At 40.6% G+C, this 57,671-nt stretch carries 47 protein-coding genes and 1 tRNA gene (2 of these 48 only partly in view); 39 read left to right on the plus strand and 9 right to left on the minus strand.

Annotation, left to right across the window (positions count from 1 at the left end):
* The 6 genes from BLS20_RS02430 to BLS20_RS02455 all read left to right on the plus strand — a co-directional run.
* A protein-coding gene (locus BLS20_RS02430) for a glycosyltransferase family 2 protein (RefSeq protein WP_090171816.1) crosses the window boundary here: on the plus strand, positions 1-501 show its 3' portion. 423 nt of this gene lie to the left of the window's left edge; only the last 501 of its 924 coding nucleotides appear in the window; the start codon falls outside the window, past its left edge; the stop codon is at positions 499-501.
* 14 nt (positions 502-515) lie between these two features.
* Positions 516-1,505, plus strand: a complete 990-nt coding sequence (locus BLS20_RS02435; RefSeq protein ID WP_090171819.1) for a glycosyltransferase family 2 protein — start codon at positions 516-518, stop codon at positions 1,503-1,505.
* Entirely contained in the window at positions 1,502-2,629 is a 1,128-nt protein-coding gene (locus BLS20_RS02440; protein ID WP_090171822.1) for a glycosyltransferase, read from the plus strand. Before BLS20_RS02435 ends, BLS20_RS02440 begins: the two co-directional genes overlap by 4 nt.
* Positions 2,630-2,647: 18 nt before the next feature.
* A complete protein-coding gene (locus BLS20_RS02445; RefSeq protein ID WP_090171824.1) occupies positions 2,648-3,673 on the plus strand; it encodes a glycosyltransferase family 2 protein in 1,026 nt (341 codons plus the stop codon).
* Between the two features lie 238 nt (positions 3,674-3,911).
* Positions 3,912-5,678 carry an ammonium transporter gene (locus BLS20_RS02450; RefSeq protein ID WP_090171826.1) on the plus strand — a complete coding sequence of 589 codons (1,767 nt, stop codon included), beginning with the start codon at positions 3,912-3,914 and terminating at the stop codon, positions 5,676-5,678.
* Positions 5,679-5,830: 152 nt separating this feature from the next.
* Positions 5,831-6,673, plus strand: coding sequence for a glycoside hydrolase family 25 protein (locus BLS20_RS02455; RefSeq protein WP_090171828.1), 843 nt, complete (start codon positions 5,831-5,833; stop codon positions 6,671-6,673).
* 95 nt (positions 6,674-6,768) lie between these two features.
* On the opposite strand, the gene BLS20_RS02460 is transcribed toward BLS20_RS02455, so the two are convergent.
* Positions 6,769-7,332 carry a flavin reductase family protein gene (locus BLS20_RS02460; protein WP_090171829.1) on the minus strand — a complete coding sequence of 188 codons (564 nt, stop codon included), beginning with the start codon at positions 7,330-7,332 and terminating at the stop codon, positions 6,769-6,771.
* Positions 7,333-7,474: 142 nt separating this feature from the next.
* On the opposite strand from BLS20_RS02460, the gene BLS20_RS02465 reads away from it, so the two are divergent.
* The 5 genes from BLS20_RS02465 (at position 7,475) to BLS20_RS02485 (ending at position 10,174) form a co-directional block, all read left to right on the plus strand.
* Entirely contained in the window at positions 7,475-7,795 is a 321-nt protein-coding gene (locus BLS20_RS02465; protein WP_090172043.1) for a winged helix-turn-helix transcriptional regulator, read from the plus strand.
* A 16-nt stretch (positions 7,796-7,811) separates the two neighbouring features.
* Entirely contained in the window at positions 7,812-8,135 is a 324-nt protein-coding gene (locus tag BLS20_RS02470) for a rhodanese-like domain-containing protein (RefSeq protein WP_090171831.1), read from the plus strand.
* A 4-nt stretch (positions 8,136-8,139) separates the two neighbouring features.
* Positions 8,140-8,520: a cupin domain-containing protein gene (locus BLS20_RS02475; RefSeq protein WP_090171833.1), complete on the plus strand. Its 381-nt coding sequence runs from the start codon at positions 8,140-8,142 to the stop codon at positions 8,518-8,520.
* Between the two features lie 88 nt (positions 8,521-8,608).
* Complete coding sequence (locus BLS20_RS02480) at positions 8,609-9,433, plus strand: MBL fold metallo-hydrolase (RefSeq protein ID WP_090171835.1); 825 nt, start codon at positions 8,609-8,611, stop codon at positions 9,431-9,433.
* Between the two features lie 120 nt (positions 9,434-9,553).
* Positions 9,554-10,174, plus strand: coding sequence for a methylated-DNA--[protein]-cysteine S-methyltransferase (locus tag BLS20_RS02485; protein WP_090171837.1), 621 nt, complete (start codon positions 9,554-9,556; stop codon positions 10,172-10,174).
* 49 nt (positions 10,175-10,223) lie between these two features.
* Here the strand turns inward: BLS20_RS02485 and BLS20_RS02490 are convergent, their stop codons facing one another.
* The gene (locus tag BLS20_RS02490; RefSeq protein WP_090171839.1) at positions 10,224-12,260 is read right to left on the minus strand and encodes a methyl-accepting chemotaxis protein; all 2,037 of its coding nucleotides are present in this window, start codon (positions 12,258-12,260) and stop codon (positions 10,224-10,226) included.
* Positions 12,261-12,515: 255 nt separating this feature from the next.
* On the opposite strand from BLS20_RS02490, the gene BLS20_RS02495 reads away from it, so the two are divergent.
* The 3 genes from BLS20_RS02495 to BLS20_RS02505 are packed head-to-tail and all read left to right on the plus strand — an operon-like array spanning position 12,516 to position 17,940.
* On the plus strand, positions 12,516-15,476 hold the full coding sequence (locus BLS20_RS02495) for a hybrid sensor histidine kinase/response regulator (protein WP_090171841.1): 2,961 nt from the start codon (positions 12,516-12,518) through the stop codon (positions 15,474-15,476).
* Between the two features lie 4 nt (positions 15,477-15,480).
* Positions 15,481-16,245 carry a response regulator gene (locus BLS20_RS02500; RefSeq protein ID WP_090171843.1) on the plus strand — a complete coding sequence of 255 codons (765 nt, stop codon included), beginning with the start codon at positions 15,481-15,483 and terminating at the stop codon, positions 16,243-16,245.
* A gap of 6 nt (positions 16,246-16,251) precedes the next feature.
* Positions 16,252-17,940 (plus strand): HD domain-containing phosphohydrolase, encoded by a 1,689-nt coding sequence (locus tag BLS20_RS02505; protein ID WP_090171846.1) that lies wholly within the window; start codon positions 16,252-16,254, stop codon positions 17,938-17,940.
* 197 nt (positions 17,941-18,137) lie between these two features.
* Here BLS20_RS02505 and BLS20_RS02510 read toward each other — a convergent pair whose 3' ends face one another.
* Both BLS20_RS02510 and BLS20_RS02515 read right to left on the minus strand, forming a co-directional pair.
* Positions 18,138-19,388: an N-acetylmuramoyl-L-alanine amidase family protein gene (locus BLS20_RS02510; RefSeq protein WP_176762257.1), complete on the minus strand. Its 1,251-nt coding sequence runs from the start codon at positions 19,386-19,388 to the stop codon at positions 18,138-18,140.
* A 1-nt stretch (position 19,389) separates the two neighbouring features.
* On the minus strand, positions 19,390-20,724 hold the full coding sequence (locus tag BLS20_RS02515; RefSeq protein WP_090171852.1) for a right-handed parallel beta-helix repeat-containing protein: 1,335 nt from the start codon (positions 20,722-20,724) through the stop codon (positions 19,390-19,392).
* Between the two features lie 198 nt (positions 20,725-20,922).
* On the opposite strand from BLS20_RS02515, the gene BLS20_RS02520 reads away from it, so the two are divergent.
* Together BLS20_RS02520 and BLS20_RS02525 are read left to right on the plus strand one after the other, a co-directional pair.
* Positions 20,923-21,318, plus strand: coding sequence for a hypothetical protein (locus BLS20_RS02520; RefSeq protein WP_090171854.1), 396 nt, complete (start codon positions 20,923-20,925; stop codon positions 21,316-21,318).
* 158 nt (positions 21,319-21,476) lie between these two features.
* Positions 21,477-22,622 carry a cation diffusion facilitator family transporter gene (locus BLS20_RS02525; RefSeq protein WP_242870515.1) on the plus strand — a complete coding sequence of 382 codons (1,146 nt, stop codon included), beginning with the start codon at positions 21,477-21,479 and terminating at the stop codon, positions 22,620-22,622.
* Positions 22,623-22,718: 96 nt separating this feature from the next.
* Here the strand turns inward: BLS20_RS02525 and BLS20_RS02530 are convergent.
* Positions 22,719-22,791 (minus strand) — tRNA-Gly (locus BLS20_RS02530).
* A 118-nt stretch (positions 22,792-22,909) separates the two neighbouring features.
* The gene (locus BLS20_RS02535) at positions 22,910-23,428 is read right to left on the minus strand and encodes a peptidylprolyl isomerase (RefSeq protein WP_090171856.1); all 519 of its coding nucleotides are present in this window, start codon (positions 23,426-23,428) and stop codon (positions 22,910-22,912) included.
* A gap of 115 nt (positions 23,429-23,543) precedes the next feature.
* On the opposite strand from BLS20_RS02535, the gene BLS20_RS02540 reads away from it, so the two are divergent.
* The 7 genes from BLS20_RS02540 (at position 23,544) to BLS20_RS02570 (ending at position 34,937) form a co-directional block, all read left to right on the plus strand.
* Positions 23,544-24,377: a GNAT family N-acetyltransferase gene (locus BLS20_RS02540; protein WP_176762258.1), complete on the plus strand. Its 834-nt coding sequence runs from the start codon at positions 23,544-23,546 to the stop codon at positions 24,375-24,377.
* Positions 24,378-24,584: 207 nt separating this feature from the next.
* Complete coding sequence (locus BLS20_RS02545; protein WP_423230168.1) at positions 24,585-26,828, plus strand: RelA/SpoT family protein; 2,244 nt, start codon at positions 24,585-24,587, stop codon at positions 26,826-26,828.
* A gap of 10 nt (positions 26,829-26,838) precedes the next feature.
* Positions 26,839-27,468, plus strand: a complete 630-nt coding sequence (locus BLS20_RS02550; protein WP_090171862.1) for an MBL fold metallo-hydrolase — start codon at positions 26,839-26,841, stop codon at positions 27,466-27,468.
* Between the two features lie 8 nt (positions 27,469-27,476).
* A complete protein-coding gene (gene hemZ / locus BLS20_RS02555; RefSeq protein WP_090171864.1) occupies positions 27,477-28,925 on the plus strand; it encodes a coproporphyrinogen dehydrogenase HemZ in 1,449 nt (482 codons plus the stop codon).
* A gap of 4 nt (positions 28,926-28,929) precedes the next feature.
* Positions 28,930-30,180 (plus strand): histidine--tRNA ligase, encoded by a 1,251-nt coding sequence (gene hisS / locus BLS20_RS02560; protein ID WP_090171866.1) that lies wholly within the window; start codon positions 28,930-28,932, stop codon positions 30,178-30,180.
* Between the two features lie 15 nt (positions 30,181-30,195).
* Positions 30,196-32,001, plus strand: coding sequence for an aspartate--tRNA ligase (gene aspS / locus BLS20_RS02565; protein ID WP_090171868.1), 1,806 nt, complete (start codon positions 30,196-30,198; stop codon positions 31,999-32,001).
* 152 nt (positions 32,002-32,153) lie between these two features.
* Positions 32,154-34,937: a hybrid sensor histidine kinase/response regulator gene (locus tag BLS20_RS02570; RefSeq protein WP_176762259.1), complete on the plus strand. Its 2,784-nt coding sequence runs from the start codon at positions 32,154-32,156 to the stop codon at positions 34,935-34,937.
* Between the two features lie 30 nt (positions 34,938-34,967).
* Here BLS20_RS02570 and BLS20_RS02575 read toward each other — a convergent pair whose 3' ends face one another.
* On the minus strand, positions 34,968-35,171 hold the full coding sequence (locus BLS20_RS02575) for a hypothetical protein (RefSeq protein WP_090171872.1): 204 nt from the start codon (positions 35,169-35,171) through the stop codon (positions 34,968-34,970).
* 172 nt (positions 35,172-35,343) lie between these two features.
* On the opposite strand from BLS20_RS02575, the gene BLS20_RS02580 reads away from it, so the two are divergent.
* The 3 genes from BLS20_RS02580 (at position 35,344) to BLS20_RS02590 (ending at position 37,704) form a co-directional block, all read left to right on the plus strand.
* On the plus strand, positions 35,344-35,763 hold the full coding sequence (locus BLS20_RS02580) for a hypothetical protein (protein ID WP_090171874.1): 420 nt from the start codon (positions 35,344-35,346) through the stop codon (positions 35,761-35,763).
* Between the two features lie 282 nt (positions 35,764-36,045).
* Positions 36,046-36,399, plus strand: a complete 354-nt coding sequence (locus BLS20_RS02585) for a putative signal transducing protein (RefSeq protein ID WP_090171875.1) — start codon at positions 36,046-36,048, stop codon at positions 36,397-36,399.
* 117 nt (positions 36,400-36,516) lie between these two features.
* Entirely contained in the window at positions 36,517-37,704 is a 1,188-nt protein-coding gene (locus BLS20_RS02590; RefSeq protein WP_090171877.1) for a GGDEF domain-containing protein, read from the plus strand.
* Between the two features lie 116 nt (positions 37,705-37,820).
* Here the strand turns inward: BLS20_RS02590 and BLS20_RS13650 are convergent, their stop codons facing one another.
* Positions 37,821-40,118 carry a hypothetical protein gene (locus BLS20_RS13650; RefSeq protein WP_176762260.1) on the minus strand — a complete coding sequence of 766 codons (2,298 nt, stop codon included), beginning with the start codon at positions 40,116-40,118 and terminating at the stop codon, positions 37,821-37,823.
* Between the two features lie 187 nt (positions 40,119-40,305).
* Between BLS20_RS13650 and BLS20_RS02600 the strand changes: the two genes are divergently transcribed.
* The 7 genes from BLS20_RS02600 (at position 40,306) to BLS20_RS02630 (ending at position 50,941) form a co-directional block, all read left to right on the plus strand.
* Positions 40,306-40,995, plus strand: coding sequence for a response regulator transcription factor (locus tag BLS20_RS02600; protein WP_090171880.1), 690 nt, complete (start codon positions 40,306-40,308; stop codon positions 40,993-40,995).
* Positions 40,985-42,241, plus strand: a complete 1,257-nt coding sequence (locus tag BLS20_RS02605) for a sensor histidine kinase (RefSeq protein ID WP_090171882.1) — start codon at positions 40,985-40,987, stop codon at positions 42,239-42,241. Before BLS20_RS02600 ends, BLS20_RS02605 begins: the two co-directional genes overlap by 11 nt.
* A 23-nt stretch (positions 42,242-42,264) precedes the next feature.
* On the plus strand, positions 42,265-43,344 hold the full coding sequence (locus BLS20_RS02610; protein ID WP_090171884.1) for an SEL1-like repeat protein: 1,080 nt from the start codon (positions 42,265-42,267) through the stop codon (positions 43,342-43,344).
* 104 nt (positions 43,345-43,448) lie between these two features.
* Positions 43,449-43,958 carry an SEC-C metal-binding domain-containing protein gene (locus tag BLS20_RS02615; protein WP_090171887.1) on the plus strand — a complete coding sequence of 170 codons (510 nt, stop codon included), beginning with the start codon at positions 43,449-43,451 and terminating at the stop codon, positions 43,956-43,958.
* Positions 43,959-44,026: 68 nt separating this feature from the next.
* On the plus strand, positions 44,027-44,887 hold the full coding sequence (gene lgt, locus BLS20_RS02620) for a prolipoprotein diacylglyceryl transferase (RefSeq protein ID WP_090171889.1): 861 nt from the start codon (positions 44,027-44,029) through the stop codon (positions 44,885-44,887).
* On the plus strand, positions 44,866-45,969 hold the full coding sequence (locus tag BLS20_RS02625) for an HD-GYP domain-containing protein (protein WP_090171891.1): 1,104 nt from the start codon (positions 44,866-44,868) through the stop codon (positions 45,967-45,969). Before lgt ends, BLS20_RS02625 begins: the two co-directional genes overlap by 22 nt.
* Before the next feature lie 166 nt (positions 45,970-46,135).
* Positions 46,136-50,941: an FMN-binding protein gene (locus BLS20_RS02630; protein ID WP_090171893.1), complete on the plus strand. Its 4,806-nt coding sequence runs from the start codon at positions 46,136-46,138 to the stop codon at positions 50,939-50,941.
* A gap of 78 nt (positions 50,942-51,019) precedes the next feature.
* Here BLS20_RS02630 and BLS20_RS02635 read toward each other — a convergent pair whose 3' ends face one another.
* Positions 51,020-52,123, minus strand: coding sequence for a sugar ABC transporter substrate-binding protein (locus tag BLS20_RS02635; protein WP_090171896.1), 1,104 nt, complete (start codon positions 52,121-52,123; stop codon positions 51,020-51,022).
* Between the two features lie 485 nt (positions 52,124-52,608).
* On the opposite strand from BLS20_RS02635, the gene mraZ reads away from it, so the two are divergent.
* From mraZ to murD, 6 genes are all read left to right on the plus strand, one after another.
* Positions 52,609-53,040, plus strand: coding sequence for a division/cell wall cluster transcriptional repressor MraZ (gene mraZ / locus BLS20_RS02640; protein WP_090171898.1), 432 nt, complete (start codon positions 52,609-52,611; stop codon positions 53,038-53,040).
* 12 nt (positions 53,041-53,052) lie between these two features.
* On the plus strand, positions 53,053-53,994 hold the full coding sequence (gene rsmH, locus BLS20_RS02645) for a 16S rRNA (cytosine(1402)-N(4))-methyltransferase RsmH (protein ID WP_090171900.1): 942 nt from the start codon (positions 53,053-53,055) through the stop codon (positions 53,992-53,994).
* Positions 53,995-54,020: 26 nt separating this feature from the next.
* Complete coding sequence (locus tag BLS20_RS02650) at positions 54,021-54,473, plus strand: hypothetical protein (RefSeq protein ID WP_090171902.1); 453 nt, start codon at positions 54,021-54,023, stop codon at positions 54,471-54,473.
* Positions 54,474-54,583: 110 nt separating this feature from the next.
* Complete coding sequence (locus BLS20_RS02655; RefSeq protein WP_090171904.1) at positions 54,584-56,416, plus strand: peptidoglycan D,D-transpeptidase FtsI family protein; 1,833 nt, start codon at positions 54,584-54,586, stop codon at positions 56,414-56,416.
* On the plus strand, positions 56,400-57,380 hold the full coding sequence (gene mraY, locus BLS20_RS02660; protein ID WP_479723606.1) for a phospho-N-acetylmuramoyl-pentapeptide-transferase: 981 nt from the start codon (positions 56,400-56,402) through the stop codon (positions 57,378-57,380). Before BLS20_RS02655 ends, mraY begins: the two co-directional genes overlap by 17 nt.
* A gap of 22 nt (positions 57,381-57,402) precedes the next feature.
* Positions 57,403-57,671, plus strand: partial view of a UDP-N-acetylmuramoyl-L-alanine--D-glutamate ligase gene (gene murD / locus BLS20_RS02665; protein WP_090171908.1) — the beginning only. 1,087 nt of this gene lie beyond the right edge of the window; only the first 269 of its 1,356 coding nucleotides appear in the window; the start codon lies at positions 57,403-57,405; the stop codon falls past the right edge of the window.

A 57,671-nucleotide genomic window follows, 5' to 3' on the forward strand; every position in this document is an offset into this window, starting at 1 on the left:
GGGGAGATTGGGTTTGAGACACCTTATATAACGGCGACGAATCTAGAAAGAAAGCAGTATAATCTAACGGCAGATATGGCAGAAATCTATCGCGTTGATTTGTTAAAAAAATACCCGTTCATAGTGGAAGAAGGGGAAAACTTTGTACCGGAAGCTGTGGTATGGGATGCAATTGCACGAGACGGATATAAGCTTCGTTGGTACCGGGAGATTATATATGTCTGTGAATACTTAGAAGATGGCCTGACGAAGGGAAGCTGGGCACTGATGAAAAAAAATCCGGTAGGTTATGCCAGATTGTTTTTTAACAATGCGAAAAACGCAACCGGGCCGGAGGAGAGAGCGGCTAGTGTGTTGCAGATGGCAGCACATTTATATATTGCCAAAAGAGAAGATTTGCTTGATAAGATGTGCCTGGAATTAGGGGTAAAGGTGCCTAAGATAAAAGCAAAAATTCTAGCCAAAAGAAGGCTCAAACAGTATAAAGATATCGGAGTATAGAGAAGGGGAGTAGTATGAATATTAGTTGTAAAATATCCGTTATTGTGCCGGTATATAATGCTAAAAAGCAACTAGAACGGTGCGTGGAAAGTATTAGAAAGCAGACTTATTCCAATTTGGAAATTATATTTGTGGATGACGGGTCAACCGATTGCAGTTATGAAATGCTGGCAAAGTGGGAGAAAATAGATTCTAGAATCAAAGTATTATATCATCCTCAGCATGCGAATAAAGGGGTATCCGCAAGCAGGAATCTGGGACTAGAAGCTTCAACGGGAGAATGGATTCGTTTTGTTGACAGTGATGATTATCTTCCGGCTGATAGTATAGAACGATTGGCAGAACATATAAATGAGGATGCGAATCGATGGATGATTATTGGAAATCAGTGCGGTGAGTATATGGGAAAGCCGATGAGATTGTACCGATCGAAAGTCTCATTTCAAGGGGAGCTTACGGCAAAGCAGCTGCTATTAAAATTAAATGAAAACGATCACTGGAATGGCCTTATTGTAGCACCATGGAATAAATTGTATAAAAAAGACATCTTTTCTAATTGCAGGTTTTTAGAAGGAATTATATACGAAGATGATGAAGTGCTTCATCACATCTTTCAGCATGATTTTAAGGCATATATAGATACGGATATTGTAGGATATGTCTATTGTAAAAATGAAGAATCTATTACAAATCTTTCGTTTTCCAAGAGAAATCTGGATGCATTAACTGTATTTTACGAAAGGGTGCAGGCTTTTGCCGATATGCCGGAATCTTTTCAAATGGAAAATAGAAAACTATTCTTAGAGATGTTTATAGAAAATTATGGGAAGGCGATTTGTCATCAGGTTAGCTATGATGATTGGGATGGATGGTTTCGACGGTTTCATGCTGTAAAAAAGGAGTCGAAAAGCCTTGCCATGAAAGACAAAATACGCTTTTTCTATTTTGAGAAGATGCCAAAAAGTTATGTAAAGCATATTAGTTTGAGAGGGAAAAACAAATGAAGAAGATTGCTTTTTACGTAGAATCTATGGTAGTAGGTGGTGCTGAAAAGATATTGATTGATCTGGCGAATTCATTGGATCCCAAAGAATATGAGATTACGGTTATCGCTATTTTTAAAAATAGCGTTTATGATGGTTATACGTTCCGGTTTGAATCTTTTTTTAAACCACATGTAAAGTATCAGTATCTGGTTGATAATACCAACAAGCTGAAATATCGCATGTTTAATCATAGCTATGCAAGCAAGGATAAACAAAAGATATACCGTAAACTGGTAAAAGAAAAATATGACATTGAGGTGGCTTTTTATGAAGGCATGCCGACGGAATTTGTAGCGCATTCTACAAATCCGGATGCAAAGAAATATGCATGGTTACATACGGACAATCATCGTTTGTATAGCAATCGGCCGAAGGAGTACATAGAAGCTCAAAGAAAGTTGTATGAAAAGTATGATTGCGTTGTAGGAGTATCTGAGCAGGTGACGCAATCCTTTGAAAATTATTTTCCGGGGATTAAGACAACTACGATTTATAATATTGTGGATGATGAGATGATTCGGGAAAAATCGCAGCAAGAGATTGATCTGCCGCCAAAAGATGAAATGACATTATTAACGGTTGGAAGGCTGGTTGAGGTTAAGGGCTATGATCGATTGATTACGAGTCTTGGACTGATAAAAAAGAAAGGTTATCGATTTCATCTATATATGATTGGGGAAGGCGAGGAACGTGAAAAACTTAGTCAGTTAATTGAGGAAAATGACTTGACTGAGGAAGTGACGATGCTCGGACTTTTGCAAAATCCATATGCGTATATGAAGAAAGCAGATTATCTGGTGATTACCTCATATGCGGAAGGATTTAGTACCGTCGCAGTGGAAGCGCTTTTATGTGAACTGCCGATTCTGACGACGGATTGTGCAGGCATGAAGGAAATATTTGGAGAGTCCGAATGCGGAATAATATGTGAAAATTCAAAGCAGGGAATTTTAGATATGCTTCTTGCGTGCTTAAAGCATCCTGAGAAAGTTGAGGATTATAAAAAAGAGTGTCAAAACAGACGCAGCTTTTTTGAACATGGAATACGTGTGCGAGCGTATGAAGATTTATGGAGTATATAGAAGGGATAATAAGGGAATATGGTTTCGGTTATCATTCCGGTTTATAACGTTGAACCGTATTTGGAGGAATGCGTAAAATCCGTATTGGACAATAAGGAAATACCAATGGAAGTGTTGCTTTTGAATAATGGTTCAACAGATAAAAGCATGGAGATTTGTGAGAGATTTGGAAAAGAATATGAATCTGTTGTAGTTTATGATTTGCCTGCGGAGTATGGACTGTCAGAGGCGAGAAATTATGGGATGGATCATGCGAAGGGTGAGTATCTGTTGTTTGTAGATAGCGATGATTATATCGCAAAAGATATGATTCGAACGCTGGTGGAAGCTTCGCAAAATGGTACGGTAGATTTGGTGGAGTGTTGTTATGCAACGGTGGAAGAAACAAAGGACGGGGAGCGCAAGATCAGATATCCTCAAATTGCAACGCAAAAGGAAAGAGAATATTTAACGAAAGAAGAAGCAATTCGATACTATCTGTCAAAGAATATGATGACAGACAACAAAATGGATGTTGTTGTCTGGAATAAGTTATATTCACGTAGATTGATTGAAAAATATGGAATTCGATTTCGAAATAATATCAATAGTGAAGATGTTTATTTTACGGCAGATGTCAGAAATGTTATGAAGTCATATTGCTTTGTGCCGGAGGTGAAATACTTTTATCGGCTTCGGCAGGGAAGTATCATGCGCTCTAAGATTACAAGAAAAAGAGCTGTTACATATGGTTGTTATGAATACTGCTATGACATGTTTATTGATATGTTTCCGGAATATCGTTCTAATTGCGCGGTTTCGGTAGTATGGCACATGTTTGAAATTCTGAAATTAATCCGGAATAATCCGGATGAGTCTTTGGCTGATATTCCGGAATTGATTCGCTCGAATTTGATAAAAAGAAAAGAAGAATGGTTGCGTATTCTTCCGGACAAGGTTACAAAAAAGATGGTAAGAAAAATCTGTAAAAGCGTGGATGCATGTTATAAATATCTGGCATGGCTAGAATGGAAAGGGAAGGTATTAAAACATATTAAAGGTTAGTAAAATCTTACAAACATTTCGAAAAAGATTTTAAATTTTCTATCAAATTAACAAAATTCACAAAAAATTAAGATTTTGTGTTGACATCCTTTTGGGGGAGGCATAACATGAAATCAGCAAAATTACAAAAACGACACAAAGCACAACGGCGTGTTACCTATCGGCTAGCAGATAGGTAACGCGCCTTTTCTTTTTTCTTTTTTTCGTTTTTGGAAAGATAGCTAAGGAGGATTATGTTATGACTCAAGAAATAATGGATTTTGTAAGTGGCAGCGTTAGTGAGACCACTTTTGGAGTTTGGTTTTTAATAGGAGCAGCATTAGTATTTTGGATGCAGGCAGGATTTGCCATGGTAGAATCTGGTTTTACCCGAGCAAAGAACGCCGGTAACATCATTATGAAGAACCTGATGGACTTTTGTATTGGTACAGTAATGTTTATCGTCATCGGTTCGGCTTTCTTACTTGGAGAAGATTATTTTGGATTTATTGGTAAACCGGGATTTGATATGTTCTCAAATTATGGAAGTTTTGATTATTCCGCATTTGTATTTAACCTAGTATTTTGTGCTACAACTGCAACGATTGTATCAGGAGCAGTTGCAGAACGAACAAAATTTTCTTCCTACTGTATTTATTCCGCATGCCTGTCCGGTATCTTATATCCAATCGAAGCACATTGGACATGGGGCGGCGGCTGGTTAGCCAATATGGGATTCCATGATTTTGCAGGTTCTAACTGTATTCATATGGTTGGTGGTCTGTGCGCACTCATTGGTGCAGCAATGCTTGGACCTCGTATTGGAAAGTTTAAAAAAGATTCTGATGGAAAGGTCATTAAGGTTAATGCGATTCCGGGACACAACCTGCCAATTGGTGCGCTTGGTGTGTTCATCTTATGGCTTGGCTGGTACGGATTTAATGGAGCAGCAGCAACATCGCTTGAGCAGCTGGGTTCTATCTTCTTAACCACAACGATTGCACCTGCAGTAGCAACGGTTACTTGTATGATATTCACCTGGGCAAAATACGGAAAGCCGGATGTGTCAATGTGTTTGAACGCATCGCTGGCCGGACTGGTTGCCATTACAGCACCTTGTGATGTTACGGATGTTACCGGATCATTGATTATCGGTATTGTAGCAGGACTATTGGTAGTATATGGGGTATGGCTATTGGATTACAAACTTCATATCGACGATCCGGTAGGTGCCGTAGCAGTTCACTTTATCAATGGTATCTGGGGAACAATTGCAGTTGGTTTATTTGCAACACCGGCAGCACCTGGATATTCCATTGTTGACAGCTCTGGAAACACTATGATTGGTTTATTCTATGGAGGCGGATTTAAGCTTCTTGGAATTCAGTTTGTTGGATTATTTGCCACAATGGCATGGGCTCTTGTCGTCATCCTAATTGTATTTGGAATTATTAAAAAGACAGCTGGCCTTCGCGTATCTGCAGAAGAGGAAATTATGGGACTTGATGCAACCGAGCATGATCTTGCAAGTGCTTATGCAGACTTTGCGCTGACATCTTCTATTAATAATTTCTCATCACATGAGGAATTACCAATCGCAGAAGATGCTGTTTCGATGGACGAGGCTGTTCCGGTACAGCTTAGAACAAGCAATGCCGTTTCGACAGGAAGTGATGTGCCACTTACGAAGATTACGATATTTGCAAAGCAAAGTAAATACGATGCACTTGCACAGGCAATGAATAAGATTGGAATCAATGGTATGACCGTAACGAATGTATTAGGATGTGGTACGCAGCGAGGAAGAACAAGTTCTTATCGTGGTGTTCCGCTGGAGATGAATCTCCTTCCTAAGATTCAGGTTGATATTGTGGTAAGTAAGATTTCGCCACAGACCGTAATTGATACTGCTAAGAAAGTGCTTTATACAGGACGTCCGGGAGATGGTAAAATCTTTGTTTATAACGTAGATAATGCAATCCGAATCAGTTCCGGCGCAGAAGGATATGCGGCACTTCAAGATTAAGACAATTGCATAATAGTAGGGAACTACTTGCGTATGAGCGGCTGTGTCGTATGACATGGCTGCTTTTTTGTAATCATATTTGATATTTCCCCATGAAAATTGGTAAGATAGAGAGGAAATGATAAGTTAGGAGCGGTTAGAAAGTTAATCAGATGAAAAGAAAACTATTAGCAATCGGGACAATCGTGGCCGTGATGTTTGGCATGGCGGGGTGCGGTAGTACAAAGGAGGAAGTAGTGCAGACACAAGAAGAAAAAGTGATTTCTTTTGTGGATGCACAAGGAGAGTACCACGAGCTGACGGTGGACTCGGATGTTGAAGAAAATAGCTATACGGCAGAGAATTTTGTTTTAGATGGAGAATTTATGACCTACGAAGATGATTATTACACATCGAGTGTCGGCGTAGATGTCTCGAAATTTCAGGGGGATATTAACTGGAAGAAGGTTGCGGCTGCCGGAATTGAGTATGCATTTATTCGCGTGGGCTATCGCGGATATAGCGAAGGAAAACTGAATCTGGATGAGCAGTTTAAGAAGAACATAAAGGGGGCAATTAAGGCCGGACTTGATGTGGGCGTATATTTCTTTTCGCAGGCAATCAGTGAAGAAGAAGCCAGAGAAGAAGCTGAGTTTGTGATGGATGCCGTAGAAGGCTATGATCTTCAGCTTCCGATTGTCTATGATCCGGAAAGTATCTTGAATGAGGAAGCTAGAACCGACGATGTGAGCGCGGAGCAGTTCACAAAGAATACGGTGGCCTTTTGCAAGGCGATTGAAGAGGGCGGTTATGACGCGATGGTATATGCCAATTTAATGTGGCAGGCGTATAAGCTGGAGCTTGGAGAGCTGACGGATATTCCGATGTGGTATGCGGACTATGAATCTAAGCCGCAGACGCCGTATCACTTTGAGTACTGGCAATATACCAGTACCGGAAGTGTTGACGGAATCTCGGGAGATGTGGATTTGGACATCCGATTAATAAAAAAATAAAGCTATATAAGCTCAGAGCATATTTTCTGAATTCGTTCAGAGAATATGCTTTCTTTTTGCCTTGTAATGCAGCGCGTGATGGGAATTATGTAGTTTTAGTTTGGCTGATAATCCTTGCCGAGAATCCACGCTTTACCGATGACAGTTCCAACGTTTAGATACTGGGCACTTTGAAATTCAAAGAGGACGGGATCAGCTTTCTCATAATCAATCTTTCCACGTTCATTAAGGCACTCCTCCTGTACGTAGGTATGAACCGGTTTTAATATGTAATTTGTAAATGCACCGACATCTATGGAATCGATGACTTCGCAGGCCATGGATACCGGTGCATTTTCGATGATAGGAGCAGCTTTCAGTTCTTCAAAGTAGTAAGGAAATACGGTGGATTTGTCGGTGGTGGCACCCTTGGCAATGCCACAATAGTCAGCGGCTGTTAACATCTTTTGGTTTACCAGACTTACAGACAGTTGTTTGGTTTTTTGTATGATGGAATTAGAGTATTCGTGAGAACGATCAATGCTCACGAGTAAATGACCATGTTCCACCACACCTACATGTGCAATGGTAAGAAAATTGACTTTGTTTTCTCCTTTCACACCAACAATGGTAACAGGTGTCGGGTATAAGCCCATTACAGATCCGATATTTTTTTGCATAGTTAAAATCTCCTTTCGAACTATTGAAATGTTTTCTTGAACATGATAAAACTAACATAAATAAATGATTTTAGTAAGAATGCACTTTTAGGGTATATAGTACCTTTTTGGAAAGTATAAGGAGGTGGATGTTTTGCAAAAGATGAAGTTTCATTGTCCGGTTGAAGCAACATTTAGCCAGATTGGTGGAAAGTACAAGATGATTATTTTATATCATTTATTACAAGATGAGGTTTTGCGCTATAATGAACTTCAAAAGTATATTCCGCAGGCGACGGCGAAGATGTTGACACAACAACTTCGAGAATTGGAGGCGGATGGATTGGTACATAGAAAGGTTTATCCCGTAGTACCGCCGAAGACGGAGTATTCACTGACCAAACGTGGGAAAACACTTAAGGTCGTGATTGAAGCAGTATGCGACTGGGGCAAAACTTATATGAAAGGAACTTATGAAGAATAGGTCAGGAGGTGTTAATATGGGACTATTTAACAGAATGAAACAAGGTGATATCAACCGGCAATTAGAGAATTATAAAAAAACACCGGGAGCGATTCTTTTGGATGTCAGGGAAACGCATGAATTCAGCCAGGGACATATTCCGGGTGCGGTGAATCTTCCGGGGACAATGATTCAAAACGCACCTTCAGTGGTGAAGAAAAAGGAGACACCAATCTTCGCGTACTGTCTGAGCGGGGCGAGAAGTTCGCGCGCTATACAGGCATTAAAGTCCATGGGCTATACCAATGTGACGAATATGGGTGGTGTTAACAGATACAAAGGTGATTTAGAAAGGGGTTAAGAATATGTACAGAAGACAAGAAGACATCCGCGTTCGAAACGTGGAGCATCTTAAAGATGGAGACGGGACATTGACATTTTATGACTGGCTATTGCCGGAGGAGGCGCCGGGACATGGGAAGGTGTTTTCCAAACTTGTAATTCCTAAGGGATGTTCCATCGGCTATCATGAGCATGACGGAGAATTTGAGACGTATTATGTATTAAGCGGGGAAGCCCTGGTAAATGATAATGGTAAGGAGCTTATACTTCATCCGGGAGATATGCATATGTGCCAAAGCGGAGCAGGACATGGCGTAAGAAACGAGAAGGAAGAAGATCTTGTTATGATGATCATGATTTTGCATGAGCTTTCAGAGCAAGATAAAGGCTCAAATCAGGAATAAAGTTAGAACTAGTTAAGAGTTGTTTTGATTGTCTTTTACAAAAAGCGTGTATATAATAAAATAGTACTTATGACTGAGGTGAAGAGACATGAAGATCGTGAATTTGGTAGAAAACACAACCGGTGAATCCGGATGTGCCGGGGAACATGGATTGTGTTTTTATGTGGAAACGAAACAACATAAAATCTTAATGGATACCGGACAAACGGATCTTTTTTTGGAAAATGCACGAAGACTCGAAATTGATCTTACGCAGGTTGACAGCGTATTTTTAAGTCACGGTCACTATGATCACAGTGGAGGCATTCTTCCATTTGCCGCTGTCAATGATTCGGCGAAGATTTATGTGACAAAAGAGTCCTTTGGGGATTACTACTCTACAAGCTCAGGCGGTGCGCCGCGCGCAATTGGCATTGCGCCTGCGATACGAAAGCTTAAGAATCTGAAACTTGTAGAAGGAACACAAATCATTGACGATGAACTAGAACTGTTTTCCGGAGTCGGACATGAGATTGGCTCACCACTTACTAATAATTGTTTGTGGAAGATGGTGGATGGCAATCTGATACCGGATGATTTTTCACATGAGCAGTGCCTTGTGATTCGACAAGACGGCCGAATCTATCTGTTTTCCGGATGCGCACATCATGGTATCTTAAATATTATGGCGAGATACAAGGCGTTATATGGTGGGGAACCGGACTATGTATTTAGCGGGTTTCACATGATGCGTAAGGAGGGCTATTCGGACGAAGATATTGCATTTATAAAAGATACGGCGAAGGAACTAGCGAGTAGCAAGACAAGATTTTTCACCGGTCATTGTACGGGAACAGAGCCGTACGAAATCATGAAAGACATCTTAAAAGGGCAGATTGAATACGTCCACTGTGGCGATTCAATGGAGATTTGAAAGGAGTAGGTTGTTATGAAGTGGCACAGATTTTTTGCATGGGCATCTGTATTTTGTTTTTTTATGGCAATGATAACAGGATATAAGAGAAAATAAGCATATTTGCATTGGAGAAGGATGATGAAGACCAGAAAAGAAGTATTAGAATATGGGCTTTCATTTCCAAATACGTATCAGGATGCGCCATTTAAGGATTTAAATTGGCAGCTTGTCAGAGTTAAGGGAAGTAAAAAGGCGTTTTTATGGACCTATGAGCGAGACGGGTATATCAATTTGAATGTGAAGGTAGACCCTGAGTGGCGGGATTTTTGGAGAGAGACCTATGCATCGGTAATTCCGGGCTGGCACCAGAATAAAGAGCATTGGAATACGATTATTTTGGATGGTTCGATTCCAAGGGGCGAGATTGAGCGGATGATTGCGGAAAGTTATGATCTCGTTACAGATAGTCCGGCCAAGAGGATTTATGAAGCGGTAAAGCGCATTCCTAAGGGTAAAGTGGCAACTTATGGTCAGATTGCAGAAATGGCCGGCGATAAGAAGATGGCAAGAGCAGTTGGAAATGCTCTGCATAAGAATCCCAATCCGGATGAGATTCCTTGCTATCGGGTAGTAAATGCAAAAGGAGAGCTTGCAGGGGAATTTGCGTTCGGAGGGGAAGGCGCACAAGCGCTGCTTTTGGAAAAGGATGGAATTGAAGTTAAGGATGGGAAAGTTGATTTAGAAAAATATGGACTGTAAGGATTAAAAAATCTCACACCATCAAAGGAGTGGTGTGAGATTTTTGTTGTTATAGTTTGAATACAGAAAGTTCCTGTTCCATATCTTCTGCGATATGAGCCACGTTTTCTGCAGATTCCGAGATGTTTTGCATCAACTCGTTTACCAGTGAGGCAGAAGCAGAGGTCTCTTCTGTACTTGCTGCATTTTCTTCCGCAATAGCGGATAAGTTTTCGACAATGTCTACAACATTTCTTCGTGAATCGTTCATTGAATTAGTACGTCTTGAGATTTCTTCAAGACCGCTTAAGGTCTTATCAATTCCTTCACGAACTTCGGCGAAGATCACGCCGGTCTTTTGAACATATTCAGCTTGCTGAGCCATGATTTCTTTTACATTTTCCATGGTTGCAACCGATTTGTTAGAATCCGCAAGTAAGGTTGCAATGACATTTTCAATTTGCTGTGCACTAGCAGAAGATTGCTCTGCAAGTTTTTGAATCTGTGTCGCAACAACGGCAAATCCTTTTCCTTGTTCGCCGGCTCTGGCCGCCTCGATAGAGGCATTTAAGGAAAGAAGATTGGTTTCTTCCGCAATGGAGGTAATGATTTCTGTTGCATTTTGAATCTGTGTTGCAGAATGGTTTGTTGTATTGGTCTGCTCGTAAATTTCATTGATTGCTTCCGTGGTCTTTTCGCCAATGGAGATTAATTGCTCGATGACTTCTGTAACATGTAAAGAAGATTCTTTCATAGATTCGGAAGTCGTCATGATGTTGTTGGTAACGTCTGCAGCATCATTAATCTGAGAACCGATTTCATTTACGTTATCATTCGCTCTTTCTGTTTCGCCGGCCTGAGAAGTTGCGCCTTCTGCAATTTCTCGTACTGCTTCTTCGACTTGTTCAACCGACATTAAGGACTGGTTGGAAATATTCGATAACTGCTCAGCTGTATTAAACAATTGTTTTCCTCTGGCTTGAAGAGCACTGGCAGCTTGATTAACAGCGCCGGTAAGAGCAATCGTTGCTTTCGATACATATCCCACTTCATCACCGCGCTCAGCATAATGACTAAGTTCCTCGGAAGGAGTCATATCCATGGTATCTGCAACATGCTTGATGATGGTACTGACCTTGGAAAGATCTTTTACTAATTTAGATACAACCAAAATCGTAATAATGGCAATTGCAACTGCGACAATTACGCACATGAGAATGACCATGTGAGAAAGGTGAGTCGTAGAGGAATATATTTCCTCTGTGCTATCTAGAACACATATTAACAGGTTATACTCCGGTATAGAGTTGTAGAACAACTGGTTAGAATCACCGTCGTCAGAACCATTAATTGCTTCAGAGGAAGCTGCGGCTTTTTCGGAGAGCTTTAAAAGACCGTCATTATCTACTTCTGAACCGATTTTATCCTCATCAGGACAGTAGACAAAAGAATTAGAACTGGTATCAATAATCATGAGCTGTGCGTTATCAAGTCCATGGAAAGTTAACGCACTTACGGTTTCGAGAAATCCGGTGGTAGTGATTCCGCATCCGACATAACCAAGTTCCTTTCCGTTGTCATCAAGGACGGAGCAATAAGATACAAGTACTTGTTGGCCGGTTGCCGGTGAAGTACGGATACCGTAGAAATTCGGGATGCCGGTTTCAGGTGAGGTTCCTAAAATTTCAGCAAGATATTCATCAACGCCATCTTCAACTTCGTAGCCATTGATGGCATCCGGATTGTTATGAACAATCTGGCAGGTATCCATTCGATTAACAAACAATCCCTCCATATAATCATAGTCTGCTGCGATACGATCTAAGTAATCTTGCGCTTCCTGATAAGTGTCTTCATTATAATTGGTCAGTACATTTCGCACTTCATCCGAACGTGAGAAAGCGACAAGTTTAGCATTGATATATTCAATATAATCATCGATAACTTGAGCGCGTGCTTCTGTTGCCTCCCTCATCCTCATTTGTGTTGCTTGAGTCATGGCATTGGTGGCAAGGTTATTAGTGATTACTGCTAAAACAGCCAAGCAGATAGCCAAAACGATTACAACAATTAAGGATATTTTTGTTGCAAGTTTTGCATTTTTCATGTTTACATCCTCCTTAGGTAATTAGTATCAAATTATTTATATTTTAGTACTAAAAAAATTGAAATACAAGTACTTTTGACTTAATTGTGAAAAAAAAATAAAAAATTGAAAAAATATATAAAGATATTCATTGGGAGAGGAAAAGGATAAAATGAGATAGTACAATTGATTGAAAAAATAGGAAAAATAACCTATAATAATTCATAAATGATAAAGGTTTAGGAAAACTTTTAGCTTAGACAGGGGATTTTGATAATGAAAGCAAATCGAGCTAAAAATAAAATTATTTTCATTGTGATTATGGGATTGGTATGTGCTTTGTTGCTTGTAGCGCAATTGGTATCAGGATGGTACTTCAATAATCAAAAGCATCAAAGTGTGGGCCTGGCGCAAGAGGAAGATATCTATGCAGATATGCATTATAGAGGTGACAGTACTTCATCTTGGGAAAAGATTGATTTGGGAATCTGGGGAAATATATATGATATCGAAGTATTTAATAATTCATCTGTGCTTTTGAAGGATTGGAGCATAACGGTTAATATTCAGAATGATTGTTATATCAATCAGTTTTGGAATGGACAAGTTGAGATTCATCAATATGTAGGAACGGATAAAGAAACGGTACAAAAACTTAGTCTTGCGGATTATGAGCTTGAAGATCTTGAACTGGATTACATCATGGATGGAGCGGATTTGCTTATTCCTTTGAAAAAGGGAGATAGCGTTATTTATTATCCTACAGATAACTTTCAGGAAAAACCAATTCCTCCGGGAAATAGTGTTACGGTTGGAGGAATTTTTTATTATAAAGATGAAATAGATTTGACCAATTATACGATGGATTATTATTGTTACCGGGATATTACAAAAGGCGTTCTTTTCTTTATCTTCGTTGTGTTGGCGGTTGCCTGGCTGTTTGTTGTCGGAATATATCTGGTGGCCCGCTATGTTTATCGAAAGACCAAGAAAGAAAATGAACTGCGAATGTCCGGAATTTCCTGCCTGTCAGAGCTTTATGAAGTTGTGTATATTGTGGATCTGCAGACGGATACAGTTATGCTGGTTGGAAATGATTTAACAAAAGATAAAGATCGACCGAAAGATATGCCGGCGCATGAACAGTTTGAACATCTGTTTAGAGTGGATCCGAAAGAGGAATATCTCGAATTGACGCAGGAATTTGCGGATTTAAGTACCATTGCCGGAAGATTGGCAACGAAAAATAGCATTGTATTTGAATACGAGAGTAAAAAGTATGGTTGGAATCGTATCCAGTTTATTGCAATGGAACGAAATAATCACGATATGGTTACAAAAGTATTATTTACGGTGCAGCAGATTAATGAAGAGAAAGAACAAATTAATCGAGTGCTTAGTCAGGTAGAAAAAGCGAATTCAGAAAGTAATGCCAAGAGTGCGTTTTTGGCAAATATGTCTCATGAGATTCGTACACCGATTAACACGATTTTAGGACTCGATACCATGATTTTGCGAGAATGCAGCGAAAATTCTGTACGAGCGTATGCAAGGGACATAAAAGTGGCAGGTAATATGCTGTTGGCACTGATTAATGGAATTCTTGATTATTCCAAGCTTGAGGCCGGTAAGATGGAATTGGTAGAAGGGGAGTACTCTCTGAAAAAGATGATTTATGAGGCTGAATGTGTTGTGAAAACAAGAATTCGAAGCAAGAATTTAGAGTTTCGAATTGATGTCAGTGAAAACCTTCCGGATCATCTGTATGGAGATGATGTAAGATTAAAACAAGTCATTATTAATTTGCTTACAAATGCACTTAAATATACGGAATCAGGTGGAATCCGTATGGCAGTGTACGGCAAGATGACACAAGAAGATAAAGTACATCTTCTCTTTTCTGTAAAAGATTCCGGCTCCGGAATTACGCCGGAAAATCAAAAGAAACTGTTTGAGCGGTTTTCGCGATTTGATTCGAAAAAAAATCGTAATGTAGAAGGTACCGGAATCGGAATGAATCTGGTACAAGGACTTTTGGACCTTATGGGTTCGCAGCTTAAAGTGGCAAGTGTGTATGGGAAAGGCAGCGACTTTTATTTTGAGGTTGAACAAAAGGTTATAGATTCGACACCTGTGGGTAAAGTGAATTGGGATACGGTTAATACAGAACTGATTGGCGAGGATGAGAAATCATCTTTTAAAGCACCAAAGGCGCGTATATTGGTAGTCGATGATAATGATATGAATCTCATTGTGTTTGCCAATCTGTTAAAAGAAACACAGATGCAGATTGATAAAGAAACGAGTGGAGCAGCGGCATTAGAATTAACGAAAAAGAAAGAATATGATTTGATTTTTATGGATCATATGATGCCGGAAATGGATGGCATTGAAGCATTTCATGCAATTCGTGAGCAGGTGGACGGAAAGAATAAAAACACGCCGGTGATTATTCTTACAGCAAATGCAATGCAAGGAGCGAAGGAGCAATATCTGCAGGAAGGATTTAACGATTTCCTTGCCAAGCCGATTGAGGAAAGCAAGCTAGAAGAAAAGATTGTGCAGATTCTTTCGCCGGAATTGATTGAGGAAGCATCAACGGCAAATACTGAAAAAAATGAAATCACTATGCCGGAGATTGAAGGTGTGGATGTTGGATATGCTTTAGAGCACAGTGGTGGTATAGATGGTGCACTTCGTATCATGGAACGCTTTGAACAATTGGCGATGTCTGATGCAGAAGAGTTAAAACAGTATTATGATGAACTGCGCGAAGACCCGGATAATTACGATGCATTAACACATTATCGTATTAAAGTACATGCGATGAAAACTTCGGCAGCACTATGCGGTGCGATTCAGTTACATGGCGCTGCTGCGCAGCTTGAATATGCGGCAAGAGATAAAAAGGTGCAGCAGATTTTGGAGACTACAAATTATTTCCTGGAATTTTGGGAGAAGGTCTATCTGAGTTTTAAGGAATACTTTGAAAAGACTAGAAATGTGGATGTAAAAGAAGGCTCGATTCATGAAGAAGCATTAGTCAGTCTGTTAAAGCAATTGATTACCAGTATGAATGCGTATGATATTAAAGGGGCTGATTCCATTGTAAAAGAGCTTGATAGTTATCAAGATGATGAAGCTTTGCAGGAGGTAATGGAGGAAATTAAGGTTTCGGTTGCAAATCTTGATGCTGAAGGATGCGAAACGATTTGCAGGAAAATGATAGGAGATTAATCGCATGGAACAAAACGAAATTCAGGTATTGTTTGTCATTCACCATAATATTTCCTTTGTAAATGGAGCTTTGAAAGTTTTCTTGGAGGAATATAATATCAAAACGGATGTATTAGAAATCAGTAAATGTATTTCGAACCATCCAAAGGTCATGCCGCCGCTTGTGATTGCTGAAGCGGAAATGCTGCTCGAATTCGTACAGGAGAGAGGATTTTTGTATGATTATTGCATCGAGCAGGGAAGTCACATCATATTGGTGGATGAGGCAGAGAATATTGAATCGCTGATGGAAGTAACATCACCGGCGCTGGTGGCAGAAAAGTTTCAGCGTCCGGTTAATGCAAAAGATGTAGCGGAGAAAGTTGAGGAGTTGCTGGAACGGATTAAAAATCACGGACTTCGCAGGCAGGTTCTGGTTGTGGATGATTCGCCGGCATTCCTTCGTACAATCACAGAGTGGCTCGAAGACGACTATAATGTTAGTGTGTGTCCGTCGGCATTTGCGGCAATAAAGCTGATTAGCATTAAGAGGCCGGATTTGATATTACTGGATTATGAAATGCCGGTCTGCAGTGGAGCGCAGTTTTTGGAGATGCTTAATAGTGAAGAGCAAAAAGAAAGACCGCCTGTAATCTTTTTGACATCGAAAAATGATCAGCAGACAGTTCAAGAACTTCTACAGTTAAAACCACAAGGGTATATTTTAAAGACGCAACCAAGAGATTCTATCCTTGTAAGTATACGTAACTTTTTTGAGAAGGAGAGTTAGGTACGGATGATTAGTATATATTTTGAAATCCTATTGCTGATTTCAATCGGTGTCATTGTTTACATGGCTATGAAAAATTATGTGGTCGTGGATATCTACTATTGGTCGATTGTAATTTTGGTGCCGGTTATTTTACTGGGATATTGGCTTAAGACAACGGTAACATCGGTGGAAGGTGCGCGGATTGCATTTGCGTTTATTTACTTAGATAGCACTGTCTTATTGGTGATTATATTATTCTCGATTCTGCGAATGTTGCAGATTCGTATGCCGGTATGGGGAAAGGCTTTAGTTTACATAGCAACATTTGTGCATATCTTCGTTATATGGAATTGCATTCATAATAAGCTTTATTATAAGTCAATGAAGTTGATTGATACCGGAGTAGGAATTGCGACAAAGATGGAAAGTGGTCCGCTTAAGTCGGTGCATTGGGCATTTTTGCTTATCGTCATGATTGCGATTGTCTGGCTTCTTATTGTAGCATGGGTGAAAAAGGGAACGTATTCGCGTAAGACCTTGATTTTGTATACTGCGGTTTTGGCAGCAGGAATCTTGATTTATATTATTGAAGCACTTATTGATATTGACTTTTCCACATTGCCGACATTGTATGTTGTCTCGGACGTATTGATTGCGTTTAATTATGATCGTGATCATAATCATGATATTTCGTTTCTTGTATCAAAAGAACAAGCAGAAAACAGCAAACGTGCTTATGTGGCACTTAGTTTATCAGGAGAATTTCTAAGCTGTAACAAAAAGACTTATGACTTTATGCCGGAACTGGAAATGCAGATTGTAGATGAACAGCTGCAAAAGGGAACGTTTGCCAATGAAATATTATATGATCTTTTAGATGCATACAAAAACGGGGGGACATTAACGAGCGAGTTTCAAGTTGGAGAAATGGCTTGTTTATGTGAAATCTCGGAATTTAGTCTTGCCAGATCCGGTAAGGCACAAGGATATTTGTTTGATATTCGCGATATAACAGAAGAAAGACGAGTCTTCCAGGTAATGCGTAATTATAATAAGACGCTAAATGAAGAAGTATCTGAGAAGATGGAAAATATCAAACGTATTCAGGAAAAGGTTGTCATTGGGCTTGCCAATATGATTGATAACCGTGATAGCAATACTGGAGGTCACGTAAAGCGTACAAGTGAAGTGGTTCGTATCCTTGTGGAAGAAGTTCAAAAGCAGGGAATTTATGATATGGATGAGCAGATGGCTGAGGATATTATTAGAGCCGCACCTATGCATGATTTAGGAAAAATCACAATCGATAATCATATTCTTCTAAAACCGGGAAGACTTACGGATGATGAATACGAAATTATGAAGACACATTCCGTTAAGAGTGGGGAATTTGTTCATTTGATTTTGGATTCCGTAGAAGAGAAGCGTTTTGTGAAGGTGGCATTTAATGTAGCGCGTTATCATCATGAACGCTGGGATGGCGGCGGTTATCCGGAAGGTCTTGTCGGAGAGATGATTCCGTTAGAAGCTCGAATTATGGCTGTTGCAGATGTTTATGATGCACTTATTACTGACCGTTGCTACCGTAAGGCGATGAGTGTTCCGGAAGTTACCCGGATTATTACAGAAAATATGGGAACTCAATTTGATCCGAATATGTATTCTGTATTTCTAGGATGTAAAGAAAAGATGGAAGAGTACTATGCAAATTAACTCAGTCGGAGTACAAGCTCCGACTGAGTTAAACGCTCCGCGAGGATGCACACGGATTCGGACAGGAATTTGTCTGCTGAAGCAGACCCGAATCCGGCGCGCAAGACTCGCGAGCGAGTCTTGACGTTATGGAATTAATCGAACAAAAGGAACGATGAATATTTCTTCATCGTTCCTTATTTTTTAGCTCTATGCAATTAATTTCCGAAATATTGGTCAATGCCGTCTGCAATGCCCTTTGCCATTTTTTTCTGGAAAGAAGAATTGGCCATTTTCTTATCTTCGGATGGATTGGACATATAACCAAGTTCAATTAGCGTAACCGGTATTTTACTCCAATTGGTTCCGGTTAAATCGTCGCGTGTTTGAACGCCCTCGCTGCGAATACCGGTTTTGGATGTATAGGCACTTAAGATCGATTTCGAAAGCTTGTAACTAGCCGAGTAAAGATTGGCATTATATGGATTGTGAGACGTCATACAGATGGTCTGTGCTCCGGTGGTAGAAGAATTGCTGCTTCCGTTAGCATGAATCCGCAGGAAGATATCTGCTCCGGATTTATTTGCCTTTTTGGCTCTTTTTGCATTGGAGATATTGACGTTGTTGGAAGTGCGAATTAGATACACTTCATATCCTCGATTGGTCAATATGGTTTTTAGTTTTTTGGAAATCTGCAGGTTCAGATTATATTCCGTAAGACCGGTTGCAACACCGGTAGTTCCACCGGTGACTTTTGCCTTCTTGGTAGAAGAACCAGGACCGACCGGTTCAAGAGCTAAGTTGGCGTAGCGCTGATGTCCGGCATCGATTGCAATAAGATATTTGCAAGTCTTTACGGATTGTACAGCTGACCAAGAAGAATAATAGTTTGTTCCATCTACGGTTTTATAGGTGCGAATGCGAACGTAGTATTTCTTTGCGCCTTTTAAGCCGGTAATGGTTTTTGATTTTTTGGATGAAGATATATTTTTTTTCTTGGCAGATGAAAAATCCTTACTGGTAGAATACTGGAGCTGATATCCGGTAATCATTTTGGTGCTGACTTTTTTGAACTTTACGGTGAATCCTTTTTTCTTTGCTTTAATCGAGGTGATTTTGGATTTCTTAGGGACAATTTTAAATGTCGTTTTTAAGGTTGTTGAAGCGTCATCAGTCAAAGTGACGGTAACCGTTGCCGTTCCAATTTCCTTGTTGGAGGAATAAAAGACCGTATAAGAATCGTCGCTGATGGTGCTGTTATCGGATGCTGTTACGGTTACGGCTGGTTTGATGGCAGAACCTGTGTAGGTGTACGAGGATTTTGGAAGCGTAACTTTTGTTGCTGTCGGTATAGCATTGCTGCTCCCGGAATCCGAATTTTCTGTTGTTGTGTTTGCAAAAAGTGAGAGACAGCACCCAAATAGGCAAACGCTGATTAGAATAATAATGAGTGTTTTTAATTTGTTCAATTTACTTAACCACCTTACTGTTTTTATCTTTTGTTGCTTTTTTCCATTTTGCGAAGGAAGTGTATTCTTTATTATGAAGAACAAAATAGCATTGCTTATTGCCATATTTGTTCTGGCTAAAGGTAAGATTCTTTGTGTAGGCACGGCTCATTTCATTATAGAAGATGGCAGCACTACCGGTTTTATTATAAAACGTATTTTGGGTAAAGGTTATATTTTTGCATTTCGACAATGCAACGATCGTATCGTTTGTGCCGTTGTTTTTGCAGATGTTTTTGGTGATGCTTACCTGTGTTACCCATCCAAGTTTTTTTTCGTAACCACCAATCGCCATAGCTGCTTCTAGGTTGCCGGATAATTTATTGCCGGTTACGGTTATGTGCGATGTGGAATATTTTTCTTTTGTGGGTTTTTGCTCTGCACCGATTTCAATGCCGCCCTGGCAACCTTTTACGACATTGTTCTTGATTAGAATCTTTTGTCCGCCATCAATATAGATGCCGTAGGAGGTAGCATTTGGAGAAATGCATCGGTAGACTTTGTTGGCTGTAATCTTGCAATTACGAGGAAAATCTAAAGATGCTTTTTTACAATAGCCGTAGTTGCCGGATAGATCGATTCCAATATTTCCGATATTTCGTAATGTATTTTTATGAATCGTAATCTTTTTGACATTACCCGTAACGGACAGGCACTCTGCCCATCCTGTGGTGCATCGGTAAAGCGTGTTTGCGGATATAGTCCCGTCATGAATGGAATATTTTGCGCTGTCTCCAAAAAGAAGGATTCCATTCGCGCAGCGATCTTTTGTAGTCGGATCTTGAACGATAATATCGTGAATTCGATTCTTTGCGATTTTAAAGTGATGAGTACCGGCGGCAATGTAGATACCACAGGCATTTTGACCACTCGCATCGGTAAATTCAAGTCCGCGTATGGTGATATAAGATGTCCCATTCAAAGAAAGAAGGGTTGGTCCGCTCTCGTAAGAAGAAGCGTTCTTTCCGCTTATAATGGCACGTTCTCCGGGTGCATTGGCAATGGTGATACGGGCATTTTTCTTGCCGTGAATCTTTTTGGGAACTTTAAGGGTTTCGTAGTAAGTACCGCCTTTTATCAGCAATGTATCACCGGCAGATAATTGTGAAATGCCATATTGAATGGTTTGAAAAGGATGCGCCTTCGAACCGCTTTGCCGGTTGTCGCCCGAAGTGCTGACATAGTATGTTGTAGCAGCCTGGGCAGTCACTTGTGGCTTATTTAATAGGAAAATACATAGCATTGCAAGCGCGCACACAAGGCCATAAAAAATCCATTTTTTATTTGTTACGATCATGAAACTCTCCCCTTTTTGTTTTGATTTTACTATAACAAGGGCTAAAAAAAAAGACAAGTAAGTAGTAAAGGTGGCGCAAGGATAAGTAAAAAGATATATGGGTATAATCAAAAGGTTATGTAGCAAAAGTACTAGTCTGTGGTATACTTTCAGTAGTAAATGCTAAAACTTTGTTTCATATTTTATGGAGGGAAACGCATGAAAGTTAGAAGATTGGAGACTGTTTATCGTTCAAAAGAGATGAAAGAAGCTGTTGAAAGATACTGGGAAAACATCGTTGAATATGTGAAGAAGGTTTCCGTTGAAGATGTTGATGCAATCGTTGTTGAAGTTGAAGATGATTATGGCAGCAGATTCACCATTCAGATTTTTCAAGGTGTTATTGAAGTGGTTCGAAGAAATGGTATCTTTACAAGAAATTATTCCGATAATGAAAGAGAGTTTAGAACGAATGGAGTTCAGCTTGTTGGTGGGATTCCGGAGGATGATAAGAATCTGATTGTTCGAGGATGGCGTGAGATTCATAAAGAGATTCACAAAGAACTTGAACTTCGTGAACATATTAAGAGTGGCAAGGTAGAGTGGGAAGAGTAAAGCAGATAACCGTAATCAAAGCCCCGGCTAAGACATTAATTCTTAGCCGGGGCTTTTTTGTGGAAGGGAGACGATTGCGGTAGGAGTTGAAGTGGACAATATGGGAATGCTATACTGATTAGGAATACAAAAAAGCATCAAAAAGGGGGAGCATAAAAGTGTCTGTATCAGAAGTGCTTGATAGCAAAAAGAAGAGAAATCAGACGATTGTAAAGACAAGTATCCTTGGAATTATGGCGAATGTTTTGCTGGCGGCATTTAAGGCAACGATAGGTATTATGACACATTCTATTGCCATAACGATGGATGCGGTGAATAATATTTCGGATGCCGCAAGTTCTCTTATCACGATTGTTGGAACAAAACTTGCGTCGAAAAGGCCGGATCGGACGCATCCGTTCGGACATGGAAGGGCAGAATACTTAAGCGCACTTGTGATTTCGGTTATTGTTCTTTATGCCGGTGTTGCATCCCTAAAAGAATCTATTGAAAAAATAATTCATCCGGATATGCCGGATTATACTTCGATATCATTGATTATTGTAGCAGTGGCGGTAGTGGTTAAGCTCTTGCTTGGGCAATATGTAAAGAAGGTCGGAATAAAGGTCAATTCAGATTCTTTAATTAATTCCGGTGAAGACGCCAGACTTGATGCTGTTATTTCTGCGGCAACGCTTGCGGCTGCGGTGATTTATTTGATATTTAACATATCGCTGGAAGCTTATCTTGCAGCAATTATTTCCATTGTTATTGTAAAAACCGGAATTGATATGATTCGCGAAGCGCTCTCAAGAATCCTAGGAGAACGGGCAGATGTTGAGCTTGCAAGTAATATAAAGGCATTAGTGAACAGCTATCCGGATGTGAGCGGTTCATATGATCTGGTGCTCAATAATTACGGACCGAATGCCTATAATGGTTCCATTCATATAGAAGTTCCGGATACCTATTCGGCAAATGAATTAGATAAGCTGATTCGGCGTATTACGATGGATGTATATGCCAAGTATGATGTGATTCTTACGGCAATCGGGGTGTATTCGGTAAATACCAAAGATCAAGAAGCTATTGCAATAAGGGAACACATTAGGGAAATAGTCATGGAGCACGAGCATGTGTTGCAGATGCATGGTTTTTATCTTGATAAGGAAGAGATGAGTATACGATTTGATGTGGTGATTAGTTTTGATGCGCTAGATCGGGAGCAGGTTTATGAGGAGCTTGTTGGAAAAATCAAACCCGAATATCCCGATTACAGTATTCAGATGCAATTAGATACGGACTTTAGTGAAAGTGATAAATAATGATGTATAGGAATTCGGGTCTGCTTAAGCGGGCCCGAACGAGTCTTGACATGGCAAAAAAAATAAGATAATCACAAGGATTATCTTAAATAAAAGAGCGACAGACGGGGCTCGAACCCGCGGTCTCGACCTTGGCAAGGTCGCGCGTTACCAACTACGCCACTGTCGCATTTGTCTTGCGCTCCTCATCGGAACGAATATAATCATACTATTAATTGTGGTAGTTGTCAACACAATTTTGAATATTTTTTTCAAAAATTATCGAGCCCCGTTTGTCATGGTAAATATTAGCATTTTTCAGGTTCTGGATACGTCTCACCAAAAGTATCAACCGTAACTTTTTTCATAACCTGATCTTCCTTTGGTCTATCCATATAATCACGATCGCAAGAAGCAATCTTATCTACCACATCCTGTCCTTCGATAATCTTGCCGAATGCAGCATAGTTATCATCAAGATGAGGGCTTGTCTCATGCATGATAAAGAACTGAGATCCTGCAGAGTCCGGATGCATGGCACGTGCCATGGAAAGAACGCCTTTGTCATGCTTTAAGTTGTTTTCAAATCCATTAGATGAAAATTCACCTTTGATGGAATAACCAGGACCGCCCATTCCATTTCCGTCAGGGCATCCTCCCTGAATCATAAATCCTTCAATGACACGATGGAAGATTAATCCATCATAGAAATTTTTGTTAATGAGGCTGATGAAGTTGTTGACTGTATTAGGAGCGATTTCCGGATACAGTTCTGCCTTCATGATATCGCCGTTTTCCATCTCGATTGTAACGATTGGGTTACTCATAATTATAATCCGCCTTTCTGTATTATCAAACTCTTTATATTTTAAGGGATAAGTAAAAAATAGTAAAGGCTTTTGCAAAAACATGTTAGTATAGGAAATGAAGGAGAAAGGTGATATGACAAGGCTGACACACGTGTTTTATGAGGAAGCGTATTTTACAAAAGATAAAGTATGTGAACTGGAAAATGAATTGGAAAAAAGGAAGATTAAGCTGTATCCGGCAACGAAATATGCAGATGTAAAGCCGGAAAATATGCTACTTATGACCGGAACGCAGAACATGGTAGATTTTGCATATGATAATAAGATTGCGGTACTGGGGCTTGAAAAGGAAAGCGCCCAAACGAAGCTTAGTAAAGTGAGATATGTCTATATGGATGCGCAGATGATTACGGCAGATGACATCTTGCTGGTCTATAACCGGTTTCATGGATATCCTATGACAATCGGCTACACGATGCGAACCAAGATTCGCGAGCTGGCACTAGAAGATCTGGATGATTTGTTTCGTTTGTATGCAAAAAAAGGGATATGCGATTACATCGAGCCGTTATATGAACGGGAAGAAGAGGAGCAATATCAAAAGGCATATATACAAAATATGTATGGGCTGTATGGATATGGAATGTGGCTTGTTTTTGATAAGACAAAGAATCAACTGATTGGCCGCGCAGGGATTGAACAAAGAACGGTGCAAGGTCGTCAGGTGATAGAGTTCGGATACGTAATGGACGTTTCCTATCAAAGACAAGGGTATGCTACAGAAGTGTGTGAATTTTTGCTGTCCTATGCAAAAGAAGAGCTGGGCGAGAACTTGATAAGCGCATTTGTACATCCGGAAAATGAACCATCGATTCGCTTGCTTGATAAGATCGGATTTGTACAAAAAAAAGAATTGCTGCTGGATGGGAAGAAGATGCTGTGGTTTGAAAGAGAAATGGGACTTTGATTTCGCGCCGTTTCTCACTGGGCGAGACTTGAATTTATAGTGGATTTTCATTATAATATTTTGAATAGAATTTTTGATTTTGGTCGAGACGAAAGCTCCGATTGAGGTTGAAGAAAAGTGTGGTGTGTGCGAATGAGTGACAATAAGGCAGAACGATTAGAAAAAATAGAAAATCAGCTTGTATCGGAACGAACGAAGATAAAGACAATGGAAGATTTTTCGTCGCCGGAATCTTTGTATGAGGAATTGATTGCAAGTATTAGAAAATATCATCCGTCTGCGGACATTAGTCTGGTCGAGGAGGCTTATAAGATTGCCTATGATGCACACCAGGGACAGATGAGAAAATCAGGAGAGGCTTATATCATTCATCCTCTTTGCGTCGCAATTATTCTTGCTGAGCTGGAGATGGATAAGGAGACGATTGTGGCGGGACTTCTTCATGATGTGGTAGAAGATACGGTCATGACAGGAGCAGAAATCGCCGAGAAGTTCTCACCGGAAGTGGAATTGCTTGTGGATGGCGTTACGAAACTGGGACAGCTCGCCTATGAGGCGGACAAGATAGAGGTGCAGGCTGAAAATCTTCGAAAGATGTTTTTGGCCATGGCGAAGGATATTCGCGTAATTATTATCAAGCTTGCAGACCGTCTCCATAATATGCGAACAATGAAATACATGAAGCCGGAAAAGCAAAAGGAAAAGTCAAAAGAGACGATGGATATCTACGCACCAATTGCACAAAGGCTTGGTATTTCCAAAATCAAGATTGAACTAGAGGATTTGGCGCTTAAATATCTTGAGCCGGAGGCCTATTATGATCTTGTGGAGAAGATTGCCGTGCGCAAGAATGTGCGCGAGGAATATATCCAAAGTCTTGTAGATGAAGTAAAAAAACACATAGACGAAGCGAATATTCATGCAACGATTGAGGGAAGAGCAAAGCATTTCTTTAGTATCTATAAGAAGATGGTCAATCAGAATAAGACCATTGATCAGATCTATGACTTGTTTGCAATTCGAATTATCGTAGATGATGTCAAGGATTGCTATGCGGCTTTGGGTACAATTCATGAACAATACACACCGATTCCGGGCCGGTTTAAGGATTATATTGCCATGCCAAAACCGAATATGTATCAGTCGTTACACACAACACTGATAGGACCAAACGGTGTGCCGTTTGAGATACAGATTAGAACCTGGGAGATGCACCGGGTATCCGAGTATGGTATTGCAGCACATTGGAAATATAAAGAAGCTTCGAACGGAATCAAGACAAGTGGCGAGCAGGAAGAAGAAAAGCTAACCTGGCTTCGACAGATATTAGAATGGCAGCGCGACATGTCGGACAACAAGGAATTTATGAGCTTACTGAAAAGTGACTTGAATCTGTTCGGGGATGTGGTATTTTGCTTTACACCGGCAGGAGATGTTAAGAATCTGCCAAAAGGTTCTACGACAATTGATTTTGCCTACAGCATTCATTCGGCAGTCGGGAATAAGATGATCGGCGCTAAAGTAAACGGAAAGCTTGTCAATATTGATTATACGATTCGTAACGGAGATCGTATTGAGATTATAACTTCGCAGAATTCAAGAGGACCAAGCCGTGATTGGCTCGGCATTGTAAAAAGTACGCAAGCAAAGAACAAGATTAATCAGTGGTTTCGCAGTGAATATAAAGAAGAAAATATGTTAAAGGGTAAAGAACTCATTGTGAACTATTGCAAGAATAAGTCTATTGAGTATGCGAAACTTATCGTACCTGAGTATCAGGACAAAGTCATAAAAAAGTATGGATTTCGGGATTGGGATGCTTTGCTGGCGGCTGTCGGACACGGCGGTCTTAAAGAAGGGCAGATTGTAAATAAGCTGCTGGAACTTTACCGCATGGATCACATCAAGGAAATTACGGATGCGGAAGTAGTCGGACAGGTAGAAGAAGTTACCAGTAAGGTAAGTATGCTTCCAAAGTCTAGAAGAAAGAGCGGCATTACAGTAAAAGGAATTCATGATGTGGCAGTGAAGTTTTCCAAATGCTGTGGTCCGATTCCGGGGGATGAAATTGTAGGTTTTGTTACAAGAGGCCGCGGGGTTTCCATTCACAGAACAGATTGTATCAATATTATGAATCTTCCGGAGACGGATAGAGCAAGACTGATTGATGCATCTTGGGAAGTGGGCTCAAAGGAAGAAAAAGAAAATGAGCTGTACATGGCGGAAATCAAGCTCTTTGGTAATAATAGAACCGGATTATTGGTAGACATTTCCAAAGCGTTTACAGAACGGGGCATTGACATTACAGGAATGAATTCCAAGGTAAACAAGCAGGGGATTGCAACCATTAGTCTCTCTTTTAATATTCGTGGTAAGGATGAACTTAACATGATTATGGAGAAACTAAGACAGATTCAAAGCGTAATAGACATACAAAGAACAACAGGTTAGGAGAGACAATATGTTATTTTCCGTAAAAAATTATGAAGTAGGGCCGGTAATGACCAACTGCTATTTTCTGATAAATGAAGATACAAAGGAATTGGTGGTTATAGATCCTGGAGATGAAGCGCAAAGGCTGATTGGCGAGATTGATAAGTTAGGATGCAAGCCTCAGGCAATATTGCTGACACATGGACACTTTGATCATGCAGGAGCGGCCGCGCAAGTCGGGGAACATTATGCGATTCCTATCATTGCGCATGAAGAGGAAAAGGAGACTTTGGAAAATCCAAGGTTCAATCTTGGTGGTATGATGGGAGGTGCTCCGGCAGTTTATCATGCGGATCTATTTGTAAAAGATGAACAGATACTAGAGTATGCCGGATTCGTCATCAAGGTGCTATTTACACCGGGACATACACCGGGAGGCTGTTCTTTTTATGTAGAAGAACAAAAGCTGTTGTTTTCCGGAGATGCACTGTTCCATCAATCAATCGGAAGAACAGATTTCCCAAATGGTAGCACATCGACACTTGTAAGAGCAGTAAAAGAAAAACTTTTGACATTGCCTGCAGACACGAATGTGTTTCCGGGGCATGAGCAGCTTACCACAATTGGATTCGAAAAACAGTATAATCCATTCTTTTAGAAACAGTTATGATATATATACAAGTAAATACGGACGAATATGAATACGATATCCACTCTCTGGTAAAAGCATTTTATCCGAAAGAAAGAGTGATCTTTCAGAAGAAACAGGCACGACCGGGAGAGGTGATATCGTTTTCGCTTGCTATCAGGATTCTTTCGGATTCTCTAATTGTGGAGAAAGAGAAGTATCCTATTGACACAGCGAATCGTTCCGTAGCAAGAAATACAATAAAAAAAGCGTTGTATCGGTATCTTTCGGAAAGAACCGGTCAGACATTGCCTTGGGGGACGCTTACCGGCGTTCGACCAACTAAAAGACCGATGGAAGTGCTTTTAGATGGAGGCACGGGGGTTTTGGCGATTGAAGATATGGTAAATATGTATTACACTTCTAAGGAGAAGGCCTCTTTGGCAACAAGAGTGGCAGCGCGCGAGATTTGTGTGCTGAATCAGCTGCCTTTAGAGAGAAGTTACAGTTTATATATTGGGATTCCGTTTTGTCCGACCAGATGCTTGTATTGCTCCTTTACGTCATATCCGGTAGCGGCATGGCAAGATGAGATCGAACGGTATCTAGATTGCCTTGAGAAGGAGCTGCGCTATATTGCACATCGGATGAAGGAGTTTCGCTTGCTGACTATTTATATGGGAGGTGGAACCCCTACAACATTAAGTGCACGGCAATTAGACCGGGTGCTGCGAGTGGTAGAGGATGCATTTGACTTAGGAAGCGTTGTCGAAATCTGCGTAGAGGCCGGAAGAGCGGACTCAATTACCAAAGAAAAATTGCAAACACTAAAGGCTCACGGCGTGAATCGAATTTCCATTAATCCGCAGACCATGCAGCAAAAGACACTCGATCTTATCGGAAGGAAGCATACGGTTGAACAGGTTGTGGAAAGTTTTCAACTTGCAAGGCAGATGGGGTTTGATGATATTAATATGGATTTGATCGTCGGCCTTATGGACGAGACGATGGAGGATGTGGCGGATACGCTACGCCGGATTCGAGAGCTTAAGCCGGAAGGACTTACGGTGCACTCGCTTGCTATTAAGCGGGCATCCGAATTAAATATACAAAAAGAAGAGTACGAAAACCTTACCAGTTATAATTCGGAAAAAATTATGCAAATGACGATGGAAAGTGCCGGACAGATGGGGCTTTGGCCTTATTATATGTACCGGCAAAAGAATATGACCGGCAATATGGAAAATGTTGGTTATTGCAGTGAAGGACATGAGGGCATCTATAACATTTTGATGATGGAAGATGTGCATAGCATTCTTGCAGCTGGAGCCGGGGCAATTTCCAAGATGATTTTAGGAGAGGGCAAGATTAAGCGAGCAGCCAATGTAAAGGATGTAAGGACATACCTCGACAGAATTGATGATATGATAGAAAAAAAGGCAAACGTAATCAATCAGTTGATGGAAGTTTGTAATATGGAGGAATAAGAAGATGGCACTTAGTAAAAAGCCTGTAAATGGTATGAAAGATATCATGCCGGAAGAAATGAAAATACGTGATTATGTGCAAAATGTGATTAAGGAAACTTATCGCAGCTACGGATTTACCCCAATTGAGACACCATGTATGGAAAACATTGCAAACCTGTCTAATAAGCAGGGTGGTGAAAACGAAAAATTGATTTTTAAAGTATTAAAACGAGGCGAGAAACTTAATGTTGCAGAGTCCACAACGGAAGAAGAAGTGGTAGATTATGGAATGCGTTATGACCTGACCGTTCCGCTTACACGTTATTATTCAAATCATGCAAATGACTTGCCATCGCCGTTCAAAGCGCTTCAAATGGGAAACGTATGGAGAGCGGACAGACCGCAAAGAGGACGCTATCGTCAGTTTATGCAGTGCGATATAGATATTCTTGGGGAGCCGGGAAATCTTGCAGAAATTGAATTAATTCTTGCAACGACAACCACACTTGGCAGATTGGGATTCAAAAAATTTGAGATTCGTATTAATGAAAGAAGAATCTTAAAAGCAATGGCTGCATATAGTGGATTTGAAGAAGATGACTATGACAAGGTGTTCATCATTTTGGATAAGATGGACAAAATCGGTCTTGAAGGCGTAGCAAATGAATTGGTAGAAGCAGGCTATGCGAAGGAAACAGTAGAAAAATATCTTGGCCTGTTTGAAGGCATTGAAAAGGCAGAAAACGGAATCGTATATCTGGCAGATACGCTTGGGGATTATATGGAAGAGGAGACTAAGAACAATCTTCTTGAAATTATCAGTGCGGTGGATACAGCAAAAACAGCTGATTTTGAGATGGTATTTGATCCGACTTTAGTAAGAGGCATGAGTTATTATACGGGAACAATTTTTGAAATTGCGATGCCGGAATTTGGCGGAAGCTGTGGAGGCGGAGGCCGTTATGATAAGATGGTTGGTAATTTTACCGGTAAGGATGTACCGGCATGTGGATTCTCGATTGGATTTGAAAGAATTATTCTGCTTCTTATGGAAAGTGGATTTAAAGTTCCTAAGCAACCTAAGAAGACGGCTTATCTGATTGAAAAAGGATATTCGCCAGAGAAACTGACACAAGTCATTGCCAAGGCGCAAAAAGCACGTGAGGCCGGAGAACAGATTTTGGTTGTCAGAATGAATAAGAATAAGAAATTTCAAAAGGAAAAGCTTGCGCAGGAAGGCTATGACAATATTGAGGAATTTTTCAACAGATAAGGAAGGAACAAAACGATGGCAGAATCAATGAAAGGCTTGAAAAGAAGCCATAGATGTACAGAAGTATCAAATGCAAATATCGGCGAAGAAGTAACCGTAATGGGTTGGGTGCAAAAAAGAAGAAATCTGGGAAGTCTGATTTTTGTAGATCTTCGTGATCGCTCAGGACTGTTACAGGTTGTCTTTGATGAAGATAATGTGGGTAGTGAAGGCTTTGAAAAGGCAGGCTCTTTAAGAAGCGAATACGTTGTGGCAATTACCGGTAAAGTAGAGAAAAGAAGTGCCGCTGTCAATGAAAATATGAAGACGGGAGATATTGAAATCATTGCATCTTCGCTTCGTATTTTGTCAGAAGCTCAAACACCGCCATTTCCAATTGAAGAAAATTCACAGACAAAGGATGAGATTCGGCTTAAATATCGTTATCTGGATCTTCGACGTCCGGATATCCAAAGAAATCTCATGCTAAGAAGTAAAGTCGCATATCTAATGCGTGATTTCATGGCAAAAGAAGGATTTATAGAGATTGAGACTCCGGTTCTTACCAAGTCAACACCGGAAGGAGCTAGAGATTATCTTGTACCAAGCCGTGTGCATCCGGGAAGCTTTTATGCACTTCCGCAGTCGCCGCAGTTGTTTAAACAATTATTGATGTGCTCTGGATATGATCGTTATTTCCAGATTACAAAGTGCTTTAGAGATGAAGATCTTCGAGCAGATCGCCAGCCGGAATTTACGCAGGCGGATATGGAATTGTCATTTGTCGATGAAGAAGATGTCATGGATGTTAATGAAAGATTGCTTCAATATGTCTTCAAAGAAGCAATCGGAGTGGATATAGCCCTGCCGCTTCCAAGAATGCCTTGGCAAGAAGCAATGGATCGTTTTGGCTCGGATAAGCCGGATACCAGATTTGGCATGGAATTAATAGATGTTTCCCAAACGGTTGCAGGATGCGGTTTTGGAGTCTTTACAGGAGCGCTTGAAAATGGCGGATCCGTACGGGCAATTGTGGTTCCGGGGCAGGCCGGCATGCCGAGAAAGAAGATTGATAAACTTGTGGAGTATGCAAGGGGATGCGGAGCAAAAGGCCTTGCATATCTTGGAATAAATGAGGATGGAACGTATAAGTCTTCTTTTGCGAAATTCATGACAGAGGATGAATTAAAGGCACTTATTGAAAAAACACAGGCAAATGTTGGAGATTTGATTTTATTTGCAGCAGATAAAAACAAGATTGTTTGGAATGTGTTAGGTGCACTGCGTTTAGAACTTGGTAAGCAATTGGAGATGATAGATGAGAATCAATTCAATTTCTTATGGGTTACACAATTCCCGCTTTTAGAATGGTCGGATGAGGAAGAGCGCTTCGTTGCAATGCATCATCCATTTACCATGCCGGTAGAAGAAGATTGGGAAAAGGTAGATGACAATCCGGGAGCTGTACGAGCAAAAGCATATGATATCGTATTAAATGGTACCGAACTTGGAGGCGGTTCTGTTCGTATTCACCAGGATGATATTCAAGAGAAGATGTTTGAAGTTCTTGGATTTACAAAAGAGCAGGCTTGGGAGCAATTTGGCTTTTTGTTAAACGCTTTTCAGTATGGAGTCCCGCCACATGCAGGGCTTGCTTATGGACTTGACAGAATGGTGATGCACATGGTTCATGCGGATTCAATTCGTGATGTAATTGCATTTCCAAAGGTTAAGGATGCTTCCGATCTTATGAGTGAGGCACCGGGAGCGGTTGATGAAAAACAACTTGAAGAGCTTGGTATTTCTGTTATACAGGTAAAAGAAGAACCGTCACAAGAATAAGTATCTAGAATATCTAGATAGGTATGGTATTATATAGGTATAAAGGCTTGTATCTTAGCCTGGACTTAAGTTTTGCCGGAGATAAACACTCCGTTTGGGGCGCACACAAAGTTAAGATTTAGAGGTTCGGATTTTCCGGGGGGAGAATGCTTATGATAGACTATCGTGATGAATTAAACGATGTGCTATGGAATCGATTCTACAGGATTTTACACTGTAATCTTACACAAGATACCTATGGTATTGTTAAGGATGAAGATTTTGAGGCAGGCGATTGTGAGGAACCGTTTTCGTGCTGGTTAGAGACATTGACACATAGAGTGCATATTCTTGAGCCGGATATGGATAAGCTAAAAAAGATAAGGCGGATCGAATATCTTCGCCAATATTTTAAAGAAAATGATATGCCTTTGTATGTGCGTTTTTGGACGAAAAAAGAGGATCATTATGAGCCGATTGTTCTAGAGATGGAAAAGGCGGCCAGGTACCGAGATGACGACCAGAGGGTGTTTTTGACAATGAAACGCAGCATGGGAGAAATACGAGTGGATATGCCGGAGCAAACTATTTTGCGCAAGATGAAACGGTTGTATTCGGTATTGTCTTATGTTGATTTTCAAAATGACTTTCTGCATGTGTATAAAAGAGACGATGTGAATGAAGGTGGAGTAGAGACTGAATATATCTATTCAAAGCGTATTCTCGAATATATCGGTTTAAACGTCCGGGAAAAAGACAAAGACAGGATGACGGAACTTACGAAGTCTTCCTATGTTATGGAACGTTTGAAAAAAGATGAATTCTTTCAGATTGATTATGAAGGGATTGCCGGTGACTATTATCGGATGGTTTTTATTCGCGTGAAAGATGATGGGAGTAGCGCGGTGTTGTGCGAAGCAAGTCGTACAACAGAACATGAAAATGAAATTGCGCGTATTGAAGCGGAAGATAATTATAAGGTTTTGCGTAAAATCATAAAATCCGGAATGTGGAATCTCGAAATCGATGAAAACGGTAAGTGGCTTGCAGTGACCTGGAGTGATGAATTCCGCCGGATGCTCGGGTTTACAGATGAACACGATTTTCCGAATACCGTAGAAGCCTGGAGTAGTAGGTTGCATCCGGATGACTGGAGCACGGCTTATGACATGGTGGATAAGGTTATTATGGATAATACCGGTAAGATTATCTATGATGTTGAGTATCGTATACAGACAAAGACTAAGAAGTGGCGCTGGATTCGCGCGATGGGGGATGTCATTCGAACGCCGGATGGAAAACCGGTACGCTTTTATGGTGTGTTTTTGGACATTACGGATCAAAAAGAAAGAGCGCAGCTAGAACAAGAACGTCTTGAAGCAATGCAAAAGGCGAGGAATGCTTCTGAGGAGATGACGACTATTTATGCAACGCTTGGAAGCGCCAGCTGGAATATGGAATTTGATGAACATTATCAATGTATGAATGTTTATTGGAGTTCGAATCTAAAGCAGATGTTTGGATATGAAGGAAAGGATCCATCTGAGGAGCCTTTTAAAGGAATACGAAAACTTGTCCATCCGGAGGATTTGGAAAAAAGCGATCAGATATTTTGGGCGGCGGTTAAAGACAGGACGGGTAAGACGCCGTATGATATAGAATTCCGATTGAGAACCTTAAAAGACGGCTATCGCTGGTTTCGGTCAGCAGGAAGAGCAACACGTAGAAAAGATGGCACTCCCATTATCTTTTACGGAGTAGTGATGGATATTGAGCAGCAAAAGCAGATGAATAATGATTTGAGAAATGCTCTTTCGGAAGCGCAGTATGCGAACAGCTCCAAGACCGCATTCTTAAATAATATGTCTCATGATATCCGTACTCCGCTGAATGCGATTATCGGATTTGTGAACCTTGCAGAAAGACATTTGCAAGAGCCGCAGGTGATTAGGGAGTATTTAGACAAAATCAAGGTGTCCGGTAATCATTTGCTTTCGTTGATCAATGATGTGCTTGATATGAGCCGCATTGAAAGCGGCCGCGTGTATATTGAAGAAAAAGAAGCATCGCTACTTGAGATTATGGACGATTTGGTTTCGATGATTCAGCTGGATGCGGAGCATAAGAAGATTGAACTTCGTGTGGAAACAATAGACATAACAAAACCATGGGTGTTGGTGGATGCATTGCGCCTCAAACAGGTTCTTATGAATCTTTTGTCAAATGCAATAAAATTTACTCCGGAAGGTGGGCATATTGCATTTAAATTAATGCAGCTTTATGAAGACTCTTCGGATTATGTATCGGTGGCGTTTCATGTGATCGATGATGGAATCGGTATGAGTGAACAGTTTGCAAAGCACGCCTTTGAGCCGTTTGAGAGAGAACGTACGGCAACGGTCAGCGGTATTCAAGGAACCGGTCTTGGACTTACCATTGCAAAAAATATTGCGCAGATGCTTGGAGGAACAATTGAGTTTCATAGTAAGCAAGGAAAGGGAACGCATTTTGCACTGGCCTTTCGATTTAAGGAATGTGCTCCGGAGGAGAGAGCGGAGCAATTTGAAAAGCAAAAGTACGAGTTTAGTGGTAAGAGATTGCTTTTGGTTGAGGACAATGAACTGAATCGGGAGATTGCCATTGAGATATTGTCAGAGGCCGGATTTGTGGTGGAGACAGCGGCGGATGGAGACATTGCTGTGGAAATCATGAAAAGTGAACGAGCCAAAGAGTTTGACGGAATTTTGATGGATATTCAGATGCCGAGAATGGATGGATATGAAGCAACCAGATTGATTCGAGATATAGAAGGAATGCAAAATAAACCGATTATTGCAATGACTGCAAATGCATTCGCGGAAGATCGACAAAAAGCCATAAATTGTGGTATGAATGGTTATATTGCGAAACCGATTGATGTTGAGACATTATTTAAAATATTAAAGGAATGTTTGTAATAAAGGTAAATGCGTAAGATTGGAGAAATCTTACGCATTTTCTTCTTTGGCCTCTTCTTCTTCAATTGCCGTTACAAAATCTTGTAACATGTTAATGATATTATCCTCGCCGATTTCATCAGCGCGATCAGCTACTGCCTCCATTCTCTGAAAAATGCTGGGCTTTCTTTCGCCGTCCGGAGTATCATTGCAGGCTGCGCTGCAAGTTGAACAGTTATGTGTGCATTCATCCATATGTTATCACTCCTCTCTTGAAAATTATTAGTATTATATAAGATGGTATCCTATCTGTCTAGTTAAATTTTTATTAAAACGCGAAAAAAGTACTAAAAAAAGAAAAATCGTGCTATAATATAAAATACCACACATAAATGAGGGAATGGAACGTATGTGAGGAGGCGGTTCTATGAAGAAATGGAATTACTATTCAACCAAGGAGCGCTACAAGCGAGAGGGTTATTTTGTAGAGCTTGATATTTGTTCGAAACAAGGAACACAAAAGCCGGTTTATAAGATAGGACCTTTTAAAAGAAGTGAGAAGATGTATTTGAATACATTTCTTGGTATTTTAGAAGATGTGGTACGTCTTAGTTATTCGGAAGATATGAATATATCTTATTCGGAGCATGTGCCGGGGTTTGGTCAATGGTTTATCGGTATGGATGAGCGAAGTGTGAATCCGGATTTGGCGGTTCATTACGAGGATGATGTGTTGGAAGTTATAAAAAGACTGAATATCGATTGGGGAATGAGCGATGATGTGATTCTTGATTTTAAGGTCACGTATTATAACTCAATTGAACAAAAATTTTATCAGGTCGGATAATAGGTAAGCAAGAAAATTATATCCTTTTGGACGAATGTAAAAGTTATGATTCGTCCAAAAGGATTTTTTCATTTAGGAATCAAGCGCGAGACAATGGCGCATGAGTAAGAATGTTACATTTTTGGTGGGAGATATGGACTAGAAACGCAGGAAATAAGCCGTATATTTGATTTTTTGGTAATAATTGTTAAAAAAATTTTCATCAAATTTTAACCCATAATGCCTCTAAGATGCTGTATAATTGCGTTAACTAAAAAAGGGTTTGCATAAGGGGAGAAAGTCATGATAAAGTTATATACGGCTAAGGATGCATTTGAAGCGAATTATATAGCTCGGATGCTAAGGACAGAAGGAATAGAGTGTTATTTTAAAAAGACAGATGCTGTGGATAGATATTGGACAGTTATGCAAGGCTCGGCTTTACTTGGAACAGATATTTTTGTTCCGGAAGAAGAGGAGGCGCTTGCAATACGCCTTTTGAAATATCTGGATTTGCGGGAGAATAAGGCTTTCGCGAAAGAATCACTAAGAGAAGACAGAAAACGAAAGCGACTGTCTAGGGTGATGCTTTTCATGATTTTGGCAGTGCTTTTTTCTTCGGTGTTCATTAGCACATTGCAAGATTTATTCAAGTAGTTGTCTATCGCGATAAACAAGTCGCAATGATTATGGGGATTAGGGAGTGTATAATTGGATTCCTAATCCTCTTTTTTGTCAGAAATCGGGACGACAAGAAAGGAAAAGAGGAATTATATGTCGAACAGTCTACTGGTTTCCTATATAGAAGTAGATATTGTGGCACTTGTGATTTTAATGGTGCTTTTTATAAATATCTCATATAGGACAGTCTATTTTAAAAATGAAATCTTATATAAAGTATTGATTATCCTGATTGTGATGTCCATTCTAGCGGATATATTTGCGATTGTGACGGAGACGATGACGTATTCGGGAGCTGTGGCGCTGAATTATATAGCGGATTGTGTTTATTTTATTGGAACACTCATGGTCGCCTATGTGTTTTTGGGATATATTATTTCGGTGGTTCATCCGCAGATGACCATGTTCAATTATCGTATGCAATTGATTTTTATTCCCATGTATATATTTACAGTTATGACAATTGCAAGCGTTAAGACCGGATGGATATTTACAATTAGTGAACAAAATGTATATAGCAGAGGGGAGTACCATTTTCTTCATCCGCTGATTAGTGCAATTATCCTGAGCGTTGCCTTTTTTTATGCACTGTATCATCTAAGAAAAGGAAATATGCCGGCAGATATTGGCTTGTATCTTGTTCTGCTTCCGTTATTTCCGCTTGGCGGCGTAGTACTAAGACATTTTTTGCCGAGCAGCAATGTGATCTGGGTGACATGTGCAATTGGAATGTTTTTGATTTTTAACAGTGGTCAAAATTCTATGATTGTGGTGGATTCGCTGACAAGACTTAATAACCGAAGCCGGGCAGATCAATATGTAGATTATAAATATGAGAAACTACAACCGGGAAAGCGCTTGTATCTGGCGATGATGGATTTGAATCATTTTAAGGAGATTAATGATATGTTCGGCCATCATGTGGGAGACGAAGCGCTCAAAGAATTTGCTCAGATTTTAAAGGATGTGTGCAAAGGAAAAGATTTATTTATTGCACGTCTTGGCGGAGATGAATTTTTGCTTTTGGCTGAAAAAGAGGAAAGAGAGTCGATTGACCGGGAACTGATGGAACTAAAACAGAAGTTGCAGCAGGTAAATGCGGATACGAAGCGTAGTTATAAGCTGATTTGTTCGATTGGTGTGGCATCGGTGTCATATGAGGGAAAGGCCCATATGACGGTGGATAAATTGAGAATACGGGCGGATCATAAGATGTATGAGGATAAGGAAAAGTTCCATGAACATAACATATCTGTAATCAATACCTCTTATGGATTATAGCCCGGGGCTAGAATAAGGAATGTCAAAAGGCTGTGAAAATGAGAATTTATAACTCATCTTCACAGCCTTTTTTTGGGGTTTTTAGGATAACAATCTACGAAATGTTGAATTGGAAATTATTCTTCCGTAGATTCGCTATCGGCATTAAATAATTCGGATAATTCATCAGCATGTTCTTGTAGGATGCCAAGGAGATAAGAATCCCAGTGGCGCGCATCAGAATCACTGTCTCCAAATACATAATCTTCCTGTCCATAGTCGATCACATCGAATCCAGGAATTGTCTTACTTGCACCGGCTGTTCTATAGCTTACAGCATCGGCAAGAGAGAAGGAAACGCCATTTTCGGAGTCATAAGATACCCAGCTACTGATATCTGTACCGGTAGCTTCTTCGGCATCGCCGTTTTCCGTCTGCTTTGTAGCTTCGGACTTAGTAACGGTTGTTGCGCCTTCTACATACTCACCGTACATTTCGTCAACGTAAAGAGCCAGACTTTCGCCAAGAACCTCAGAAGGAACATGTCCGCCATCCCATTGCCATTCAATTGTGGCATCGATACCGGCATTCACAGCTGCAATCTGAAGGTTCAAAGAAGAGAACATTGACATATCTCCTTCAGAAGCACCCATTACAATTCGCATCCAGGTAGGATTTTCGGTGTCTTCATTTCCGATGTAGTTTAATGGATTGTACAATTCTACAATGTTGTTACCATATTCATCGCCTTCTTCGATAGAAGCAATATCAGATTCATAGGCTTCAAGCATTTCTTCATAAGAAGAGTAGTTAGAAGAATCTGTGCTGCTTCCTGCAGATTGGGTTGTTCCGGCATCCGGAGTACCAACATCCATTGTATCTCCGGCACTGTTTTCTGCAACGTCACTATTGTCGAAACTTCTTTCCTCGGTAGAAGAAGAGTCGCCTTCTGTAGTAGCATCGGCAGTAGGTTTTTCGCCATCGGTTGGAGCTTCACCGGTCGGAGCTTCGCCTGTCGGAGCGCCATCTTTTCCGCCGCCACCAGGCATGCCGCCTTCCATACCTCCTTCGGAAGAACTTGTACTCTTAGCATAGCGTCCTTCAATAAAGGCTGTGGCTTTGTCTTCTGAAGTCATTGCGGCAACTTCTTCGTCGCTTAAGGCATTACCATCTTCATCGAACCAGGTCCATCCATCAGCGTAGTCAAGGTTGTCTAGATACCATTGCAGGTTCTCTTGAAACTCAGCCATGTAAAGATCAAGATAGCTGCCGCCATAGCCGTTGGTATCGGCATACTTATCTTCATCGTATTCGATGGAAAGATCAATGGTATCTTCAGTATCACCGTCATCATTTAAGTCAAATCCGACAGATTCTTCTGTAACTGAAAGGTTTTGCTCATTGATATATTCCATGTATTCTTCAGACAGATACTCAGCTAACTGAGACTGGAAGCTAGAACCAAATTCATAATCGGTATCCATATAATATTCAAAGGCCATTGCCATATCTGCCTCAGAAAGTGATGTGATGGCTGAGTAGGCAACGCAGCCCCAGGCACCATCGGAGAGTTCGTAGTCGGTACCATCAATGCTTACGGTTGTGGAGTAAGAGCCATCTTCGTTTCGGTAAACACCAACTGCTCCGGCTTCAATTTCGTAATCATAATAATCTGAGTTGTTGCTGGTAGCAGCGAACATAGTAGCATGTGCTCCGCCGCCGGAACCACCGGTTGATACAAAGTAATCAACGCTTCCCGGCAGGTTGCCAAGTAAGATATTGTACTTTACATAACGGGCAGCATTCTTTTGGTCAACAAGACAAGAAGGAGCATCACCGGTGTAAGTGGTATTGCCATCTTCGTCTTCGGTGGTATCTTGTTTTCCTCTGTTACCGCAGGCAACGTTGATGTAGCCTTCTGCGGCGTAGGTGGTTGCAGCTTCTGTATTCGTTGAAGAACTGTAACCGGCAGCACCTGTGTTTAGAATCACCGGTGCAGTTTCGGCAGTATAAGTCTGACCATTTGTGCTGGTGACTTCAGCGTCATAGTCGATAATCAAAGAACCTTGTACAGCGTCGGAGCCGGCATCTTCGGCAGTGACATCTTCTGTACCATCTCCGTCTGAGTCAATTCCTTTGACATATGCGCCGGGAACGCAGACAGAAACGCCTTGCTCATCTTCGATTTCAGGATAAGCAACGGCTGATACAATTGACAAGGTCCACGCGTCAGCGTCGGAAGAATAGGTCCATTCCTGACCTTCGTTGTTGGCCAGATTCAATGTTTCTTCGATATACTCGATATCTTCTTGTGAAGTTGCACTCAAATCTGCAGTAGAATCGGATGAACTTGAATCCGATTCTGTGGAGCTGCAGGCACTAAGAGATGCAATCATCATAGCGACAAGCGTAATCGAAATTGCTTTTCTTTTCATTAAGAAAACCTCCTCGTAAAAAGTTCTTTGATGCGATATTTGCGCATCAAAGTATAAAATTATAATTTTATGGGAACAATGTATCATGTGAACCTTGAAGTTATATTGAAATACTTTTAAAATAATTATAATTAATTCTAACTCCACAAATCTAGAAGTGGGGAAAAGGGCAATTGGAGGTTGCGATGTGAAGATATTACTGATCGAAGATGAAAAAAGAATGGCAAAAGCGGTATCGCAGCTTTTGAGTGAGGAAGGCTATGAAGTAGATTGCTACAGGGAGGGGGTTAGTGGTGGACAAGCACTAAATTCAGGCATCTATGACGCAGCAGTGATCGATGTTATGCTGCCGGGAAAAGATGGATTTTCCGTTGTTCGGGAAGCAAGAAGAAATGGGATTGTTACGCCTCTTATGCTTCTTACGGCGAAAAGTGATGTATCAGATAAAGTGGTTGGTCTTGATAGTGGAGCGGATGACTATATGACAAAGCCGTTTCTGGTTGAGGAATTTATGGCAAGGGTTCGGGCGCTCTGTCGTAGAGGATTAAAATCAGTAGATGGATTGATGAAGGTGGGCGATCTTATGCTAAATGTCGGCACAGGCGTTTTGAGCTGTACTTCTTCGCAGCAGGAGATTCGTTTGGGAGAAAAAGAGTTTCATATTATGCAGTGTTTCATGGCTAATCCGGGACGAATCATATCAAAAGACCAGCTTGCGCTTAAAGTCTGGGGATATGATAATGAAGCGGAATATAATAATGTAGAAGTCTATATGTCATTTACAAGAAAGAAGATGAAATTTTTAAATACAATGACGAAGATAAAAACGGTGCGAGGCATGGGATATATGCTTGAAGGAGTGGCAGATGGTAATTAGATCAAAACAGCGTTTTATTGCAATAATGGTAATGATTCTGGTCGCTGTTGTAGTTTGTATGCTGGTGATTATCTATTATTCAACGCAGGTCAAAGTAGATCATGAAAACAAGGAAATGCTTGAGATGTTTGCAACATGTTATGAGGAAAATGGCCTGCCGCAAGGCGATTTCGACCCAGCGGCGGACATCACAAAAGAATCCGACTCAGATGATGAGAATCGTGCGCAGATTGCGGATAATGATTTTTTTCACAGATACCAGGTGGCAACCTTTTATGCGGTTGTCTTTGACTCAAATAATAATGTGGAAGAACTGCTAAATGATGCACCGACTTCTCATTCGGATGAAGAACTAGAACAAGTAGCGCAAAAGCTTCTTGAGGCTGGTCAAGAATACGGAACAACCGGTGAGATTGTTTATTTGGTGACAAAACAGGATGATTATGTACTTGTTACTATGATGGATAATTCTGTAGTCGGAGATATGATTAAGACGCTGATGCGAACTATGATTTTGTTTGGAACAATCGCAGTTATAATCCTAATAGTTTTTTCGGCGCTTCTTGGAAATTGGGTTATGAAGCCAATCGAAGAAAGCTATAATCGCCAGAAACAGTTTATTTCCAATGCAGGACATGAACTGAAGACGCCAATCACCACAATAGGGACTAATGTGGAATTGTTAAAGCGGCAAATTGGCAAGAACGAATGGCTTGAAAATGTTGAATATGAAAATAAACGAATGTCCATGCTTGTTCATCAGATGTTAGATCTTGCAAGACTTGAACAGGTACGTGTGCAGATGGAAGAAGTGGATTTTTCCAAGCTGTCTCTTGCGGCAATTTTGCCATTTGAAGCAATTGCATTTGAAAAAAATGTGCGTCTTACCTATGATATTCCGGAAGGAATCAAGCTAAAAGGAGAACGGCAGATGCTCGAGCAGCTGGTTAGTATTCTTACAGATAACGCAATTAATCATTGCTTTTGCCATGGCTGTGTGGAGATCAAACTTTGGGAAAGTAAGGGAAGAACAAGTCTTAAGGTTACAAATGATGGGAAGGCAATTGAGTCGAAAGAACAAGAACATATCTTTGAGCGGTTTTATCGGGGAGATGAAGCAAGAGTTGATTTCAGCGGACATTATGGACTTGGCTTAGCAATTGCGAAGGCAGTTGTGATGCAGCATCATGGGGATATCAAAATAGAATGCGGTGAGGGACGAGTGTCTTTTATTGTTGAATTATAAGAAAGTGATTGGGAGGACAAGCTATGAGATGGACTGACGAACAAAAAATCGCCTATTTAGATCGTTATGTAGAAGATTTTGATGAATTATTGAAAAAGGGGGAGAAAGAAAAAGAACGCTTTCTTCGATATGTAGAAGAAGGCGTGCAAAAGGGCTGGGAAAATGCACTTTATATTAAAGGATATGGTTGTTATGGCGGAAATGAGCTTTTTGCATGTGATTGGAAAGCGGCAAGAGAATGTATGGAGCGGTTGATTGCAATCAATGGCGATCCGGGTTGCTATAACTCTCTAGGTTATATATGTTATTACGCAAGAACAACGCCGGAGCCGGAATATGAAAAAGCATTTCAATATTTTACGGTGGGACATGCTTGTGGCATTTTTGAGTCGACCTATAAACTTGCGGATATGCTTCAGCAGGGATTAGGCTGCCCAAAGAGTGAACAGGCGGCATTTCATCTGATTACCAGAATTTTTGATGAGAATCATGAACGATTTTGTAATGGAGAATATGATGGGAAGTTTGCTGATGTGGCGCTTCGAATGGGACAGATGTTTGAACATGGCATTGAAGGGGAGAGTAATGTGGCAATGGCATACGCCTTTTATATGCAGGCGAAACTTGCCATTGATATGAGAATCAAAGAGGGAGATTACTTTGGTGATAACAAGGTCAAAAAAAGAATCGAAGAAGCTTTGCAAAGAATTCAGACAAAGCTTCCGGAGGATTTTGATGTTTCCTATATGAAAATGCAACATCCCGGACCAATCGGAGATATTTTGGAAAACAGTCTGGGGATGGATGTGACAATTACATATGTCAATGGTAAATATATGTTGCTTGCACATGGCGTTGGAGCAGAAGGGTATAGCGGACAAGCTCTGATTACAGTGGCACAGATGCATTTTTGTGAGCTGACAGATGTTACGGGAGTGTATTTGGTCAATCCGACCTTTGTCCATGGTTGTGCGCAGATTCCGGCAAGAGCGTTTGTTACAGGAATTCGGTATGACGAGGAAGAAGATGTCTGGGAACTGACTTATCGCGATCAGGTCATGATTTCCTTTCGGGTTGATGCTTTTATATTTGGAGAAGAGTAGAAAAAACTTTGTAAAATGCAGGAAAATGCTTTATAATAGACAAGTGAATGTGTCTATAGTAGAGGGCATTACAATATTATAGGATAAAAGGATGGTAGAAATATATGGCTTTATTAGAAAAGTGGCAAAGCATAGCATATAATGAACAGGCTGACAGAGGTGAGCTTCAAAGATTTTGGCAAAGATATTTTGAATTAGAGAAGGGCGTATACGAAAAGCTTCTTACAAATCCGGATGAAGTAGTGGAAGGAACGGTTAAGGAACTTGCTGAAAAATATGACCTGGATATCATGGCAATGGTTGGTTTCCTTGACGGAATCAATGACAGCCTTATCGAGCCGAATCCAATTGAAGAGATGGAAGAAGATACCAAGGTAAGCCTTGCATTTGACAAAGAAAAATTATACAAAAACATGGTAGATGCCAGAGCTGATTGGTTATATAATCTCCCACAGTGGAAGGCGATTTTTGATGATGCCAAAAGAGATGCGCTTTATAAAGAACAAAGACAGTCAGGAACTTATCGTAGAGAAGGAAAGAAGATTGGTCGTAATGATCCATGCCCATGTGGAAGCGGTAAGAAGTATAAAAAGTGCTGCGGTAGAAACGCATAAGATAAAAAATGCCCTGTGTAGTTTCCGCTATGCAGGGCTTTTTTCATGAGAATAGAAAGAGATTGATTATGGATATGAGTATTTTATTCCCGCATCTGCATATCAACCTGGATTATGTAATCAAGTCGGTCTCGATTGGCAATTTTGAGATTGCGATGTATGGAATCTGTATTGCAATCGGCGTTGTGCTTGGGCTATTACTTGTCTCACGGGTAGCAAAGAAGACAGGGCAAAGGCCGGAGGATTATTTTGACCTGGCAATCTTTGGTGTGATTTTTGGTGTAATTGGTGCGAGAATCTATTATGTGATATTTTCGTGGGATTTATATAAGGATGATTTAAAGAGCATTTTTAATTTGAGACAGGGCGGACTTGCCATATACGGCGGCGTGATTGCTGCGATTATTGTGACTGTGGTGCTGTCAAAAATCAAGAAAAAACCGTTCTTTCAATTGGCGGATACTGCGTGTGTCGGTCTGATTACAGGACAGATATGTGGCCGCTGGGGGAACTTTTTTAACAGAGAGGCATTTGGAGATTACACGGATAATATTTTTGCAATGCAATTGCCGGTAAGTGCGGTAAGAAGCAGTGATATTACGCAGACCTTGTCAGAACATATAGAAGTTGTGGATGGGATTTCGTATATACAGGTTCATCCGACATTTTTATATGAATCCGTATGGAATCTTGCATTGCTTGTGATCTTGTTGCTGACACGCAGATATATCAAGCATTATGGGATAACATTTTTTATATATTTATTTGGATATGGTTTAGGAAGAGCCTGGATTGAGAGTCTTCGGACCGATCAGTTGCTTATTCCAAATACAAATGTGGCAGTTTCTCAGATGCTGGCAATTATTTTGGTAATTGTTTCTGCAGTTATGATGATTGTGTTGCATAAATGGGGAAAAGAAAAGCAGTAACGGTTGTTATTCGGGGGATACTTATGAAGGAGAGAATTAGGGATTATACCTATAATGTACCGCTGGGGAGTATTATAGCGAAGGACGTCTTTTCCAAAGAGGGCGTTGTTTTGTTACATGGCGGTACGTATGTAGATGAAGAAATACATGACCGTCTTCAAAAATACAAAGGGACAATTGAATTTGTGATTTCGGATTTGATTGAGCAGGAAAATGAAGAAGAGACGAAGAAAGAACCGCAGGTATTCGATCTTGCCGATGATGTAAAAAAACGTGCTCTTTTGGGAGTCGAATATATGTATAGCGGGGCGAAGCCGGATGAAATTGTAGATATTGCCAATGATATCACTAAGGAGATGCTCTCTACCTTAGGGGAGAATGAGGATGTGAATATTTCGCTCGAGATGCTTAAAGTATCGGATGAGTATACGTTTAAGCATTCGGTTGACGTTGGTGCTATGGCGATGCTTGTAGCAAACAAAATGCATTTGCAAGGAGAGTCTATTCGAAATATTGCAATGGCGGGAATTATGCACGATATTGGAAAAGTGAAGATTCCGGACGCAATTCTTAACAAACCGGCGAAGCTTACGCCGGAAGAATTTGAAATCATAAAGAAACATCCGATATGGGGCTATGAAATAATCCATGACATTAAAGGGGTTAGCGAGGAAGTTGGACTTGGAATCCTGCAGCATCATGAAAATATTAATGGTTCCGGTTATCCATACAGTCTTCGCGGCGGGGAGATTTCGTATATGGGAAAAATACTGTCGGTGGTAGACGTGTATGATGCACTCGTTACGAAGCGTCCATACAAGGAGGCGAGACGAAGCAATGAAGCGCTTGTTATGCTCAGACAGATGGTGGACAAATTTGATATGCATATTTTGCGGGCATTTTATCGTTGTATTACAATCTATCCAATTGGTGCAACCGTGATGCTGAATAATGGTGCAATTGTCAAGGTAGTTCATAATAATGAAGGAAATCCGCTTCGTCCTAAGGTGCAGGATTTGATGAGCGGTAAATATTATGATTTAGCGGGCGACATATCGTGTAAGAATTTAGAAATCAAATAAGAAACTGTCATACGAAGAAGAATTCGTACGACAGTTTTTTTGTTTGAAAAAAATACGCGAAATGAAACAAAAGTCACTTGCACGCATCTTTTGATTGTGATAACATACTACGGATAGCGCAAACTTACACCAGTAACGCTATTAGAACTAGAAATGGAGGAAGAATATGGTAAGAAAACATACGCCCCGGATAGGCGCTGTGGTGCTTGCACTATTGACTGCAGTTGGAACCATGTTTCCGGCAAATTTCTCTGCAGTTGCAGATACGACCACAACGTACTATGCGGGTGACTATGAGGGGAGTGCAGAAGGTTATGGAGGAACGGTGACTTTACAGGTCACAATCGGAGAAGATCACAAGATTGAGCAGGTAACGGAAAAGTCACAGGTAGAGACAAGCTCTTATTGGGAAATGGCAAAAACGTTATTTGATGAGATCGTGGAAGAACAGACTTGGGATGTGGATACCGTCTCAGGGGCTACCGTGAGCTCGAATGCTATTAAAAATGCTGTAAAGCAGGCACTTGAAAAGGCCGCTCTTGATCCGGAAGGACCATTTACGGCAGGTACCGGAGAGGCAAGTAATCCTTATGAAATCAGCACGGCAGAAGGATTGGAACGGTTTGCAACAGCAGTTGATGAAGGAACAACCTATCAAGGTGTTTATATCGAACTGGCCAATGATATTGCGCTAGACAGCAGTGAGAATTGGAATCCGATTGGTATGGAAGATGGAAGTCAGGTTTTTCAGGGAAACTTTAGCGGCAATGGTTATAGCATTTCTGGAATGACCATAACAGGTGAGTATACGTCAGATACCAATGTGGGATTATTTTCCGTGCTTGGTGCGTCAGCGGATGTAGAAGATGTTAATCTGACAGATGTTAATATTAATGTAACCGGAAATGGTGTGATTAGAGCCGGTGGATTGGCAGGCTATACGACAGCGGGAACAGCAAATAATCTTGTTGAAGTAAATGGTATTAGCGTATCAGGTAGCATTAGTGCTAAGAGTACAGAATCAAAACTAACTTATGCAGCAGGACTTATTGGTTATGCTCAAAATTATGTAGCAATCGTAAATAGTTACGCGGATGCAGATGTTACAGCATTCTCATCCGGAACGACTTCTTCTTATGCCGGAGGAATTACGGCAATGAGTGCAGCAAATACATTGGTATTTAATGATGCATCATTTGGAGATATCAAAGCATCTGCGCCGAAGAACAGTAATTATGGAGGGATGGCCGGCGGTATAGCAGCAATGTATGCCGGAAAGATGTGGAATGTAACGGCAAGCGGAAATGTCACAGTTGGAAATGCTGGCTCTTCACATAAATGGATAGGAAGCATTTCAGGACAATTAACAACATCGGGTATGACGAAAAATTCAGAAACGAATCTATATGATACATATCCGGATACAGGAATGTTTCGTGGATACGCATATTATTCGGAAGATACGGTTCTAACGATTAATACATATTCCGATCTTGAGACAATTTCAAGCTCCGAAGAGACCGATTTGGTAGCAGCAGGAACTTCAGAAACTACTACTTCTTTTGATCAGGCTTTTGAAGGAACCGCTAAAGCAGCAAGTGAGATGACAAGCGAAGAGTTTGCATCTACTCTTAATTCGAACTTTTACGATACAGAGGAGTTGTTAGCTGCTTATGGGTATGCAACGATTGTTCCACGTAAGTGGGAAGTAAATGCTTCGAATCAGGTCGTTCCAACCGGAGATGAATGGTACAATCCGACACCGGACAGTACGATTTTTGCAGGCGGAACAGGAACGCAGGAAGATCCATATACGATTTCTACAGAAGAACAGCTTAGAAATTTTGCAGCTTCCTTAACACAAGGCGTTACTTACAAAGGCTATACGGTTAAACTGGTAAATGATATTGAGCTGGATAGCGAAACAACCTGGACACCTGTTGGAGGCAGTGATTATGCATTTGACGGAACCTTTGATGGAGCAGGTTATACGGTTTCTAATATGACAATTGGAACAGAGAATTCTAAGTTTGAGATTACCAATGGCGAGATATTTATTGGATTCTTTGGAGTCCTTGATACTCATGCGGTTGTTAAGAATTTAAATCTGACAGATGTCAGCATTTATGTAAAATATTCAAGCTCTGTATTTGCAGGTGGAATCGTAGGTTATATGGATAGCAGCGCTTCAACCTATCAAGGAGCAACCATCAATAATTGTAGCGTTGATGGAATTATTGAAGTCGATTCTGCAAAAAATAATACATTTGCAGGAGGTATTGCAGGATATCAGTACAAGGGTGTCATAATTAATAGTGCAACATCCGGTGATTATGCAGCAATTGTCGAAAGTGGTGATGGCGTTGCTGAAGTTGGCGGACTTGTAGGATTAAATAACCGCGGACTGGTAGCAAACGATTATTCTAAGGCAAATGTATATGGAAGTGCATCCCGTGAAAACGGCGATGAAGGTATGGCAGCAGTCAGCTCGCTTGTGGCAGTACAGGCAGGTAATCTGGTTGGGTGCTATGGCGCTGGAACGCATACGACAGGAGAGTATTCGTATTACGTAGGAGCTGTGTCCGGCTGGATTACGGGAATTGGTAAGAGCTATAGCTGTTTTTACAATGGACAGGCAGCTATGATCATCGACGGAGAGCAGCTTACACAAGTTGAATCAGTCGGTAATATTACACAATCCGGAACGAATGAAGCAGGAGAAGTGTATACCGGAGGTCTTGCAGATAACCTCACAGCTTATACAGCAGATAATTATACAAATATTGCAGCTACATTAAACAGTTATTATGAAAGTTATCCGGTTGATATTGCATCCATCTATGGTCTTGATAGTGCAGTATTAAATAAGTGGATTGTAAATGAAAACCAGGAAGTCGTACCGGAAGGTGAGGCAACGACAGTTACTTATGCACAGCCGGAGTGTGAGATTGTTCCGGAAGAAGAATTAACCTATCAGGATGGTACCTGGTATGGAAGAGATGATGAAGGGAGTCTGGTTGTTCAGATTGTCGTATCAAATGGAAGTATCACAAAAGAGACAGTAGTAAGTGGAGATGCGACAGATGCCGAGGCTTATGCACAAGCTCTCAGTAAAGCTTTAGAAAAATCCGTATATGGAGATACCACAACATATGCCACAGTCGATGCAAGTAAGTTCGCAGGTGGCTCGGGAACAAAGTCAGACCCATATCTGATTCGCACACAGGCTCAGCTTCGTTATATTGCAGAAGCATTAAATGAAGATGTGGATTTTGAAGGGGTGTACTTTAAGCAGATCGCAAACATCACATTATCAGGAGATGAATGGCTTCCAATCGGTTGGGGCATTTATACGAAGATTAATGGTGTAGGAACGCAGTATTGCGTATATCCGTTTAAAGGAAATTACGACGGACAAGGGTATACGATTTCGAACCTTACCATCGGAAGCAAGACAGAGTCAACTAAAGATCCAAGAATGCAATATACGGCAGGTATGTTCGGTGTGGTAACAGGAGATGTTTCATCTAATGTACTACCAACTTCCGAAAATAATGTTCCGGTAATTGAAAATATCGTACTTTCCAATGAAGTAATTAATACATCTAATCAGTATGGTAATTATGTAGGAGGACTTGCCGGAAATCTCCAGAATGGTTTTGAGGTTCGTAATGTAAAAGTTACAGGAACTGTAATTTCCAATACAGAGGAAAATACATGCCGCGGCGCTGGTCTGGCCGGTAATGTAATTCGAGGAACAATTGCAAATTGCGCAATTGATGTAGATGTAACAGCAACTACTACTTCAGGAAATGCTTATGCCGGTGGTCTGTATGCAATTGATAACAGAGCAACAACTGTTAATACATACGCACTGGGAGATGTCGTAGTAAATGCCGGAAATAATAATAAAACACATGCCGGTGGTCTTGTTGGACAGTGCGGAGGTATTCATTACAACTGCTATGCAGCAGGAAATGTCACATCCTTAAAGACAACTACAGACGTAGGAGCGTTAAATGGACGACTTGCAGGAATCGGCGTTGAGAATAATTGCTACTATAATAGTGAGGCAGTATTAACGAATGCAGACAGTAGGGTTGAGACTGTTGCAAACGGCGTTCAGGTATTTGACCTTGTAAGTGTTGAAAATGCGGTAGCTAAGACAAAAGCAGAACTTGGATCGCAAACATTTGTAAAGCTGTTAAATAAAAATATTACAGCAACAAAAACACAGATGGAAAGTATCGAAGCGGCAATTGAAAATATCAATACAGCAAAGACGCAGTCACAGATTAATTATTATACCGGAGACGGAAGCGAACTAAGCAGCTGGTCGATTGTGGATGGTATGGCAGGTTTTGTATTTGAGGCAAAAGAAGATACAAAGGAAGCAGACGATACAACGACATCAACCGTAACAGCACCGGGCAAGGTTTCTTCTTTGAAAGTGACGGCTAATGCGTCTAAGAAGAAAGTAACCGTATCTTATAATAAGGTGAAAAATGCGGATGGTTATGCAATTGCTTACAAGATTAATAATGCTTCTAAGTGGACAATTAAGTATACAACAAAGGCTACTTACACAATTAGTTCTGTGAAGAATAAATGCGTAGCAGTTAAAGTAGCAGCCTATACTTTAGATGGAAGCAAGAAAGTGCTTGGTTCCTATGTCAAGGGAAATAAGGTATATGTAAATAAGGAATCTGTTACGCTGAAAAAAGCTAAGAAGTCCATCAAGGTTTCTTACAGTAAAGCATCCGGAACCGGATATCAGATTCAGTATTCAACTTCTAAGAGTTTTAAGAATGCAAAAACAATCAAAGTTACAAAAGCGAAGACAACCTCAAAGACGATTAGTAAGTTGAAGAGCAAAAAGAAATATTATGTAAGAGTACGTTCGTACAAGAAGATGGGATCATCTGTATATTATGGAACATATTCTTCCGTAAAATCATGCAAAACAAAATAGTATGCATATATAATAAGAAAGGAACCGTCGCTATGAAGCGGCGGTTCCTTTCGTGTGTAAAAAAACATTTGGGGTTTCTTATTCGTTAAGGCTTCGACCATATTCCATGAAGTCCGTTATTTCACTTGGGACCTCGCCGATGGAAGAGCCAAACGACCAATCACTTACGATTTCACCATGCGGGATGAAATCTGCAACATTTTCTGAGGTAATAACAGTACCAACGGTAAGTGTTTCTTCCGGTACCTCTTTGCCCTCAATTAAATCATATGCCTGCATTACAGAATAGTATCCTTGTAGCATTGACCAGTCATAAAGTGTTGCATACATATCGCCGGCTTCAATAGAGTCTAGCGCAATGATATTACCGTCAAGTCCGGCAACTAATACACCGTCTTCTCCGCCAAGTTCGATATTGTTTTCTTTTAAGGCTGTAACAGAGCCCATTGCCATCATATCGTTACAACAGATGACGGCGTCAATATCCGGATGTGCCTGTAAAATATCGGACATGGTAGAAGTAGCAGTATCCTGGTCATAGTTAGCACTCTTAGATTCTACAATTTCAATTCCTTCATATTCTTCAATCGCCTGCTCGATTCCGGCTGTTCTTTGCTGTGAAGAACTTGCAGCGTCAATTCCTCTTAAGATTACAACCTTACCCTCGCCGCCGAGTGCTTCGCAGACTTGTTTGGACAGTTGGTAAGCAAGTTCTTGATAATCTTCACCGATGAAGTTAGGCATATATTCGCTGACATCATCGCCCCAGTCATTCACAATTTCAGTATCCGCTGTGACAAATGGTATGCCGGCGCTATGCGCGCTTTCCACAGCAGAACCGACACCTGAGGAGTCGTTAGCAGTTAAGATTAAAGCATCTACGCCGGAAGAAATCAAATCTTCACATTTCGTAATCTGACCTTCTACATCGGTTTCTGTGGTTGTATTATCGATTTTAATATTGATTCCGAGTTCTTCGGCAGCAAGAGTTGCACCATAAGCAATATCCTGAAAATGTGCATTTGTCGCTGTCTTTAAGACCATACCGATGGTAATGTCACCATCGGATGCTTGTGAAGTGTCGGATGAAGATCCGTCTGAACTGTCCGATGTTGATGAGCAGGCGGTCATGGAGAACACCACGGCACCTGCAAGAATACCTGCAAGAATTTTCTTTTTCATTTGTAAAAACCTCCGTCTTTAAAAAATTGCTTCTACTCCCATATATAGAAGCGATTTCTAATTGGTAACCCCTCTATCTGTTTTCATTTTATATTTTTTTTCGCGACTTAGTTATGCAAAACGGATTCGTTATGATAACAGATTCTGCATAACAAAATACTTTTGATACACTCATAGGAATCCGCGGGTGAGACATCATGTATACATAATGGTATTCCGATATCCCTCCACTCTCCACCACCTTCCAATTAGAAAATTTCAGATTCAAAAAGGCTGGAAAATGGGCATATATTCCTATGAAAACTACATCTAGTGCTTGATTTTTGCAGGACTGTGGAGTAGAATAAGGGTAATTAGTGGTAGATTGTGGTGGCGAATGGTAGAAAGTGGTGGATAAAGTGGAAAACTTAGTGGACAACTTTCTATTAATTCGGTTTATCCACTGAAAACAGTCTAAGTAATGCGAGGAAAAGAGGTGAAGGCACATGTTCATGGGAGAATACAATCATACGATTGATGCCAAAGGCAGATTGATCGTACCGGCAAAGTTTCGTGAGGCACTCGGTGATGAGTTTGTCGTAACCAAGGGACTTGATGGATGTTTATTTGTATATACCAATGAAGAATGGGCCAACATCGAAGCAAAATTTAGAGAAATACCACTGACCACTAAGGATGCAAGAAAGTTTATGAGATTCTTCTTTGCAAGTGCCGCTAGCTGTGAGATTGATAAGCAGGGAAGAATATTGATTCCATCCGTACTTAGAGAATATGCAGAATTAGAAAAGGATGTTGTATCTGTCGGAGTTCTCAGCAGAATTGAAATCTGGAGCAAGAGTAAATGGACTGAAGAAGGAGAATTCGATGATATGGATGATATTGCAGAGCATATGGCTGAGCTTGGACTTAGCATTTAGGCGGAGGCGTATATGGAATTTTCACATGTTTCGGTTCTACTGCATGAGACAGTAGATGCATTAAAAGTAAAAGAAGGCGGCATATATGTTGACGGAACGCTTGGAGGAGCAGGACATTCTCTTGAGATTGTAAAACGTTTGAATGGAGCGGGAAGGCTGATTGGAATTGATCAGGATGCCGCTGCGATTGAAGCCGCTTCACAGCAATTAAAAGACTATGAAAAGCTAGTTACCATTGTTCGCAGTAATTATGAAGCAATGCCAAGTGTGGCTCGGCAACTTGGCATTGAGAAGGTGGATGGTATCGTGCTGGACCTTGGAGTTTCCTCTTATCAGCTAGACACTCCAACGCGAGGCTTTTCTTATATGGCAGAAGATGCCATGCTTGATATGAGAATGGATGAGCGTATGACACGCACAGCGAAGGATATCGTCAATGAGTATTCACAGATGGAATTGTATCGAATCATTCGCGATTATGGCGAAGATCGATTCGCAAAAAATATAGCCAAGCATATTGTTAAGGCGAGACAAAAAGAAGAAATAAAAACCGTCAGACAGCTAAATGAAATTATTCGCGGCGCTATACCGATGAAGGTGCAAAAAACAGGGGGTCACCCGGCGAAACGCACCTATCAGGCAATCAGAATTGAACTTAATCGGGAACTCGAAGTCCTTACAGAGACGCTCGATGATATGATCGATTTGCTTAATCCGGGAGGAAGATTGGCGATTATCACCTTTCATTCGCTTGAAGATCGGATTGTGAAATCGAATTTCAAAAAGAATGAAAACCCTTGTACCTGCCCGCCGGATTTTCCGGTCTGTGTATGTAATAACAAGTCAAAGGGAAAGGTGATTACCCGAAAGCCGATTCTTCCAAGTGAAGAAGAAATCAGACAAAATTCGAGATCGAAAAGTGCGAAGCTAAGGGTATTTGAGAAATGTAAATAAGCCGAAAATAATAAGGAGTTGGACACATGGCAGACACAAAAAACTACTATTATATAGAAGGAAATACAGTTCGAGAGATTCTTCCGCAGGAAGCACCAATCGAAAGAGAACATCGAAGACGTCATATTGATCGTCAGACGAAACGCAATAGACAAAGAGCAAAAGCGTTATCCGCAGGGAATGTATTGTTTATGACGTTGGCATTGGCGGCAGTGGGAATGGTTGCAGCTTGTTATCTGCATTTGCAGGCGGATGTGACAGAGGTAAAGTCTGATGTTGTGGAGATGCAAAGCGAACTGATTACGATGCAGGATACAAACGATGCATATGAAAAAGAAATAGAGGCAAGTGTGTCGCTTACAGATATTAAGAAGAAGGCGATTAAGGAACTGGGAATGACGTATCCTTCTGCCGATCAGATTGTTTATTACAGCGTAGACTCTCAAGACTATATGCAGCAGTACGCTGATATTCCGTAAATTTCATAAAAACTGATATGTGCATGCCTGAATGGATTTTTTGGGGATGCACTCATTTCATTTATGGAAATATCGAATGAATCCTGAATAACGTGGGAGAATAACAGTTTATGCGAAGACGAAGAAGAAAGATACCAATCAAATTTTTGTTTCGGATGAAACGAAAAATGGTAATAGCATTTTTGATTATTTTGGTGCTGTTAGTTGGATTGATTGGAAGAATTATATATATACAGTTGGTAAATGGTGATAAATATACCAAGATTGTTCTGGCGCAGCAAGACTATACGAATACAACGATTCCATATAGAAGAGGTGATATCACAGACCGCAAAGGAACTGTGCTTGCAACTAGTACACAGGTGTACAATATTGTATTGGATTGTAAAGTGGTCAATGCAGATGAAGATGATATTGAGCCGACCATTCAGGCGTTGGCAAAGTGCCTTGATAATTATGATGAGTCGGATATTCGAACAATTTTGACAGATTATGCAACAAGTCAATATTATGTACTTGAAAAAAAGCAAACCAGAGAAGAGATTGAAGAGCTTCAGAAAATTATAGATGATGATGAGAATTATCCAAATGTCAGTGGGATCTGGTTTGAAACAGAATATGAGCGGGAATATCCTTATGATTCTCTTGCCAGCGCGGTGATTGGATTTACCACTTCGGGAAATGAAGGCATGAGTGGACTTGAGAATTATTACAATGATGAACTAAATGGAACCGATGGTCGCCAATATGGGTATCTGGATGAAGATTCCGACTATGAAAAAACAATCGTAGAAGCGACCGACGGTAATACGATTGTAACCACCATTGATACGAACATTCAGTCGATTGTAGAAAAATATATTAAAAAGTTTAATGAAAAATATGCGAATAATGCCAGAAGCGGAGACGGAAGTGAGCATACCGGAGTCATTGTGATGGATCCGGATAGCGGAGAAATACTGGCGATGGCCAATTATCCATACTACGATCTAAATGATCCGTGGGATCTTAGCAGTCTTTATACGGAAGAAGAAATAGAAGATATGGATGAAGAGGAAGAACTTGACGCACTGAATGGATTGTGGCAGAATTTTTGCATTACGTATACTTACGAACCGGGTTCTACCATAAAGCCATTTACGGTTGCAACCGGTTTAGACACCGGAACATTGTCCGGCAGTGAGACCTATGTCTGCAATGGTGGTGAGCAAATCGGTGACTATTTTATTCACTGCGTGAATCGAAACGGACATGGAACACTGACAATCCAGGAAGCACTTATGGAATCTTGCAATGATGCGCTGATGCAGATGTCCTATACAATCGGGGCTTCGAATCTTGCGAAGTATCAAAGCATCTTTGGATTTGGTTCAAAGACCAATATCGATTTACCGGGAGAGGCAAGGACAGATTCCCTTATCTATTCGGCTGAAGATATGAGTAAGACAACACTTGCAACCAACTCGTTTGGTCAAAATTTCAATGTGACGATGATCCAGTTGGCATCCGGCTTTTCATCTATTATCAACGGTGGATATTATTATCAGCCACATGTCGTAAAGGAAATTGACAGAGCGGATGGAACCGTGGAAGAAACGATAGATGCGACTTTATTAAAAGAGACGATTTCGAGGGAAACATCGGAACAGATGAAGAAATATCTTCTTGCAGTTGTTGAAGACGGTACAGGAGCTACCGCCGGAGTAAAGGGATATGAGATTGGAGGTAAGACCGGTACGGCGCAGAAGATTCCGCGTGGTGATGGTAATTATCTGGTATCTTTTATTGGGTACGCTCCGCAAGATGATCCGGAAGTGGTAGTATATGTAGTTGTGGATGAGCCGAATGTAGAAGATCAGGCTCACAGTAGTTATGCGCAGGAGATTGCACATAACATTTTCAAGGAAATACTTCCTTATATGAATATTGAAAAGAGTAATTAGAGGTGTAGAAATGATTTATTCAGCATTACCATTTATTGTAGCTTTTGTAGTCTGTTTGGTTCTTTGTCCGATTGGAATTCCGATTCTTCGAAGACTTAAGGCGGGGAACACGGAACGAGAAGAATTGAAATCGCATCAGGTGAAGAATGGAACACCGTCTATGGGCGGAATCTTCATTCTGATTGCAGTCGTGGTGGCATCCTTGATCTTTGCAAGATGGAATTACGATACGATACCACATATTCTTTTGATGGTGGGATTTGGGGTTATTGGATTTATTGATGATTTTTTAAAAGTTGTGTTAAAGCGCTCTGATGGATTGATTGCCTGGCAGAAGATGCTTCTTCAGATCGTGGTAACTGTGATTTTTATGATTTGGTATTTTCTTCATTATGCGGGAGCAACGAATCTTCATATTCCATTTACACTGCTTCATGTACAGGCACCGATTATCTATGCTCTGGTGATGTTTTTGGCAATTCTAGGAACGGTAAATGGTGTGAATTTTACGGATGGTGTTGATGGACTTGCGTCAACGGTGACATTGATTGTTGCGATTTTCTTTGTATTTGTAAGGCGGATGATGTTCGCTGAGCTCGATGTGGTTTCGCTTACCGTAATTGGAGCGCTTATGGCATTTTTGATTTTCAATTGTTATCCGGCAAAGGTGTTTATGGGCGATACGGGCTCGCTTGCATTGGGAGGATTTGTGGCCGGTTGCGGTTATTTGTTAAATGAACCGTTTATCATGGTAATTGTTGGCCTTGTATATTGGGCAGAGATTCTTTCGGTTATGATTCAAGTATCATATTTTAAAGCAACTAAGGGAAAACGTGTATTTCGGATGGCGCCGATTCATCATCATTTTGAACTTGGTGGCTGGTCTGAAGTAAAGGTTGTGACAGTATTTTCTATCATAACGGTATTCCTTTGCGCAGTTGGTTATGTAGCATTAAGATTATAGGATAAAAAAGGGAAAAGTTGGTATGAAGAATAAAAAAGTATTAGTATATGGAACAGGTATTAGCGGAATAGCAGCGAGTGCGTTACTGCTTAGACATGAAGCACAGGTGTTTCTTTATGATGAAAATGAAAATAAAGTTGCAGCGGAAATCGCTGAGACGGTAAAGGGGCTTGATGAAGAACATATTGTTCTTGGCTCATTAGAGGAGAAATTCATAAGTTCTTTGGATCTTGTTGTGTTAAGCCCGGGAATCCCATTGGACAATCCCAATGTGCTGCGCCTTAAGGAGGC

The sequence above is a fragment of the Eubacterium oxidoreducens genome (assembly GCF_900104415.1).
Classification (GTDB): Bacteria; Bacillota; Clostridia; order Lachnospirales; family Lachnospiraceae; genus Eubacterium_C; species Eubacterium_C oxidoreducens.

What these genes read in the sequence shown, in the direction of transcription:
- BLS20_RS02590 (WP_090171877.1), top strand. Translation starts at nt 36,517, where the DNA reads ATGTCGAACAGTCTACTGGTTTCCTATATAGAAGTAGATATTGTGGCA.
- BLS20_RS02535 (WP_090171856.1), bottom strand. Translation starts at nt 23,428, where the DNA reads ATGAGTAACCCAATCGTTACAATCGAGATGGAAAACGGCGATATCATG.
- mraZ (WP_090171898.1), top strand. Translation starts at nt 52,609, where the DNA reads ATGTTCATGGGAGAATACAATCATACGATTGATGCCAAAGGCAGATTG.
- hisS (WP_090171866.1), top strand. Translation starts at nt 28,930, where the DNA reads ATGGCACTTAGTAAAAAGCCTGTAAATGGTATGAAAGATATCATGCCG.
- BLS20_RS02500 (WP_090171843.1), top strand. Translation starts at nt 15,481, where the DNA reads ATGGAACAAAACGAAATTCAGGTATTGTTTGTCATTCACCATAATATT.
- BLS20_RS02445 (WP_090171824.1), top strand. Translation starts at nt 2,648, where the DNA reads ATGGTTTCGGTTATCATTCCGGTTTATAACGTTGAACCGTATTTGGAG.
- BLS20_RS02435 (WP_090171819.1), top strand. Translation starts at nt 516, where the DNA reads ATGAATATTAGTTGTAAAATATCCGTTATTGTGCCGGTATATAATGCT.
- BLS20_RS02635 (WP_090171896.1), bottom strand. Translation starts at nt 52,123, where the DNA reads ATGAAAAAGAAAATTCTTGCAGGTATTCTTGCAGGTGCCGTGGTGTTC.
- rsmH (WP_090171900.1), top strand. Translation starts at nt 53,053, where the DNA reads ATGGAATTTTCACATGTTTCGGTTCTACTGCATGAGACAGTAGATGCA.
- BLS20_RS02610 (WP_090171884.1), top strand. Translation starts at nt 42,265, where the DNA reads ATGAGATGGACTGACGAACAAAAAATCGCCTATTTAGATCGTTATGTA.
- aspS (WP_090171868.1), top strand. Translation starts at nt 30,196, where the DNA reads ATGGCAGAATCAATGAAAGGCTTGAAAAGAAGCCATAGATGTACAGAA.
- lgt (WP_090171889.1), top strand. Translation starts at nt 44,027, where the DNA reads ATGGATATGAGTATTTTATTCCCGCATCTGCATATCAACCTGGATTAT.
- BLS20_RS02520 (WP_090171854.1), top strand. Translation starts at nt 20,923, where the DNA reads ATGAAAGTTAGAAGATTGGAGACTGTTTATCGTTCAAAAGAGATGAAA.
- BLS20_RS02475 (WP_090171833.1), top strand. Translation starts at nt 8,140, where the DNA reads ATGTACAGAAGACAAGAAGACATCCGCGTTCGAAACGTGGAGCATCTT.
- BLS20_RS13650 (WP_176762260.1), bottom strand. Translation starts at nt 40,118, where the DNA reads ATGAAAAGAAAAGCAATTTCGATTACGCTTGTCGCTATGATGATTGCA.
- BLS20_RS02505 (WP_090171846.1), top strand. Translation starts at nt 16,252, where the DNA reads ATGATTAGTATATATTTTGAAATCCTATTGCTGATTTCAATCGGTGTC.
- BLS20_RS02540 (WP_176762258.1), top strand. Translation starts at nt 23,544, where the DNA reads ATGACAAGGCTGACACACGTGTTTTATGAGGAAGCGTATTTTACAAAA.
- BLS20_RS02465 (WP_090172043.1), top strand. Translation starts at nt 7,475, where the DNA reads ATGAAGTTTCATTGTCCGGTTGAAGCAACATTTAGCCAGATTGGTGGA.
- BLS20_RS02550 (WP_090171862.1), top strand. Translation starts at nt 26,839, where the DNA reads ATGTTATTTTCCGTAAAAAATTATGAAGTAGGGCCGGTAATGACCAAC.
- BLS20_RS02485 (WP_090171837.1), top strand. Translation starts at nt 9,554, where the DNA reads ATGAAGACCAGAAAAGAAGTATTAGAATATGGGCTTTCATTTCCAAAT.
- BLS20_RS02470 (WP_090171831.1), top strand. Translation starts at nt 7,812, where the DNA reads ATGGGACTATTTAACAGAATGAAACAAGGTGATATCAACCGGCAATTA.
- hemZ (WP_090171864.1), top strand. Translation starts at nt 27,477, where the DNA reads ATGATATATATACAAGTAAATACGGACGAATATGAATACGATATCCAC.
- BLS20_RS02545 (WP_423230168.1), top strand. Translation starts at nt 24,585, where the DNA reads ATGGAAGATTTTTCGTCGCCGGAATCTTTGTATGAGGAATTGATTGCA.
- BLS20_RS02460 (WP_090171829.1), bottom strand. Translation starts at nt 7,332, where the DNA reads ATGCAAAAAAATATCGGATCTGTAATGGGCTTATACCCGACACCTGTT.
- BLS20_RS02650 (WP_090171902.1), top strand. Translation starts at nt 54,021, where the DNA reads ATGGCAGACACAAAAAACTACTATTATATAGAAGGAAATACAGTTCGA.
- BLS20_RS02625 (WP_090171891.1), top strand. Translation starts at nt 44,866, where the DNA reads ATGGGGAAAAGAAAAGCAGTAACGGTTGTTATTCGGGGGATACTTATG.
- BLS20_RS02440 (WP_090171822.1), top strand. Translation starts at nt 1,502, where the DNA reads ATGAAGAAGATTGCTTTTTACGTAGAATCTATGGTAGTAGGTGGTGCT.
- BLS20_RS02630 (WP_090171893.1), top strand. Translation starts at nt 46,136, where the DNA reads ATGGTAAGAAAACATACGCCCCGGATAGGCGCTGTGGTGCTTGCACTA.
- BLS20_RS02480 (WP_090171835.1), top strand. Translation starts at nt 8,609, where the DNA reads ATGAAGATCGTGAATTTGGTAGAAAACACAACCGGTGAATCCGGATGT.
- BLS20_RS02455 (WP_090171828.1), top strand. Translation starts at nt 5,831, where the DNA reads ATGAAAAGAAAACTATTAGCAATCGGGACAATCGTGGCCGTGATGTTT.
- BLS20_RS02605 (WP_090171882.1), top strand. Translation starts at nt 40,985, where the DNA reads ATGGTAATTAGATCAAAACAGCGTTTTATTGCAATAATGGTAATGATT.
- BLS20_RS02570 (WP_176762259.1), top strand. Translation starts at nt 32,154, where the DNA reads ATGATAGACTATCGTGATGAATTAAACGATGTGCTATGGAATCGATTC.
- BLS20_RS02495 (WP_090171841.1), top strand. Translation starts at nt 12,516, where the DNA reads ATGAAAGCAAATCGAGCTAAAAATAAAATTATTTTCATTGTGATTATG.
- BLS20_RS02515 (WP_090171852.1), bottom strand. Translation starts at nt 20,724, where the DNA reads ATGATCGTAACAAATAAAAAATGGATTTTTTATGGCCTTGTGTGCGCG.
- BLS20_RS02450 (WP_090171826.1), top strand. Translation starts at nt 3,912, where the DNA reads ATGACTCAAGAAATAATGGATTTTGTAAGTGGCAGCGTTAGTGAGACC.
- BLS20_RS02655 (WP_090171904.1), top strand. Translation starts at nt 54,584, where the DNA reads ATGCGAAGACGAAGAAGAAAGATACCAATCAAATTTTTGTTTCGGATG.
- BLS20_RS02490 (WP_090171839.1), bottom strand. Translation starts at nt 12,260, where the DNA reads ATGAAAAATGCAAAACTTGCAACAAAAATATCCTTAATTGTTGTAATC.
- BLS20_RS02585 (WP_090171875.1), top strand. Translation starts at nt 36,046, where the DNA reads ATGATAAAGTTATATACGGCTAAGGATGCATTTGAAGCGAATTATATA.
- BLS20_RS02575 (WP_090171872.1), bottom strand. Translation starts at nt 35,171, where the DNA reads ATGGATGAATGCACACATAACTGTTCAACTTGCAGCGCAGCCTGCAAT.
- BLS20_RS02580 (WP_090171874.1), top strand. Translation starts at nt 35,344, where the DNA reads ATGAAGAAATGGAATTACTATTCAACCAAGGAGCGCTACAAGCGAGAG.
- BLS20_RS02615 (WP_090171887.1), top strand. Translation starts at nt 43,449, where the DNA reads ATGGCTTTATTAGAAAAGTGGCAAAGCATAGCATATAATGAACAGGCT.